Here is a 54,813-nt window from a genome sequence, read left to right as displayed (position 1 = left end):
ATCACGGCGGGCACGCTCGCCAAGCTCGGCGTCGGCGACCCCGGCGACGACCGGACGATCTGCGGCCCGGTCATCTCCGCGAAGCAGCGCGAGCGCATCGAGGGCTACCTGGAACTCGCCGTCGAGGAGGGCGGTTCGTTCGCCTGCGGCGGCGGGCGCCCGGCGGGCCGCGACACGGGCTTCTGGATCGAGCCCACACTGATCACCGGGCTCACCAACGACGCCCGCGCGGCGCGGGAGGAGATCTTCGGCCCGGTGCTGACCCTGCTGCCGCACGACGGCGACGACGACGCGGTGCGGATCGCGAACGACTCGCCGTACGGGCTGTCGGGCGCGGTGCACGGCGGCGGCGCGGAGCGGGCGCGGGCGGTCGCGCGGCGGCTGCGGGCCGGGACGGTCAGCGTGAACGGCGGCGTCTGGTACGGCGCGGACGTCCCGTTCGGCGGCTACAAGCAGTCGGGCATCGGCCGCGAGATGGGCGTGGCCGGGTTCGAGGAGTACCTGGAGACCAAGTCGATCGCGGAGGGCGCATGAGGTTCGAGGGAAGGGTCGCGGTCGTCACCGGGGCCGCGCAGGGCATCGGCGAGGCGTACGCGCGGGCACTGGCAGCCGAGGGCGCGCACGTCGTCGTCGCCGACGTGGACGAGCGCGGGCAGAACGTGGCCGACGACATCAAGGGCCTGTTCGTCCGGACGGACGTGTCCGACCCCGCGTCGGTGGAGGCCATGGCGACGGCCGCGAAGGAGCGGTTCGGCGGGATCGACCATCTCGTCAACAACGCCGCCATCTTCGGGACGATGAAACTGGACTTCCTCTTCACCGTCGACTGGGACTACTACAAGAAGTTCATGTCCGTGAACATGGACGGCGCGCTGCTGTGCGCCCGCGCCTGCTACCCACACATGCAGGAGCGCGGCGGCGGCTCCATCGTGAACCAGTCGTCCACGGCGGCATGGCAGTACTCCGGCTTCTACGGGCTGGCCAAGGTCGGCGTCAACGGGCTCACACAGCAGCTCGCGCACGAGCTGGGCAGCATGAACATCCGGGTGAACGCGATCGCGCCCGGCCCGATCGACACCGAGGCCAACCGCGCCGTCGTGCCGGGCAACATGTCGCAGAAGATCGTCCGGGACAAGATGGCGCTGAAGCGCATGGGGTCGCCCGAGGACCTCGTCGGCGCCTGCCTGTTCCTGCTGTCGGACGACGCCGCCTGGATCACCGGGCAGATCGTCAACGTGGACGGCGGCGAGGTGTTCCGCTCATGACGGTGGGGTTCATCGGGCTCGGCCAGATGGGCGCACCGATGGCCGGCCACCTGGCCGCCGCGGGCGTCGTCGTCCACGACGCGCGGCCGGAGGCGATGGCGCCGCTGGTGAAGGCGGGCGCGCGGGCGGCGAAGAGCGTCGCCGAGGTCGCCGCGCACGCCGACCTCGTCTCGATCATGGTGCGGGACGACGACCAGGTGAACGAGGTCGGCGACGAGGTGCTCGCGAGCGCCCGGCCGGGCACGGTGCTGGCGATCCACTCCACGATCCGCGCGACGACGGCCGAGAATCTCGCGACCCGGGCCGGGCGGTACGGGATCGAGGTCGTGGACGCGCCGGTCAGCGGCGGGTTCATGGGAGCGGGCGCGGGCAGCCTCGCGGTGATGGTCGGCGGGACGGACGCGGCGTTCGAGCGCTGCCGCGAGCCGTTCGGCGCCTGGGCGGACCTCGTCCTGCACATGGGCCCGGTCGGCGCGGGCACCCGCACGAAGCTGGCCCGCAACATGCTGCACTTCATCTCGTTCACGGCCGCCGCCGAGGCGCAGCGGCTGGCGGAGGCGTCGGGGGTGTCGCTGCGCAAGCTGGGCCGGATCGTCCGGCACACCGACGCGATCACCGGCGGCGCGGGGTCGATCATGCTGCGCCCGACGACCGCGCCGCTGGACCCGGGCGACGACCTGTACGGCATCCTGTGCCACACCCGCGACCTCGGCGAGAAGGACCTGTCCTTCGCCCTGGAACTGGCGGACGAGCTGGGCGTCGACGTGCCCCTCGCCCGCATCGCCCGCGACCGCTTCGGCCCCGGCCTCGGCCTGCGCGAGGGAGATACCGATGGATGAGCGCCGCGAACGCGGGCTGGAGATGATGCGGCAGGTCTACGGCTGGGAGATCGGGGACGCGCCCGGCGACTTCTTCGGCATCACCGTCGACCACCTCTTCGGCGACATCTGGACGCGTCCGGGCCTCACCCTGCGCGACCGGCGCCTGCTGCTCATCGGCATGCTCGCCGGCCAGGGGCTCAACGACGTCCTGGACATCCAGATCCCGGCGGCGCTGGCCAACGGCGAGGTGTCGCCGGACGAGCTGCGCGAGATCGGCATCTTCCTGACCCACTACGTCGGCTGGCCGCTCGGCTCCCGGCTGAGCGTCCAGATCGACACGCTGATCGCCAAGCACGAGAAACGGAAGAAGAAGGACGAATAGGCAACCGCGCGGCCGGTGCGAGCGTCCAACGTCCATGCGTGGTCGTCTCTTCGCACCGGCCGCGACGGTCCTGCTGCTGGCCGGGATGGCCGGGTGCTCCGGATCGTCCGGCCCCGATGACCGGCCGGGCCAGGCACCGCCGGCCCGGCTCGTCGCCTATGCCGGCTGCGACGCGCTGCTCGACGACCTGCGCAGCGCCACGGTCGACCACGTCGGCCCGGACGGGCTCACCGAAGGGCCGGGCGGTGTCCCCGCCTTCCCGGGGGACGGCGACTGGGCGCTGTCGAAGGGCCGGCTGCCGTCCGGAGCCGCCGCGCAGCAGCATTCCACGACCAACTCCCACGAACCGGACGCCGACGAGCCCGACCTCGTGAAGACCGACGGGCACCGCATCGTCGCGCTCGACGGGGGGCGGCTGCGGGTCATCGACCCCGCCACGCGCAGGATCACGCACACGCTGAAGCTGCCGGGCTCCGGCCGGTACGGCCGCGACGAACTGCTGCTCAGCGGCGACCGCGCGCTGGTGCTGAGCCACCGCGCACCGGTGGTCCCCTTGGACGGCCGGCCCGCTGCGGGGCACACGGGCAGCTCGACGCGGCTGACGCTGGTCGACCTCTCCGGCACCCCGCGGGTCGCCGGCACGATGACGTCCGACACCGAGTACGTGGACGCGCGGCAGACCGGCTCGACCGTCCGCGTCGTGGTGCGGTCCCGGCCGAAGATCGACTTCCCCGGAGGGACGGACGCGGAGGACGCGACCGAGGAGAACCGGGTGGAGGTCTGGAAGGCCCCGCTCGAAGCCTGGCTCCCGACGTTCGCCCTGGACGACGGCACGTCGTACCGCGCGCCCTGCGATCAGGTCAGCCGCCCTGCCTCGTACAAGGGGTCGTCGATGCTGACCGTGCTGACCCTCGACCTGGACAAGGGCCTCGGCGACCCGCAGCCCATCGCGGTCACGGCCGACGGATCCACCGTCTACGGCAACGGCAGGAGCCTCTACGTCACGGGCACGCCCTCGAAGGCCTGGCGATGGCCGGCCAGGAAGCTCCCCGAGCCGCACACCGACATCTACAAGTTCGACCTGGGCGGCAGCGGGCGTCCGCGTTACGCAGCGTCCGGGTCGGTCAAGGGCTTCCTGCTCAACCAGTACTCCATGTCGGAGCACGACGGGAACCTGCGCCTCGCCACGACGACCGACCGGAACTCCCGCGGCTCCCAGAGCTCCGTGCACGTCCTCGCCCAGCACGGCGAACGGCTCGACCGGATCGGACGGATCGACGGGCTCGGCAAGGGCGAGCGCATCCACTCCGTCCGGTTCACCGGCCCGACGGCCTACGTGGTGACGTTCCGGCGGACCGACCCGCTGTACGTGCTCGACCTGGCGGACCCGGGCCGTCCCGCCCTCACCGGCGAACTGAAGATCACCGGCTACTCGGCGTACCTGCACCCCGTGGCGGGCGGCAGGCTCCTCGGCGTCGGGCAGGACGCCGAGACGTCGGGCCGCACGACCGGCCTCCAGGTGTCCCTCTTCGACGTTTCCGGCGAGCTGCGCCGCATCGGCGCCTACACGCTCCCCGGCGCGACGTCCCAGGTGGAGTTCGACCCGCACGCGTTCCTGTACTGGCCGGAGTCCGGACTCACCGTCGTCCCGGCGGCACGGGCGGGCGGCACGGGCGGCGAGGCGATCGCGCTCAAGGTCACCGGGACGTCCATCACCAAGGTCGGCACCGTCCGGCAGCCGGGCGGCGGGAGCATCGTCCGGTCGCTCATCGTCGGCGACACCCTCTGGACGTTCTCCGGCGGCGGAGCCCAGGCCACCGACGCGTCCACTCTGCGGAGGACGGCCTGGCTCGCCTACGGCTAGCGCGGAGCTAGCGCAGGCCCGTCGAGCGTTTCAGGGCCGTCTGGATGAGGCGGTCTACCAGGGTCGGGTAGTCCAGCCCGGTGGCCGCCCACATCTGCGGGAACGCCGACGCCGGGGTGAAGCCCGGCATGGTGTTGATCTCGTTGAGGATCCAGCGGCCGTCGGGCGTGTGGAAGAAGTCGACGCGGGCGAGGCCCTCGCAGTCGAGCGCCTCGAACGCCTGCACGGCGACGCGGCGGACCTCCTCGATCGCGGCGGGCGGCAGGTCCGGCGGGATCGCCATCCGGGTGGCGCCGTCGAGGTACTTGGTCTCGAAGTCGTAGAAGTCGTGCGCGCCCGAGGTCAGCACCTCGGCGGGCAGGCTGGCCTCGGCGGGGCCGTCGTCCTCGCCCTGCAGGACGCCGCACTCGACCTCGCGGCCCTCGATCGCGGCCTCCACGACCACCTTCGGGTCGTGCTCGCGGGCCGCGTCGACCGCCGCCTCCAGGTCCGCCTCGGCGGTGACGCGGGTGATGCCCATGCTCGACCCGGCGCGGGCCGGCTTGACGAACACCGGGGTGCCGTCCGCGAGGCCCAGCTCCTTGATCTCGTCGATCTTGCGCTTGCGCTCGCGCCGCCACTCCCGGTCGCCGACCAGCACGTACGGGCCGACGGGCAGGCCGCGCGCCTGCCAGACGAGCTTCATGTAGCCCTTGTCCATGCCGACGGCGCTGGCCAGCACCCCGGCGCCGACGTAGCGGACGCCCGCGAGGTCGAGCAGGCCCTGGATGGTGCCGTCCTCGCCGTAGGGGCCGTGCAGCAGCGGCAGCACGACGTCGACCTCCGCGAGGGTCTCGGGGATCTCGCCCGGCTGGACGACCATCAATCCGCGGCTGTCGGGGTCGAACGGCAGCGCCAGGACGCTGCCGGCGCCGGTCACCTCGGGCAGCCGGCCGTCCTCGATCGCGAGCGTCAGGCCGGCGGGCGGGAGCACCCAGCGGCCGTCGCGGGCGATGCCGATCGGCACCACGTCGTAGCGGTCCCGGTCGATGGCGGCCATGACGGCGCCCGCGGTGACGCAGGAGATCGCGTGCTCGGAGCTGCGCCCGCCGAAGACCACGGCCACGCGGATCCTAGAAACCTGGGACATGACGTCCGAGCCTACCGGTGATCAGCCCGCGCGGGCCACGAGCGGACCGGGCGCGGCCCCGCATCACACCCCGTACCGCTCGGGCTTCGGGGAGCGCGAGATCAGCGACACCGCGGCCTCCTTGATCGGCATGCCGTGGTGCAGGACGGCGGTGACCGCCTCGGTGATCGGCATCTCCACGTTGTGCTTGCGGGCGAGCGCCAGCACCGCCTCCGACGACTTGACGCCCTCGGCGGTCTGCCTGGTGACGGCGATGACCTCGTCGAGGGTCATCCCGCGGCCGAGGTTCTCGCCGAACGTCCGGTTCCGCGACAGCGGCGAGATGCACGTCCCGACGAGGTCGCCCATCCCGGCGAGGCCCGCGAACGTGTGCTCGTCGGCGCCGAGCGCGGCGCCCAGCCGGGCGATCTCGGCGAGCCCGCGGGTGATCAGCAGCGCCTGGGTGCTGGCGCCGAACCCGAGCCCGACCGACATGCCGACGCACAGCGCGACGATGTTCTTCACCGCGCCGCCGAGCTCGCAGCCGACCATGTCCGTGGAGGTGTAGACGCGGAAGTACGGGGTCATGGTGGCGGCCTGCAGGCGCTGCGCGACGGCCTCGTCCACGCAGGCGGCGACGGCGGCGCCGGGCTCCCCGGACGCGATCTCGCGGGCCAGGTTGGGGCCGCAGAACACGCCGACGCGCTCGCGCGGGAGGCCGGCGACCTCGCGGACCACCTCTGACATCCGCAGCGACGTGCCGATCTCGACGCCCTTCATCAGGCTGACGAGGACCGCGTCCGGCGGCAGGTGCGGCAGCCACCCGCCGAGGTTGTGCCGGAGCGTCTGCGCGGGGACGGCGAGCGCGACGAAGTCGGCGCCCTTCAGCGCCTCCGCCGGGTCGAGGGTGGCGCGGACGCCCGCCGGCAGCGTGACGCCGGGCAGGTAGTCGGGGTTCTCGTGCCGCTCGTTGACCGCCTCGACGACCTCAGGGCGGCGGCCCCACAGGACGACGTCGCCGCCCGCGTCGTGCAGCAGCTTGGTGAACGTCGTCCCCCAGGATCCGGCGCCCATCACCGCGGTGCGGAAGGTCACGAGTCGGCCGCCTTCCGCCGCACGCCGGCCCCGGTCTCGGACGCGGTCTCGGGCGTGGTCTCGGGTACGGATGGTCGGGCCGGCTCCGGAACCGCGGCGCCGGCGGCGCGGCGGCGCTCCTCCAGTACCCGGTGGTGGTCGTAGCGCTCGGCGGGCGGCTCCTCGCCGCGCAGCTCGCCGAGCAGGCCGACGATCGCCGTCATGATGTCGTCGGTCGCGGCGCGCAGCGTCTCCCTGCTGAGCGGCAGCCCCGCATACCCCGACAGGTCCACGGGCGGCCCGGCGACGACCCGCATCGTCTTGCGGGGCAGCGGGTGGAACCCCTTCTTCAGGCTCCCCGCGAGGCCCCGCTGCTCGCCCTTCTTGTACGGCATCAGCTCGTGCGCGCCCCAGCTCGCCACCGGGACGACCTTCGCGCCGGTCTTCAGCGCCATCCGCGCGACGCCCGTCTGGCCGGTCATGGGCCACAGCTCCGGGTCGCGGGTGCAGCTGCCCTCCGGGTAGAACATCAGGCATTCGCCGTCCACCAGCGCCTTCTCCGCGGCCTCCAGGGCCTGCGCCGCGTCGGCGCGGTCGCGGTACACGGGGATCTGGCCGGTGCCGCGCAGCACCGCGCGGATGAAGCGCACGTCGAACAGCGTGGACTTGGCCAGGTAGACCGGGTAGCGGCCCGCCTCGTAGACGAAGTGGGCGAGCGCGAGGGGGTCGGACTCGGAGATGTGGTTGGCGGCGATGATGACGCCGCCCTTCCCGGGTACGTTGCCCCGGCCCCGCCAGTCGCGTTTCAGGAGCCCGAACAGCAGCGGGCGCAGGATGACGATCGTGAGCTTCCGCCAGCCCGGCGAGTACCCGTGGCTCATGCCCGTCCCCTCCTCATTCCGTCCCCTCCTCGGTTCATCCCCCGGATGAACATGGGGTGTCCTCAAGTGTCGCGGTTGCGTGCGCATAGTGTCGAGTTGCCATGTCTACATCAGCACGGCCCGCCGCGGCGCACGGCGGGCCTCATCTCCACTGGTCGCTCGTCGTCCCCGTCAAGGTCCTGGCCAGGGCCAAGACCCGGATGGCCGCCGCGGCGGGCCCGCACCGGGAGCCGCTCGCGCTCGCGGTGGCGGCCGACACGGTCGCCGCGGCGCTGCGCTGCGACCGGGTCCGCGACGTGATCGTTGTCACCGACGATCCCCTTCCGGCGGCCGACCTCGCCGCCCTCGGCGCCCGCATCGTGCCCGACGTGCCGGACGCGGGCCTGAACCCGGCGCTGGTGTACGGCGCCGCCCGGGGCCGCGAGCTGTCCCCGGACGCGGGCGTCGGCGCGCTGTCGGCAGACCTGCCCGCTCTGCGGCCGGATGAACTCGCCCGCGTCCTGGACGCCGCCGCGGCCGAGCCGGAGGCGTTCGTGCCGGACGCGGCGGGCATCGGCACGACCCTCTACACGGCCCGTCCCGGCGTCGCGTTCGCCCCGGCGTTCGGCGGCGGCTCCCGCGCGGCGCACCGCTCCCGCGGCGCCGCGGAGATCCTGCTGCCCGCCACCGACAGCGTACGCCGCGACGTCGACACCCCGGAGGACCTGCGCGCCGCGCTCGCGCTCGGCACCGGCCCCCGCACCGCCGAGGTCGCGGCCCTGCTGCCGTCGCTGGCCTAGAGTTCGGCCCATGCAGGCGACGGTGAAGGCGTTCGACGCGGAGACCAGGTCGGGGAGCGTGCTGCTCGACGACGGGACGGAGCTGGCGTTCGACGCGGACGCGTTCGCGGCGGGCGGGCTGCGGCTGCTGCGCTTCGGCCAGCGGGTGCGGCTGGCCGTGGCGGACGGCCGCGTCTCGGCGATCACGCTGTCGACGTTCCCGCTGCCGTCCTGAAACGCCCCCGTGCTGAAACGCGACGGCGCCCGGGACCTCGCGGTCCCGGGCGCCGTCGCGGTGAGGCTACTTCTTTCCGGCCACCAGGTTCTTGAAGTCGGCGCCGGCCTTGAACTTCGGCACGGACGTCGCGGGAACCTCGATGGTCTTGCCCGTTGCGGGGTTGCGGGCCGTACGGGCAGGCCGGTCGGCCTTCTCGAACGAACCGAACCCGGTGATCGCGACCTTGTCGCCCTTGGCGACTGCGGTCTGGATCGCCTCCAGGATCGCGTCGACGGCCTCGGCTGCGGCCTTCTTGCTGCCCAGCCGGTCAGAGATGGCGTCGACCAGCTCACGCTTGTTCATGCGTTACTCCTCTAGTTCCCCCCTTGCCCGACCGAAACTAAGGGACCTGCAGCATGGACACAATCACCTGCACGCAGAAGTTGGCGTGTCGCTGGCGTTTTTGTCGGCCTCGCCCCTGTCTCGCCGGGTGACCGGACCGGATCCGGCCACTGCGCACGCTAACCGACGTCGGGCCCCTCGTGGAAATCGGCGAGGAACGCCTCCAGCCTGCGCGCCGCCAGCCCGGCGTCCCGTTTCGCCAGATCGGTGATCGCCAGCAGATGCCGGATGAGCCGCTGCCGCGTCTCCGGCGGAAGCGGCGCGACGGCCTGGTGAGCGTCACGCAACTGCCGCGCGAGCTGGGTCAACGCGGGATCGTCCCACTTCGGCCCCGCCCACGGAAGGGCACTCAATTCCATTCCCCCAAACGCTCGGCGAGCATGGCACTACAGGAAATTGTCCCTCGTACCCATACCGCTCGACACGCCCGGGGGTGTATCAAGCGTGGCCCGCGCCACCCGGCGCCGGGAGGCGCGGGTGGCGCGGGCCACGGTGAAAATCACCGCTCCCACCTGGGGAGCGGTACGTTTCCGCTGGTCAGCGACGGTGTTCGGCGGCGCGGCGGGCGGTCCGCCGGTGGGGCCGCGCGGTCAGACCGTGGTCGGGAGCCAGGGGCGGCGGGATTCCTCGTAGGTGCCGATGGCTTCGGCGTGGCGGAGGGTGAGGCCGATGTCGTCCAGGCCCTCCATGAGGCGCCAGCGGGTGTAGTCGTCGATGTCGAAGGCCGCGACCACACCGTCGTAGCGGACCTCGCGCCGGTCGAGGTCGACGGTGATCTCCAGGGCCGGGTCCTTCTCGACGCGGGCCTGGAGGTCCTCGACCTGGTCGCCGGCCAGGATGACGGGCAGCAGGCCCATCTTGGTGGAGTTGTTGCGGAAGATGTCGCCGAAGCGCGGCGCGATGATGACGCGGAACCCGTACTGCTGCAGGGCCCAGACGGCGTGCTCGCGGGACGAGCCGGTGCCGAAGTCGGGCCCGGCGACCAGGATCCCCGCCCCGTCGTACCGGGGCTGGTTGAGGACGAAGTCCGGGTCCTCGCGCCAGCCGGAGAACAGGCCCTTCTCGAAGCCGGTGCGGCTGACCTGCTTCAGCCAGACGGCCGGGATGATCTGGTCGGTGTCGACGTTGCTGCGGCGCAGCGGGACCGCGCGCCCGGTGTAGGTGGTGAACGCTTCCATCGTGGGATTCCTCAGAGGTCGGCGGGGGCGGTCAGGCGGCCGGTGACGGCGGTCGCGGCGGCGACGGCGGGCGACACCAGGTGGGTGCGGCCGCCGGGGCCCTGCCGGCCCTCGAAGTTGCGGTTGGACGTGGAGGCGCTGCGCTCGCCGGGCGCGAGCTTGTCCGGGTTCATCGCCAGGCACATGGAGCAGCCGGCCTCGCGCCATTCGGCGCCGGACGCGGCGATGACCTCGTCGAGGCCCTCCTCCTCGGCCTGCTTCTTGACCTTCATGGAGCCGGGCACGACCAGCATGCGGACGCCCTCGGCGACCTTGCGGCCCTTCAGCACGCCGGCGACGGCGCGGAGGTCCTCGATGCGGCCGTTGGTGCAGGAGCCGACGAAGACGGTGTCGACCGCGATCTCGCGCAGCGGCGTCCCGGCGGTGAGCCCCATGTACTCCAGGGCGCGCTCGGCGGACTGCCGCCGGACGGGGTCGGTGAACGACGCTGGCTCGGGCACCGAACCGCCGAGCGGCAGGCCCTGGCCGGGGTTGGTGCCCCAGGTGACGAACGGGGTCAGTTCGGTCGCGTCGATCACGACCTCGGTGTCGAAGACCGCGTCGTCGTCGGTGCGCAGGGACGTCCAGTACTCGACGGCCCTGTCCCAGTCGTCGCCCTGGGGGGCGTGGGGGCGGCCCTTGAGGTACTCGAACGTGGTCTCGTCCGGGGCGATCATCCCGGCGCGGGCGCCGGCCTCGATGGACATGTTGCAGACCGTCATGCGGCCTTCCATCGACAGGGAGCGGATCGCCTCGCCGCGGTACTCGATGATGTGGCCCTGGCCGCCGCCGGTGCCGATGCGGGCGATGATCGCGAGGATCAGGTCCTTGGCGGTGACGCCCTCCGGCAGCGCGCCGTCCACGGTGACCGCCATCGTCTTCGGCTGGACCTGCGGCAGCGTCTGGGTGGCGAGGACGTGCTCGACCTCGCTCGTGCCGATGCCGAACGCGAGGGCGCCGAACGCGCCGTGCGTGGAGGTGTGGGAGTCGCCGCAGACGACGGTCGTGCCGGGCTGGGTCAGCCCGAGCTGCGGGCCGATGACGTGGACGATGCCCTGGCCCGCGTCGCCCATCGGGTGCAGCCTGACCCCGAAGTCGGAGCAGTTCTTGCGCAGCGTCTCGACCTGGGTGCGCGACACCGGGTCGGCGATGGGCTTGAGCAGGTCCGTGGTCGGGACGTTGTGGTCCTCGGTGGCGATCGTCAGGTCGGGACGGCGGACCTTGCGGCCGGTCATCCGCAGCCCGTCGAACGCCTGCGGGCTCGTCACCTCGTGGACGAGGTGCAGGTCGATGTAGAGGAGGTCCGGCTCACCCTCGGCGCGCCGTACGACGTGCGCGTCGTAGACCTTCTCGGCCAGTGTTCGGCCCATCACTCCCACCTCACCTGTCATGATCGGCGGCGCCCGGTGCTCGTCGCCCGGTGCGCCGTGGTGTCCGTCACCTCGACTTGCAATCTCATATTACGAGACGGCAATATCAATTCATGGACAACTCTAGCGGAGTCGGCGTACTTGACAAAGCCGTTCTCGTTCTGAATGCGCTGGAGGCCGGCCCGGCCTCGCTCGCCCAGCTCGTCCAGACCACCGGGCTGGCGCGCCCCACGGCGCACCGGCTGGCCGTCGCGCTGGAGCACCACCGCCTCGTGCACCGCGACACGCAGGGGCGCTTCATCCTCGGGCCGCGGCTCGCCGAGCTGGCCGTCGCGGCCGGCGAGGACCGCCTGCTCGCGATCGCCCAGCCCATCCTGGCCCAGTTGCGCGACCTCACCGGCGAGAGCGCCTCGCTGTTCCGCCGCCAGGGCGACGTCCGGGTCTGCGTCGCCGCCGCCGAGCGGACCAGCGGCCTGCGCGACACCGTCCCGGTCGGCGCCGCGCTGCCGATGACGGCGGGGTCGGCCGCGCAGATCCTGCTCGCCTGGGAGGAGCCCGACCGGCTGCACCGGGGGCTGCGCAACGCCAAGTTCGAGGCGACGACGCTCGCGTCCGTCCGGCGGCGGGGCTGGGCGCAGAGCGTCGGGGAGCGCGAGCAGGGCGTCGGGTCGGTGTCGGCCCCCATCCGCGGCGCGGGCGGGCGGGTGATCGCCGCCGTCTCGGTGTCCGGCCCGCTCGAGCGCCTGACCCGCTCCCCCGGGCGCCTGCACGCCGCCCCGGTGGCCGCCGCCGCCGAGAAGATCTCCGAGGGGATGCGTCGCACCGCCTCCTGAACCCCGGAACATAGAGTCGGCGAATGGACGAATCCCGGCTTCGCGGACGGCTCGCGGACCTCACCCTCGAGGAGAAGGTCCACCTGCTCACCGGTGACGGGTTCTGGACCCTGCGCCCCATCCCCCGGATCGGGCTGCGGGGTCTCGTCATGTCGGACGGGCCGTCCGGCGTGCGCGGCACCACCTGGGACGAGCGGCACACGAGCCTGCTGTTCCCGAACCCGACGGCGCTCGCCGCGACGTGGGATCCGGCGCTCGCGGAGCGGATCGGGCGGCTGAACGGCGCGCAGGCGCGCGACAGGGGCGTGCATGTCCAGCTCGCGCCGACGGTCAACCTGCACCGGACGCCGCTGGGCGGGCGGCACTTCGAGAACTACTCCGAGGACCCCCTGCTCACCGCCCGCATCGGCGCCGCGTTCGTGCGCGGCGTCCAGTCGGCGGGCGTCGCGGCGACGGTGAAGCACTTCGTCGGCAACGACTCCGAGACCGACCGCATGTCCTACGACGCGCGCATCGGCGAGGACGCCCTGGACGAGCTGTACCTGCGGCCGTTCGAGGAGGCCGTGAAGGCGGGCGCGTGGGCGGTGATGGCCGCGTACAACAAGGTCAACGGCACGTCCATGACCGAGCACCGCGAGCTGCTGACGGGCGTGCTCAAGGACCGCTGGGGGTTCGACGGCGTCCTGGTCTCCGACTGGACGGCGATCCGCTCGACCGAGGCGAGCGCCAACGCGGGCATGGACGTGGAGATGCCGGGCCTCCCCACCAGCCCGTGGCGGGGCAGGCTCGTCGACGCCGTCCGCGCGGGCAGGGTCGCCGGGGAGCTGATCGACGACAAGGCGCTGCGCGTGCTCCGCCTGGCCGCGCGGGTGGGCGCGCTCGACGGCTTCCCCGGCCCGGCGCCGGCGACGACGCCTCCCGACGCCCGCGCGCGGCTGCGGGACGCGGCGGCCCGGGCCGCCGTGCTGCTGCGGAACGAGGACGGCGCCCTCCCGCTGGGCGCCCCGCGCAGGCTCGCCGTGATCGGCCCGAACGCCGTCCGGTTCAGCGCGCAGGGCGGCGGAAGCGCGCACGTCGACCCCGAGCACGTCGTCACGCCGGTCGAGGGGCTGCGCCGGGCGCTCGGGGACGGAACCGAGCTGATCGTCCGTCCCGGCGTGTACCCGCATCGGCGGCTGGCGCCCCTGCCGCTCGCCCTCACGGCCGACCCGGAGTCCGGTGAGCGCGGTGTGCGGCTGGAGTTCTTCGGGGCCGGCGGCGCCCTGATCGAGTCGCAGCACCGCCGGGCGGCGCATTTCGTCTTCCTCGGCGGGATCCCGAAGGGCACCGCCCGGATCGTCGCCCGGACCGAGATGACCCCGGCCGAGGACGGCGTCCACGCGTTCGCGATCGCGGGCGCCGGCGAGTACGAGCTGCGCGTGGGCGGGACCCGGACCGCGGTGACGCTGGACCCCGGCCACGGCGACCCGGTGGAGGCGCTGCTGCGTCCGCCCGAGCACCGGATCGAGGTCGAGCTGGAGGCGGGCACGGCCGTCCCGGTCGAGTTGCACTGCACCCACGCGCCCGGACGCTTCGGGACGGCGTTCGGCATCGGCCACCACGCGCCGCACCTGGACGAGGACGGCGCGCTCGCCGCCGCGGTCGGCGCCGCCCGCGACGCCGATGCCGCCGTCGTGGTCGTCGGGACGAACGACGACGTGGAGAGCGAGGGCTTCGACCGCACGACCCTCGCCCTGCCCGGCCGCCAGGACGAGCTGGTCTCCGCCGTCGCCGCCGCCAACCCGCGCACGATCGTGGTGGTGAACGCGGGCGCGCCGGTGCTGATGCCCTGGCGGGACGAGGTCGCCGCCGTCCTGTGGGCGTGGCTGCCCGGCCAGGAGGGCGGCGACGCGATCGCGGACGTCCTCACCGGCGCGGCCGAGCCCGGCGGGCGGCTGCCCACCACGTTCCCCGCGTCGCACGACGGCGTCCTGTCGCCGGTACCCGCCGCGGACGGGACCCTGCACTACGCCGAGGGCGCCGAGACCGGCTACCGGCACTACACGCCCGCCCAGGTCGCGTACCCGTTCGGGCACGGGCTCGGCTACACCGCCTGGGAGTACGAGTCGGTCACCGTCTCGGGCGATGCCGCCGAGGTGACCGTCCGCAACACCGGGAGCCGGGCCGGGCGCGAGGTCGTCCAGTGCTACGCCGCCGCGGACGGGACGGTCCGGCTCGCGGGCTTCGCCGTCGCCGAGGCGGCCCCCGGCGACGCCGTCGCGGTCCAGGTCGGGCTGGACGAGCGGATCCCCGTCACGGGCGCGCTCTGGGCGGGCCGGTCGTTCGCCGACCTCCGAATCCGCACAACTCGGACAGACATTGGATAGTGCCGGTATCCAATCCCCCGACCTCGCTACCGTTGGCCACCGGTGGAGGGGGTTCGACGGTGCAGATCTCCGAGCTCAGCGATCGGAGCGGGCTGACGGTGCAGACGATCAAGTTCTACATCCGGGAGGGCCTGCTCCCCAAGGGCGCGGTGGTGAGCGCGACCCGCTCGGAGTACGACGGCCGGCATCTGGAGCGGCTGCGGCTGATCAACGCGCTGCGCGAGGTCGCCGACCTGCCGGTCGCGGCGATCCAGGAGATCATCGAGGCCGTCGAGGACGACCGGGTCGGCCTGCACGACCTCGTCGCCACCACCCAGCACGCGATCGGCCCGCACGTCGCCGCGCCGTACGACCCGCACTGGCGCGCCGCCCGCGAGGACGTGGACGCCCTCGTGCGCGAACTCGGCTGGACCGTCGGCGCCGACGCGCCCGCCCGCGACCTGCTCGCGCACACGTTCGTGTCGCTGCGCCGCCTCGGCTACCCGATCACGCTCAAGGACCTGCGGCCCTACGTGCGGGCCGCCGCCGGCGTCGCCGAGCACGAGATCGGCCGGGTCGCGGACGGCGCGCCGCGCGGCCGGGCCGTGCACGGGCTGCTCGTCTCGACCGTCCTCTACGAGCAGGTCCTCACGGCCCTGCACCGGCTGGCCCGGGAGGACGCCTCGGCCCGCCGGTTCGGGGCCGGCTGACCCCGCCCACCAGGTATTTCCGAGATAATCAATCGGAATTGGTATTCATGGGGCGAAATTAAGGCATTCACTTTCGTCGCCTAATATGAATGGCGATGACCACGACAGAGGGCCGCGGCTCCGGCGGCAGGTGGACCGACCGCCTGCTCGCCGAGGGCAGCGATCCCGATCCCCGCTTCACGCTCGCCAACGAGCGCACGTTCCTGGCCTGGATCCGGACGGCGCTGGCACTGGTCGCGGGCGGCATCGGCGTCGCGCTCGCCGGCGACTTCGTCGGCACGGTGCTGCGGCACGGCCTCGCGGTCGTGTTCGCCGCGAGCGGCGCGCTCGTCGCCGCGCTCGCCTTCCGCCGCTGGCTGCGCACCGAGCGGGCGCTGCGCCGCGAGGAGACGCTGCCGCCGCCCGCGCTGGCGCCGGTGATGGCCTACGGCATCGCGATCGCCTCGATCGTCCTGCTGGTCGCCATCCTGGTCACCCAGTGAAGCCCGGTCGTCCGGGCCGGCTCGGTGACCGCGGTGCGCAGCCGGAGCGGACGGCGCTCGCCTGGTCGCGCACCACCCTCTCGCTGATCGTCGCGGGGCTGCTGTGCGTGCGGTTCGCGCCCTCGGTGCCGGGCGCGGCCACCGCGGCGGCCGTCGTCTGCGGCGGCGCCGCGCTGCTGCTGCGCCGCAGCCGGGCCAGCCTGCGCACCCGGCGGCACCGGGTGCCCGCCGGCGGCGGCGCGGCCGACCCGGCCTCCGTCCTGATCATGACGGGCCTGGCGATGCTCCTCGCCGTGGTGACGCTCCTCTTCGCCTTCTGATCCGCCTTCCGGCACCCATGCGCGTTACGCATGGCTGCCGTGCGAAGTCTTCGCTGGTGTCATGGCTGCGCGGCGCTTAACGTCGATTCCGCCATGACAAGAATCGCTTTTCTCGGACTGGGGCGCATGGGCGCCCCCATGGCCGGACGGCTCCTGGCCGCCGGTCACGACGTGTCCCTATGGAACCGAACGGCCGACAAGGCCGCGCCGCTCGCCAGGGCGGGCGCCGCCGTGCGCGCCACGCCCGCCGAGGCCGTCGCGGGCCGCGACCTGGTGATCATGATGCTGACCGACGCGGACGCCGTCGAGGACGTCCTGTTCGCGGCGGACGGCGGCGGGGCGGCCCCGGCGCTGGCGCCCGGCGCCGTGATCGCCGACATGTCCACGATCGGCCCGGACGCCGTCCGCCGGGTCCGGGACCGGCTGCCCGCGGGGATCGGCTACCTCGACGCCCCCGTCTCGGGAAGCGTCCCGCAGGCGGAGGCGGGCGAGCTGATGATCCTCGCCGGCGCGGCGGACGCCGACCTGGCCCGCTGCGCGGCCGCGTTCGAGGCGCTCGGGACCGTCCGGCACGTCGGCCCGCCGGGCTCGGGCGCCGCGCTGAAGGTGGTGGTGAACAGCGTGCTCGTCGGCAACTTCGCCGTCCTCGGCGAGGCGCTCGCCGTCGCCGACCGGCTCGGCGTCGACTCCGGCCTGGCCCTGGACGCGCTGTCGCGCATCAGCCCGCAGGCCCGGCGGCTGCTGGACGGCACCGGCCCGCCCCGCTTCACCCTCGCCCTGGCCGCCAAGGACCTCGGCCTCGCGCTCGACGGCCCGAGCCGGACCGGCGTCCTGTCCGCCGTCCGGGCCCGGACGGAAGGCGCGCTCGCCGCCGGGCTCGCGTCCGAAGACCTCACCGCACTCGCAGACCACACCAGGAGATCCGCACAGATGCGCGTCACCCTCGGCAATCCGGCGACCGTCCCCGCGCCGCCGAACCCCGCCTACTCCCACACCGCGTACGTGACCCAGGGGCCGATGCTGTACGTGTCGGGGCAGATCGCGCTGGACGAGAACGGCCAGGTGGACGCCCCCGGCGACATGACCCGCCAGTCGGAGGTCGTCATGTCGCTGCTCGAACGCATCCTCGCCGCGCACGGCGCGGGCTTCGCCGACGTCGTCGGCATCCGCTCGTTCCTGACCGACATCGACCTGCGCGCCGAGTACGGGGCCGTCCGGGCGCGGTACTTCACCGGCGCGCCGCCGACCAGCACGACCGTGGAGGTGCCCCGGCTCTTCCACCCGGACGCCCTGCTCGAGGTCGAGATCGTCGCCGCGGTCCCCTGACCGCTAGGACCGCAGGTCCCCGGCCGCGTCCCGCAGGTCCGCGAGGAACGCGGTGACGGCCGGGGACCTGCGCGCGTGCCGGCCCACCGCCGCGTAGACGGAGCGGCGCGGCCCGCGCCCGGACGCCACCGCGCGCAGCACGACACCGTCGCGCGCGAGGGCGGAGGCCGCCAGCGCGGGCACGAGCGTGACGCCGAACCCCGCCGCGACCAGGCCGAGCTTGGAGATCCACTCGGCGGCCCGCAGCGGCGTCCGCGGGACGAACCCGGCGGCCTCGCACCGGGCGCCCAGCGCGGCGACCGCCTCGGGGTCGTCGGCCACGATCCACGGCTCGTCCGCCAGCTCGCCCAGCGGGACGCGGTCGCGCCCGGCGAGCCGGTGCCCGGCCGGCAGCGCGACGAGGAGCGCGTCGTCCAGCAGGGCCACCAGGTGCTCGGCGCCGATCGAGGGATGCTTGTGCGTGCTGACCAGCGCGATGTCGAGGTCGCCCGCCTCCAGCATCGGCAGCAGCCGCTCGGTCGTCCCCTCGCGCAGCACCGCCCGCACCCCGGGGTGCCGCTCCCGGAAGCGGGCGAGGGCGCGCGGGACGAGCGCGGCGTTGGCCGTCGGGAACGCGCCGAGCCGCAGCGTCCCGGTGTCGAGGCGGCGCAGCCCGTCCAGGGCGCGGGCGGTGTCGGCGAGCCGGTCGAGCAGGGCGCGGGCGTGCGGCAGCAGGTACACCCCCGCCGGGGTCGGCCGGACGCCGCGGGCGCCGCGCGCGAACAGCTCCACGCCGCAGACGTCCTCCAGCGCCGCGATCTGCCGGGAGACCGCCGACTGGGTGTAGCCGCCGGCGGCCGCGGCGGCGGTGAACGAACCGAGTTCGGCGACGGCGACGAACGTCCGCAGCAGCACCGGATCGAGGGCCTCAGCACGCATCCTGCGAAGGATACGGGGCCGCCGCGATGCCGGGGTGATCTATCGGCTTGGTACCCTTCTGTCCTCACCCTCCGTCATCCCCGCAGGTCCCCGCCGAGGTCGCCCATGTCCGAGAGCCGCCCGTTCGTCAGCCTGGCGACCGACTTCGGCGCCGCCTACACCGCCATCTGCGCCGGCGTCGTGTACGCGACCGCGCCGGCGGCCACCGTGCTCGTGCTGAGCGACGAGATCACCCCGTTCGACGTGCGCGAGGGCGCGATGCTGCTGCGGCAGGCGCTCCCCCACCTCCCGGTCGGCGTCCACACGGGCATCGTCGACCCCGGCGTCGGCACGCCGCGCCGGCCGGTCGCGGTCGAGACCGGACGCGGGGACCTCCTCGTCGGCCCCGACAACGGGCTGCTCGTCCCGGCCGCCGAGAAGCTGGGCGGTGTCGTCCGGGCGCACGCCCTGGAGAACCCGGCGTACCGGCTGCCGGAGGTGTCGACCTCGTTCCACGGCCGCGACATCTTCTCGCCCGCCGCCGCGCACCTCGCGAACGGCGTCGACGTCGCCGACCTCGGCGCGCCGGTCGAGTTGCTGCCGCTGGACGTCCCGCCGCCGGTGACCGCCGAGGGCGGGCTGACCGTGCCCGTCCTCTACACCGACCGCTTCGGCAGCCTGGTCCTCGGCGCCGAGCCCGCCGACCTCGCCGCCGCGTTCGGCGAGCTCGCGCCCGGCACCCCGCTGGACGCCGTCTGGACCGTTCCCGAACCCGGCTCGGCACGCATCACGTTCGAGGAGACCTTCGGCGCCGTCGCCATCGGCGAGCCGCTGCTGTGGGTCGACTCGTCCGGCTGGCTGGGCCTCGCCGTCAACCAGGGCTCGGCCACCGACGCCCTCGGCCTCGCCGGCGTGCGGACCCTCACGCTGCGCACCGCCGTCCCCCGAACCTGACCAACAGAAGATCGCTGGAGGCCCCGTGAACCGCCGCCCCCTGTCGGCCGTCCTGACCGGACTGGCCGCGCTCGCCCTCGCCGTCACCGCCTGCGCCCCGCAGGAGGACGACACCGCCGCCTCCAAGAGCCCCGCGTCCTGCACCAAGGGCCAGCTCTCCCTGAAGACCCCCGGCAAGCTCACCATCGGCACCGACAAGCCCGCGTTCGAGCCGTGGTTCAAGGACGACGACCCGGCGAACGGGCAGGGCTTCGAGAGCGCCGTCGCCTACGCGGTCGCGAACAAGCTGGGCTTCACCAAGGAGGAGGTGACCTGGACGGTCGAGTCGTTCGAGTCGTCCTACGCGCCGGGGACGAAGAAGTTCGACTTCGACATCAACCAGGTCTCGGTCACCCCGGCCCGCGAGAAGGCCGTGACGTTCAGCACCGGGTACTACGACGTCCAGCAGGGCGTGGTGGCGCTGAAGGGCACCAAGTACGCGGACGCGACGAGCATCGCCGGGCTGAAGGGCGCGAAGATCGCCGTGCAGGTCGGCACGACGTCCTACCAGGCGGTGCAGAACCAGCTCAAGCCGGACAGTGCGCCGAAGGTGTTCAACAACCAGATCGACGCCGTCAACGCGCTGAAGAACAAGCAGGCGGACGTCCTGCTCGTCGACCTGCCGACCGCGTTCTACGTGACCGCCGCCCAGGTGGAGGACTCCAAGATCGTCGGGCAGCTGCCGCAGACGCAGGGCGGCGAGACCGAGCACTTCGGGCTGCTGCTGGAGAAGGGCAACTCCCTCGTGAGCTGCCTCGACCAGGCCATCGGCGAACTGAAGTCGTCCGGTGAGCTGGCCAGGATCCAGGAACAGTGGCTGACGACGTCGGCCGGCGCGCCCGTACTGAAGTGACCTCCCCCGCCAAGGGCGCGCCCGGGACGGCCTGGGTCAAGAGCGAGCGGCAGCTCGAGCGGGAGCGGCGGCGCCGCCGCGCGGGCGTCCGCTCGGCCTCCCTCGCCACGGCGTCGACCGCGCTGTTCGCGGTCGTCGTCGTGGCGGTCGTGGTGTCGTCGCCCGGCTGGCCCCGGGTACACGAGACGTTCTTCAACTGGGGCGAGTTCACCGGGGCGCTCCCGGACGTGCTGCGCGGCTTCTGGCTCAACGTCCGGATCTTCCTGATCGCCGAGCCGGTGATCCTCGCCGTCGGGCTGCTGGTGGCGCTCGCCCGCGGGCTGCGCAACCCGCTGTTCTTCCCGCTGCGGGCGCTGGCCGTCGCCTACACCGACGTGTTCCGCGGCATCCCGACGATCCTCCTGGTGTACCTGGTCGGGTTCGGTCTGCCGGCGCTGCAGTTGCAAGGGATCCCGGACAACCCGGCCGTGCTCGGCGGGTTCGCGCTCGTCCTGTCCTACGGCGCCTACGTCGCGGAGGTGTTCCGCGCGGGCATCGACTCGATCCACCCGAGCCAGCGCGCCGCCGCGCGCTCGCTCGGCCTGTCGCGGACGCAGAGCCTGCGCTTCGTCGTGCTGCCGCAGGCGGTGCGCCGGGTGGTCCCGCCGCTGCTGAACGACTTCGCGTCCCTGCAGAAGGACACCGCGCTCGTCGCCGTCCTCGGCCCGCTGGAGGCGCTCCGCCAGGCGCAGATCCACTCCGCCGACACCTTCAACTACACGCCGTTCCTGGCCTCGGCGGTGCTGTTCATCGCGCTGACGGTGCCGATGGCCCGGTTCACCGACCATCTCGCGGCCCGCGCGGAGCGGCGCCGCGCCCCCGGAGGCGGCACATGAGCGAGGGGCGGCCCGTGAGCGAACCGCTGCTGCGCGTCGAGGGCGTGTGGAAGACCTACCACGCGCAACCGGTGCTGCGCGGCGTCGATCTGGACGTCGCGCCGCACGAGGTCGTGTGCCTGATCGGCGCGTCCGGATCGGGGAAGTCGACGCTGCTGCGCTGCGTCAACGTGCTGGAGACGGTCGACGACGGCGCGATCTTCCTGGACGGCGCGGACATCACCGACCCGGGCGCCGATCCCGACGACGTCCGCAAGCGCATCGGGATGGTGTTCCAGTCCTACAACCTGTTCCCGCACATGTCGGTGCTGGACAACATCACCCTGGCCCCCGTGCGCGTGCACAAGCGCAGGCGCGCGGAGGCGGAGAAGGACGCGCGGGAGCTGCTGGAGCGGTTCGGGCTCGCCGACAAGGCGGCCGAGTACCCCGACCGGCTGTCGGGCGGGCAGCAGCAGCGGGTCGCGATCGTCCGGGCGATGGCGGGGCGGCCGAGCCTGCTCCTGCTGGACGAGGTGACGTCCGCGCTGGACCCGGAGCTGGTCACCGAGGTCATGGACATCATCCGGGAGCTGAAGGACTCCGGCATGACGATGATCCTGGCGACGCACGAAATGGGGTTCGCGCGCGACATCGCCGACACGGTGTGCTTCCTGCACGACGGCGTCCTGCTGGAGCGGGGGCCCGCCGAGCAGATCTTCACCGAGCCCGCCGAGCCGCGGACGCGGGAGTTCCTGCGCCGGGTCCTGGAGTCCCGGCGCCTGTAGGAGACTGGTCGCCGTGGCGTTCCTCGACGTGGTGGCGTGGGTGCGGGTGTCGGACGGCCGGATGCTCGCCGTCCGCTCCCGCGGCCGTGACCTGCTCTATCTGCCGGGCGGCAAGCGGGAGCCGGGCGAGGACGACTGGTCGGCCCTGTCGCGCGAGGTCCGCGAGGAACTCGCCGTGGAGCTGGACCGGGCGTCGTTCCGGGAACTGGGCGTCATCTGGGCCCCCGCCCACGACCAGCCCGACTTCGCGCACGTGCGGATGGCCTGCTTCACCGCCTCCTACCGGGGCGCCATGGCAGCGGCCGGCGAGGTCGACGAGTACGTCCACGTGGGACGCGGCGACCGGCGGCTGCTCGCTCCCGCGTCCCGGGCCGCGCTCGACCTCGCGGACGAGCACGGGCTGCTCAGCCGGTGAGCGCGAGCCCGCTGCCGACCCCGGGGGCCAGCGAGAACAGCGCGGCGGCGACGGCCACGGCGCAGGCGCCCCGGGCCGGGCGGGACGGGCCGTCCGGCCGCCGGAACAGCGGGACGATCCAGCGCAGGTAGTAGAAGACGCTCGCCGACGAAGCCGAGCAGGCAGACGACCAGCGACAGCCCGAGCAGCGGGGAGCCGCGCATCAGCCCGGCGTATCCGGCGAGGTCGTCGCGCCCGTGGGCGAGGACGACCGCGAACGCGCCCAGGTTCGTCACCGCGTAGGCGGCCACGGTCGAGTACGCCAGCAGCCGCCGGACGTTGTCCTGCCCGAACGCGGCGAGGTTGCCGAGCGTCATCGTGGCCGCGGCGATCACGGCGACGAGCGCCGGCCATCCGGCCGCGCCCGGCGGGAGCGCCTCGGCGGCGAACCGGTAGAGGGCGGCGAACGCCCCGATCTTCGGGACCGTCGTGACGAACGCGGCGATGGCGGGCGGGGCGCCCTCGGTGACGTCCGGTATCCAGAAATGGCCGGGGACGGCGCCCGCCTTGAACAGCAGCCCGGCCAGCAGCGCGACCACGCCGACGGCGACCGCCGCCGAGGAACAGCGGGACGGCGACGGCCGCCGCGACCGCGAGCAGCCCGTACCGTCCCGCCAGGAAGACGAGCCGGTCGGGCCCGGACGGTTCGGCGACCGCTCCGCCGGCCAGGTCGGCGCCCACCGGATGGCCGAACGGGCCCCAGAACGTCATCGCGAGCGCCGAGACCAGGTAGACGGCGAACGCGACCGGCATCCAGACCGCGAACATTGCGGCAGTTCGTAGGCGAGGCCCTGCACGAGGAACCGGTACCCGCCGGCCAGCGCGTACGCCGAGTTGGCGCCCCACCCCGCCAGCCACACCGACGCCCAGGCGACGACCTCCATCGCGTTGAACCAGACGACGCCGACGCCCGATCCGACGTCGCCGCGGCGACCGCGAGCGCGCCGAGCACGACGGCCTCAACCATCGATCGCCCCGAGATCCGGATCGAGGCTCGCCACGATCAGCCGCGCCTCGGCCAGCCTCGCCCCTTCGACCAGCGAGGGGAGCACGCCGAGCGGCTCCCCCGGCCCGCCGTCGGCTCCCTCGATCTCCCGGAGCCACCCCTCGACCCGCTCCCACACGCCGTCGACGCCCCGCGTCATCCAGCGCAGCGCGGGCGACCGGCGAACCCTCCGGACGAGCGGCTCGAACCGCGCCGCCGGCGCACCGTCCTGGGCCTCGTCGCGCAGCAGGGCGGCCCGCTCCCCCGCCTTCTCCCACCCGGCGACGTGCGGGAACCGCGAGAGGCTGTCGAGCCGGGCCGCGGCCCGGCGGTCGTCCGTCCAGAAGGTCGCGTCCGCGCGGTCGACGGCGGAGACCTCCGCGGCTGCACGACGTCCCCCTGCACGGTCAGATCGATGCGCAGCCCGGCGGGCCAGTACGGCAGCACGGGCCCGAGCGGCACGTGCAGGACGTCCAGCCGCAGCCCGTCCCGGTCATCGGCCCGATCGGCCATGCCGGCGTCGAGTTCCAGCGCGGGACGCCCGCCGCCACCGCAGCTCGGCCTCGACCGCGAGCCTGTCCCGCGTCCCGTCCGCGGCCGCCACGACGAACGGGCGCGGGTCGCGTCTCAGGCCCACCGCAGCGCCCCCTCCCGCCACGCGTACAGGACGCCGACCAGCAGCAGCACCAGGAAGGCGAACATCTCCACGACGGCCTTCACGCCCACCGACGCCACGACGAGCGCCCACGGGTACATGAAGACCATCTCCATGTCGCGAAGGTGAGGAACACCATCGACACCGCGTACCAGCGCACGTGGAACCGGGACAGGGCGTGCTCGGCCGGGCGAGCCCCCGACAGGAACGGCCCGGCCTCGAACGCCCGCGGCGCGACCGCGAACGACACCGCGTAGACGCCCGCGATCACCGCCCCCACCAGCCCCAGCACCGACAGGACGACGGCGTACGGCGGCGGGGCGGCTGGACGGCTGGCCAGCCTCTACCTGATCAGGGCGGCGCCGAAACATCCCTCATCCCGAGATGTCCGCCCACTCCGGCCGTCTCCCGGCCGTCCGCGCCCGGGCATCCCGCTAGGGCCTGCGCTCCTTGTCGGCCGCGGCGGCGGCGAGGATCATCTCGTCCACGACCCAGCGGGCCCGCGGCGACAGGTCGACCAGGGCGCGCAGCACCTCCGGCCGGATGACGCCCTGCTCGACGTCCCGCCGCAGCGCCTTGATCGTCAGGTCGTCCCCGATGGGCGCGGACTCGCCGGCGAACCCGAAGAACCCGATCGGCACGCCGAAGAACGTGGCGAGCGCCGTCAGCGTCTTGAGCTGCGGGTTCTCCTGCCGCCCGGTGCGCAGCTTCCACACGGTGGTGGACGAGATGTCCTCCCCGGTGGCGCGCGCGATCGCCGCCGCCGTCTCGACGTTGTTGCGCGGCGGCTCCGCGTCCGCCGGCCACAGGTTCCGGATCAGCCACTCGACCTTCTCGGCCAGCGACGCCCCCGGCGAGATCCCCTCCGCGTGCTCGCGCATCATGCCCCTCCCCATGTCAGTGATTTTAGTTGACCACATGTGCGCTCGTCAGCCAAGGACACGCGCACCCTCCGAGAGTCGCGGCGGCGCGGCGCACGCCGGGACCGGGGAGGGAGGCACCGGTTAGCCCTCAGGTCCCGGCCGCTCACCCTGTGCGGGGAACTTTGCCAAGGCACGTTGCAAAGGGCCTTGGCAACTTCTAGCGTCGGCGGCATGAAGGAGCGACCGGCACCCGAGGTGATCACCGATCCGCGGCAGGTGCGGCTGCTGGCGCACCCGCTGCGGCAGCGGATCGCCGAGATCATGCGGCGCGGCCCCGTCTCGTCCACCACGCTCGCCCGCGAGCTGGGCGAGAGCACCGGCTCGACGAGCTACCACCTGCGGCAGTTCGCCAAGTACGGGTTCGTCGAGGAGGTCCCGGAGCTGGCGCGCGGGCGGGAGCGCTGGTGGCGGGCCGTCCCCGGCGACCGGCGGCTGCCGCCCTACGGCGAGCAGTCGCCGGAGATGCGGCAGGCCGTCGCGGAGCTGACCCGCCTGGAGTTCGCGAACGAACTCGAAGCACTCACCCGCTACCTGCGGGAACGCGACGGCCTCGGCCCCTGGGCGGACGCGCTGCTCTTCTCGTTCTCCACCGTCACGCTCACCCCGGACCAGGTGCGCCCCTTCTTCGAGGAGTACATCGCGCTCCTCTACCGCTACAAACGCGCCGACGGCGAACCGCCGCCGGACGCGCGGACCTTCCACGCCAGGTTCCTGGCGTTCCCGGAGGTCTAGAGCCCGGGCCGCCGAGTTGCCCCTCGCCGGCCCGGGCGGGCGGAAGCCCGCATCACCACGCCGCGAACGGCGTGTTCTCACGCAACGCGAACCCCCGAGGAAAGGAGAGCACTCCGTGCTGCTCTCACGCAAACGCACGCTGACATGGGCGGTCCTGCTGCTCTGGGTCGGGATCACGATCCTGGCGGTCCCGCTCGCGGGCCGGCTGCCGGACATCGTCCAGGCGAAGTCGTCCGCCGAACTGCCGCGAGGCGCCCAGTCCACCCGGGTGGACGAGTTGACGTCCCGCTTCCCCGACGGGGAACTGGCGCCCGGCGTCATCGCCTACGTCCGGGCCGAGGGGATCACCCCGGCCGACCGCGCGAAGGCCGAGGCCGACCGCCGCGCCCTCGCCCCCCTCGCGGCCGGGACGATCGCGCCGCCCGTCCCGTCCCGCGACGGCGAGGCGCTGATGCTGACCGTGCCGCTGAAGGACGACGACGCGCTCACCGGCAAGGCGGAGCAGCTGCGCGACCAGTCCCGCACCGCCGTGCCGCCGGGCCTCGACGTGCGGCTGACCGGCCGGGCCGGTGCCGCCCTGGACGTCGGGGACGCGTTCCAGAAGGTCGACAAGCCGGTCCTGCTCGCCACGGTCGTCCTGGTGGCGCTCGTCCTGCTCCTCACCTACCGCAGCCCGATCCTGTGGCTGCTGCCGATCGTGAACGCGGCGATCGCCCTCCAGGTGACGGGCGCCGTCGTGTACCTCCTCGGCGAGCACGCCGGCCTGTACGTCGCGGACGGCACGTCCACCATCCTGAACGCGCTCGTGTTCGGCGTCTCGACCGACTACGCGCTGCTCCTCCTCGCCCGCTACCGGGAGGAACTCCGCCGCTCCCCGGACCACCACCGCGCGATGGGCATCGCCCTGCGCCGCGCCGCCGCACCGATCACCGCGTCCGCCGCGACGGTCTCCCTCGGCCTGCTCTGCCTGCTCGCCGCCGACATGGGCTTCAACTTCGCGCTCGGCCCGATCGGCGCGATCGGAGTCCTCGGCGGCCTTATCGTCGTGCTATCGCTGCTGCCCGCGCTCCTCGTCGTCCTCGGCCGCCGGGTCTTCTGGCCCCGCATCCCCCGCTACGGCGACACCCCGCACGGGCCCGGCGCCTGGGAGCGCATCGGCCGGCGCATCGCCGCACGCCCTCGCCTGGTCTGGGTGGGCGGGCTCGCCGTCCTGGCCGCGCTGGCCTCCGCCTGCCTCAGTGTCAACACGGGCCTGGACCGCGCCCACTTCCTCACGACAACCCCCAGTTCGACGGTCGGCGAACAGCTGCTGGCGAAGCACTACCCGGGCGGCCAGGGCCGCCCGCTCCAGGTCGTCACCTCCGAGCCGGACTCGGTGACGAGCGAACTCGAACAGTCCCCCGGAGTCGCCCGCGTCGGGAACCCGCAGCCCTCGGCGGACGGGCGCCTCACCAGACTCGACGTCGTCCTGACCGCTCCGCCCGACAGTGAGGAGGCGAAGAAGACCGTCCGCGAACTCCGGGAGACCGTCCCCGACGCCCTGTTCGGAGCGAGCACCGCGAGCGAGATCGACCTGGCCGACGCCCAGGCCCACGACCGGCACGTGGTGATCCCGCTCGTCCTCGGGGTCGTCCTGCTCATCCTGATCGCGCTGCTCCGCGCGCTGGTCGCCCCGCTGCTGGTGATCGCCACGGTCATCGCGTCCTACTTCGCCGCCCTGGGCGCCGCCTGGCTGCTGTTCCGTTACGCCTTCGGCTTCCCCGCCCTCGACATCCAGGTCGCCCTCATGGGCTTCCTCTTCATGGTCGCGCTGGGCGTGGACTACAACCTGTTCCTCGTCTCCCGCATCCGCGAAGAAGTCGCGGCGAGCGACCACCGCACCGGCGTCCTGCGCGGCCTCGGCGTGACCGGCGGCGTCATCTCCAGCGCGGGCCTCGTCCTCGCCGCCACCTTCGGCGTCCTGGGCGTCATGCCGGTGACGATGATGGTGCAGATAGGCGTCCTGGTCTCCCTCGGAGTGCTCTTGGACACCTTCTTCGTCCGCTCCGTCATCGTCCCCGCCATGGCCCTGGACGCGGGCCGATACTTCTGGTGGCCCGCCCGCCCCAAAAAGGAATGGCCAAAGGAGTCCTCTTCCCCGTAGAGTGCATCGTCTTTTGTCGGGGGACAAAGCCGAAAGAGGAGAGGGACCAGTGGATTCTGCACACGCCGACGACCCCGGCAACGAGGCCCTGCGCATCCGTTACCGGGACCACGGCGTATGGTTCAACACCCTTCTCATGGTCGCCATCCTCGGCAGCCGATTCGTGACGGAAGCGACGTTCACCATCTCCCTCTCCTCGGTCATCTGGCTGATCGGAACGGCATTGCTGCTGGTCAGCGGCCTGATGATGGCACTGCGCTCCGAACGCGGCCTGACACTGGACACCGACGGCATCACCTGGCACCGGGTGGAACTGTTCATCCCCTGGCGCCAGGTGACCGAACTGGACATCGACACCAACCTCAAAGGCTCGGGGAAACCGCGCCTGATCGTGCGGACCGAAGCGCCCGCCGATGCGCTGGAGGGCCAGCGGGGAATGGCCAGGTTCCTCATCCAGGCGAACACCCAGCAGTACGGCGGACCCATCGCCGTGAAGGCGCACCTCCTCTCGGTCCCCGCCGAATCCGTCATCGCCGCCGCCGACCGGCTGCAGCAGGCCGCCGCCGCCTCCGGCAAGGCCCGGTCGGTGGACTACGCCCGGCGGGACCGCGCCCGCACCATCGCCACCGCGTGGACGTCCGCCGGGTTCGCCGGACTCCTGGCCGGCCTGGCCACGATCGTCGTCCCCACCCTGTTCTAGAAGAGGATTCCGTGCGTGGGGCGAGTGGGTGTTCGGGACGGTTACGGGGGTCCGTCCTCGCGGTTGAAGGGTGCCAGGGCGATCAGGCCGGACAGCAGCACGGGGCCCAGGGCGAGGCTGAACAGCACGTCGGTGAACCAGTGGAAGTCCGCCGCCGTGAGCGCCGCCGCCGCGACGCACCCGGTCACCAGGGAGATGTCGCGGCGGCGCCGCCAGGGCAGCCGCCCGCGGGCGGCGGGGAACGCGGCGACCAGCAGTTCGAGGACGACCCAGATCAGCACGAACGCATTGAGGGTGTGGCCCGACGGGTAGGCGGTCCCGTGGGTGAACAGCACATCGGCGTCACCGTAGGGGAAGGTCCGGGGGATCGCCGCCTTCAAGCCGGTCTGCAGCAGTGACAGCCCGACCACGATCACCGCGCTCATCAGCACCGGGCGGGGCGAGAGCCGCCGGATCCCGGCGATGACGGCCAGCACGCCCATGACCACGACCAGGTCGCCGCGCTGGCCCAGCTTGGTCACCACGGTGACGGCGGCCAGCCACCCGCCCCGCACGCGGGCGTCGAAGAACTCGTGGACGATCCAGTCGAGATGCCGGAGCGGGCCGTCGAGCAGCACGTCCACCGTGACCAGCACCATGATCGCGAACAGCAGCGCGTACCAGCCCCCGGATCCCCACCGCACGCATGCGTTCTTCCCCGCCCGCGCGGTTTCGCCCATGTCAGGGGACGAGGATGGCGCGCCCCCGGACCCGTCCGGCGTCCAGATCGTCGATCGCGGACTGGAAGTCGTCCAGCGGGTACTTCCGCGTGTGCAGCGTGACCGCGCCGCGCGCGGCGAGAGCCATCAGGTCGCACAGGTCGTTGTAGGACCCGACGAGGTTGCCGATGATGTTGATCTCAGCGGAGATGATGTCGATCGTGGGGACGTCGATGTTCTCGCCGTAGCCGACCACGTGGTAGTCGCCCGCCTCCCGCAGCATCCGCAGCCCCTCCGCGGTCGACCCGCCCTCGCCGACGAAGTCGATGACGACCTCCGCGCCGCCGCCGGTCAGGTCGAGCACCCGCTCGACGTGCTCCCCGTCCGCCACCACGCCGTGGTCGGCGCCGATCTCGGACGCCAGCCCCACCGCCTCCGCCCTGCGGTCGACCACGATCAGCTCCGCCGGGCTGATCGCCTTCAGCACCTGGACGCCGATGTGCCCGAGGCCCCCGGCCCCGATGACCACGCACCGGTCCCGCGGGGTCAGCCGCCGCGCCGCCTTCGCCGCCGCGTGGTAGGCGGTGAGGCCCGCGTCGGCGAACGCCGCCACGTCCGCCGGCTCCAGCGACTCGTCCAGCTTCACCACGCTCCGCGCGGACGTCTTCAGGTAGTCCGCGTACCCGCCGTCGGAGTCGATCCCGGGGAACGCGCTGTTCGCGCAGTGGACGTCGTCCCCCGACCGGCACGCCCGGCACAGCCCGCACGTGACCAGCGGATGCAGGATGACCTTGTCGCCCTCGGCGACGTTGGTGACCGCCGCGCCGATGGCGTGCACCCATCCGGCGTTCTCGTGCCCGATCGTGTACGGCAGCACGACCCCGGACTTCTCGGCCCACTGCCCCTCCAGGATGTGCAGGTCCGTCCGGCACACCCCCGCACCCCCGATCCGCACCACGACGTCGAAGGGCCCGTCCGCCTCCGGGACGGGCACCTCCGCCATCCGCAGATCCTCGCCGTACCCGACCACCCGCACAGCCCGCATCGCCTACTCCTCGTGGACGTGTATCCGTCCACGGGCCCCTACCCAGGAACGGCTGACCTGTTCGGGCCGAAGGGGTTCCGGTGGACCTGACGGGCGGTCAGAATCGGTGTCCATGAGCGACGAAGAGAAGCGTGAGGCGGCACTGGACCGGATCGACACGACCGTTCCGCATTCGGCGAGGATCTGGAACTACTGGCTGGGAGGCAAGGACAACTATCCCGTCGACCGCGCCGCCGGCGAGCAGTTCCGGGAGACGTTCCCCGGCGTGATCGAGGTGGCGCGCGCGTCCCGCCTGTTCCTCACCCGGTCCGTGCGGTACCTGGCGGGCGAGGCCGGCGTCCGCCAGTTCCTCGACGTCGGGACGGGCCTGCCCACCGTCGACAACACCCACGAGGTCGCGCAGCGCGTGGCGCCCGGCGCCCGCGTCGTCTACGTCGACAACGACCCGCTGGTGCTCGTCCACGCGCGGGCCCTGCTCACCGGCACACCGCAGGGGGTGACCGACTACATCGACGCCGACCTCCACGAGCCGGGCCACATCCTGGACATCGCCGCCAAGACCCTCGACTTCAGCCGTCCCGTGGCGCTGATCCTGAGCGGCATCATGGGCCACGTCCCGGACGGCGACGAGGCGCGCTCGATCGTCCGGTCGCTGCTGGAGCCCCTCCCGCCGGGCAGTTACCTGTCCCTCAACGACGGCACGAGCGTGGTCGCCGGGGAGGCCGCCGAGCACGCCCAGAAGGACTACAACGAGGGCGGCTCGGTCGCGTACACCCTGCGCTCCCCGGAGGACATCGGCCGCTTCTTCGAGGGCCTGGACCTGGTCGAGCCGGGCCTGGTCTCCTGCCCGCTCTGGCGCCCCGAGTCGGACGCCTTCGGCACCCCCGAGCCGGTGGACGCCTTCGGCGCCGTGGGCCGCAAGCGCTGAAACACGAGAACCGCGGATGAGGATCCGCGGTTCACAGGTACCCCCGAGCGGATTCGAACCGCCGTTACCGCCTTGAGAGGGCGGCGTCCTAGGCCACTAGACGACGGGGGCCGGACACCCGGGGCGATCTCCCGCCCGGGCCTCGCCCAGCCTACCGGACGCCGCCCCCCACCTCGACCACATTTCCCCCACCCCGACCACGGGGGACGCCGCCGAAGAAGTCCACGCACAGCAAAAGCACGTGAGCGTTACTGGGATGTCGCGTAGGAAAGGCTTCACGGAGCGGACCTCAGCCACCGTGAGGGCGAAGCCCGAACAGCCGGGAGTTCCAGGGGGTCGCCCCCTGGAAAGACACTGCGGGCCTCGGTGAAATCGAGCGAAGCTCGATGAGCACGATGACCCGCCAGGTACCCCCGAGCGGATTCGAACCGCCGTTACCGCCTTGAGAGGGCGGCGTCCTAGGCCACTAGACGACGGGGGCGTGGTCCGTACGTGACGGACGCAGCTGGGGTACCAGGACTCGAACCTAGACTAAGTGAACCAGAATCACTCGTGCTGCCGATTACACCATACCCCAGTGAGGTACGGGCTTCCGTGTCGTTTCCGACCCGGTCGCTCGCGCCTCGATGAGAATACAGGACCTTGGCACAACGACCAAAACGATTGACCGGGACGGCGGTCAGCGGGTGAAGTCGGCCGGGCCGATGTGGGCGTGGCCCCACTCGACGAGGGGGCGCAGGCGCCGCCACGACGTCCGCACGCGGCCGATGACCTCGTCCGGGTCCGCCATCCACGGGTCGGCGGGCCAGCCGGTGTGGCCGTAGAGCGAGCGGTGCCGCAGGAGTTCCAGCCGCGGATGGTCGGGGGCCGTGCCGCGCGGGCGGGTCTTGAGCCGGTCGCCGGCGATCTCCATGCCGGCGGAACGGAGGTCGTCCACGATGGCCTGGAGCTCGCCGCCGTGCGCGTCGGATCCGGCGGCCTCGCGGTAGCGGCGGAGCTGGTCGGGGGTCGGCGCGTACATGCCGCCCGCGACCATGAGGCCGTCCGCGTCGACCTGGATGTAGAAGCCCTCACCGGTGTGGCCGCCCTGATGCGTCTTGTAGGGCGACTTGTCCTTGCTGAAGCGGACGTCCCGGTACGGGCGGAAGAGCTTGACCGCGCTGAACTCCTCTTCCAGCTCGGCGCACAACTCGGCCATGGGGTCGCGTACATGGCGTTCGTAGGCTTCCTTGTGGGACGTCCAGTAGGGCTTGCTGTTGTCGCCCAGCAGGCCCTCGTAGAACGCGAACGCCTCGCCACTGAAGCCGCCGAACGCCATGGCTCAGTCCCGGGCGATGACGCGGTTGGTGAGGCTGCCGATGCCCTCGATGGCGACGGTCACCTCGTCCCCGATCTGCAGCGGGCCGACGCCGGCGGGGGTGCCGGTGAGGATGACGTCGCCGGGCAGCAGCGTCATGACCTGGCTGACGTACTCGACGAGTTCCGGGATGCCGCGCAGCAGCAGGGACGTGCGGGCGTCCTGGCGGACGTCCCCGTTGACGGTCGTGGAGATCGCGAGGTCGGCGGGGTCGACCTCGGTCTCGATCCAGGGGCCGAGGGGGCAGAACGTGTCGAAGCCCTTGGCCCGCGTCCACTGCCCGTCCTTCGCCTGCAGGTCGCGGGCGGTGACGTCGTTGGCGCAGGTGTAGCCGAGGATGACGTCGGCGGCGCGGGACGCGGGCACCTCGCGGCACAGCCGGCCGATGACGACGGCCAGCTCGCCCTCGTAGTCGACGCGCTCGGACAGCTTCTCCGGGTAGGCGACGGCCTCGCCGGAACCGATCACGGCGGTGGACGGCTTGGAGAAGATCACCGGTTCGGCGGGCGGCTCGTCCCCGCCCATCTCGCGGACGTGGTCGGCATAGTTCTTCCCGATCGCGATGATCTTGCTGGGCAGGATCGGCGCGAGCAGCCGGACGTCGGCGAGCGGGAACCGCTGTCCGGTGAACGTCAGCTCGCCGAACGGGTGGGCCGCGATGGCGGCGACGGTGTTCTCCTCCACCACTCCGAAGGACATGCCCTCGTCGGTGGAGAACCTGGCGATACGCATGTTCGAAAGCCTAGTACCCCGGTCAGAAGCCGCACGCCGTGCCGTTCAGCTGGCAGCCCTTCGGGGTGGAGGCGGGGCCCGCCGCGCCGAACTGGACGTCCCAGGTGCCGCCGGGCGGGATCGCCGGAGCGCCGTCGAGGTTCCTGATCTCGACCTTCTCTCCGCCGTGGACGAGCCGCGCGCCCCAGATGTTCTTCACGTCGGCGCGCGGGGCCCGGAAGGTCAGCTTCCAGGTCTTCATGGGCCGGTCGGTGCGGTTGGTGATGACCATCTTGCCCTCGAAGTACCCCTCGTCCCGCTGGACGAGCTGGTACGTGATCCCCTTGCCCTCGACGAGCGGGCCGATCGGGGCGGTGGTCGCCGGCGGCGGCCCGCCGGGCTGCCCGGCGGGCGGCTGACCGGCCCCCGGCGGCGTCGCGGGCGGCGGCGCGGGCGCCTCGACCGGCGGGGACGCTCCCGGCCCCGCGGGCGCCGGCCCGTCCGTCGGTCCGCCGGCCGGCGCGGACGCGGCCGGTGACGGCGGCGCGGCGGTCTTCCCGTCGCCGCCGGAGCCGCCCCCGGTGAGCAGCAGCGCCACGACCGCCGCGGCGGCGAGCACGACGACCGCGGCGATCACCGCGACCAATGCCATCGGGGGCCGGGACCGCGACGGCGGCACTCCCCCGGACGGCATCGCCGGGGCGGTCTCATCGGGCCGCGGCCCCGCCGGGAGGCCCGGTGAATGCATCGCGTAGGGCGGCGGCGGGACGCTCGCCCCGGCGTCCGCCGGCTCCCGCTCGGCGCCGAACTGCTCCGTCCAGGGCGCCTGACCGGCGACCGGCGCGGGCGCGGGACGCTCGGCCGTCACCGAGGCGGGCACCTGCTCGAACGCCGCCTCCTCCGCGGCCGGAGCGGGCGGCACGGGCGCAACGGGCGGCACGGGCTTCTCGATCCGGATGTCGGTGACGGTCGCGGACGCCTTGTCCGGCGCATCGCGGAAGGGCACGTCCGGGTCGTCGACCGGAAGGGCCGGGGAGACCGCCTCCGCGTCGTCTTCCGGGTCATCGACCGGATCGTCCTCCGGAAGATCGTGAAGGGTGACCTCCGGATCGTCGACCGGGTCGTCCTTCGGAAGGTCGTAGAGGGTGACCTCCGGGTCATCGACCGGGTCGTCCTCTGGGAGGTCGTGGAGGGTGACCTCCGGGGTGTCGACCGGGTCGTCCTCGGGGTCGTCGGCCGGAAGGTCCTGGAACGTCGTGTCCGCGAGGCCGTCCACGGGGGTGTCGACGATGGTCGAGTCGGGTTGCGCTTCCGCGCTCGGGGCCGGGGCTGCGGCCCTGCCGGGGACGCGGAACTCGGCGGTCGTCTTGTGGTCCGGGGGCACGTACCCGGAATCCTCGCCGCTCAACTCGTCCACCCTCCGCCGTCGCCGATCTCATGGACTCCGACGACGGGCGAAGCGGTTCGGTTCATATCGAACCGGGAGGAGTCCGGAAGGCGTCAGCCCGCCGGTGCGGGCTCGAGTCCCCGCCGGGCGGCCTGCCGCAGCTGCCGGTTGAGCATGTCGGTGATGAGCTCGATGGCGTCGGGCGTGGTGGTGTCGTGCGCCCCGCTGAGCCAGCGGGTGGCCTCGGCCAGCAGGTCCTCGGCCGATTCGCCGGCGGGGCCGGCGTCGGCCAGCAGGCCGAGGACGGCGCCGAGGCGCAGTGCGGCGTCGGCGCGCCCGGACTCGGCGGCCCGCCGGTACCAGTCGGCGGCCTGCGGCAGATCGCCCTCGCGCTCGTAGACCTCGCCGAGCCCGAACGCCACGTCCGCCCAGGTGCCGTCCGTCGGACGGCCAAGGTCCTCGGGAGTCCAGGGTCGGACGGGCATGGGATCACTCCGGCAGGTCGGTTCGATGGGGACGGCACACGGGAACGCCGCGCGTGCGGTGCAGGACCCCATAGTGGATGCTCCACCTGAAATCCGCCACCGGTTTCGCCAGATTTGGTGAAACTTCTGCGTAACCGTACCGATACCGACGGAAACACCACCGTTCTTTCGAACGACCGGTTTCCGCGGCGGCGTTCGCCCTCCTCAGGCCGTCCGGTAGCCGGCCAGCCGGTCCTCGAACCCGTCGTGCCCCGCGTCCCAGGGCCGCACGGCGCCCGGGGCGCCCGTCCCGCCGTCCGCCAGCAGTTCCGGGACGGAGCGGGGCTCGGGCAGCACGCCGCCGCCGAGCCGGACGGGGTCGCGCAGCACCGTCCGCACGCCGGGCTCCCCGGAGGCGAACTCGCCGAGGAGGAATCCCTCGGACTCGTTCCACACCAGGGCGCGGAGCCCGAGGACGAAGGTCGCGTCCCGGGGTTCGGACGGGTCGAGCCAGACGTTCGAGAGCGGCACCCCGCGCCGGTGCAGTGCGTCGGCGACGTCCGTCACGTACCCGCGCACGGCGTCGACGAAGGGGTCCGAGTGAGGCAGGGGCCGAATACGGTCGATCACTGGGTCATCCCTCTCTTCGGTCTCTTTACGAAGTATGAGGGAAGTTGATCCCATATGTCCCATTTCCGAGGGAGAAATCTGGCTGAAGGCAGGCCAAACAGCCCCTTTCGCCACATTCCTCCCTTCAGTACCTCCGCGTCGGCTCTTCCGTCAGTACCGCCCCCCGTCGGGAATCCAGGGCGAGGGGAGGCGGGGAACGAGATGCGAGGCAAGATGCGGGACGAGCCAGGGCCCGACGGCCGCGGCGCAGGCCCCCGCCGTCCAGCACGCCGTCAGCCGCCCAGGCGCCCCGGCCCGCCGCCCGAACTCGGCGGCGACCACCAGGACCGCCACTCCGGCGGCCACCGTCCGCAGGCCCTCCGCCCACGGCGGCTGCGCGCTCCCGAGCCCGGGGACCGGGGTGAGCCGCAGGACGGGCAGGGCCGCCGCGCTCGGCTGGACCGGCGCGAAGGGGTCGGTGAAGGCGGCGGGCCACTCGGGCGCCGGCCGCTCGAACGTGATCGGCTGCTCCGGCGCGCCCGGCGCCCGGTCCATCCTGCTGTCTTCCACCTCGGACTCTCCTTAGGTCAGCGGCGCTCCGCGGCGACCGGAGGCGACGGGCGGGGCTCGTCCAGGCCCCGTACGGTGACCAGCCGCAGCACGGCGCCGTCCGCCGCCGGGGCCGGCTCGCCGCGGAGATCGGCGTTGCGCGTGCGGTAGCCGATGCTGATGACGTAGACCGCCAGGGCCACGAAGACCACTGCGGGAACGAGGACCCACAGGGTGACCATCGCCGTCATGGTTGAACCCTCCTCAGGGTGCTGTGCGATATCCCTTACATCCAGGACATCCCGCTGCTACTGTTATCGAGTTCGCGATCCGATCGACTTGTACCAACAAGTCTTTCAATCAAGGTGTACCCTTTTTTGGGATTGCAAACACGTCGGGCGGGAAGTACTTGTTCAGAAGTCCGGTTCTGTGCACGTCCCGCTCGCTGCGCGGTACGGCAACGGCCCGGAGCACCGCGGCCGGAAGGGAGCGGATCCGATGGCTCGCACGACGCCTCTCCGCTGGCGCGACATCGCCAACGACCTGCTCCGGCGCATCGAGGCGGGCGACCTCGCCCCGGAGGACGGCGCGCCCGGCCGGCGCCCGCTGCCCCCCGAGAAGGACCTGGAAGCCCATTACCACGCGTCGCGCAACACCGTCCGGGACGCGCTCGCCTGGCTCCGGCAGCACGGGTACGTGGTCTCCGAGCAGGGGAAGGGCACGTTCGTCGTGCCCCGGCCCGACATCGTGCACGTCACCCTCCGCGCGACCGAGCTGGGGCTCGCGCCCGGCGCCGCGTCCGCCGACTGGTACAACCGCGACGCCGCGATCCCGGCGGACCGCGACGTCTCCGTGTCCCCGGTCAAGGTCGAGGTCCAGGAGGGCACCAAGGTCATCGCCCGGTACCTGCAGAGCAACCCCGGCTCGGAGTTCATCTCCCGGCACCAGGAGATCTTCCTCGACGGACGGCCGTGGGTCCTGCAGACGTCCTTCTACCCGCTGGAGTTCGCCACCGGCGGCGCGTCCCGCCTGCTCTACCCGCGCGACATCCCCGAGGGCGCCGTCGCGTACCTGGGCGAGGCCCTCGGGTACCGCGAGGTCGGCTTCCACGACGAGATCAAGGCCCGCGTCCCGGACGAGAACGAGAAGCGCTTCTTCAGCCTGGGCGACTCCGCGGCGAGCATCGTGTTCGAGACCGTCCGGACCGCCTACTCCCCCGACGGCAAGGCGTTCCGGCTCACCGTGACCGTGTGGCCCGCCGACCGCACGCGGCTGCACTACAACGACGGGAAAGTCCCCGACGACGTACTCAGGACGCCCGGTGTGGCGCCGGGTGTGGCGCCCGCCGAGGCACTGCAGGACGCATCGCCGCCGGACGGCGACGCCGACAGCGGATAGACCGCCGCCGCCCGATCGGGCGGCGATCGCGAACCCATTCCAGAACAGCCCCCCTTCCCGACCGCGTGGGAGCAGCAGCACGCCCATGCCCGGCCGGGAGAGGGGGCTCGGTCTTTCTCGGAGTCAGGAGCACGTGGACAGAGAAACCGTGGCCCGCCGACGCAGCCGGGCCGCCCATCCCAGGTACCAGATCCGCATCGCCCGGCCGGACGAGATCAACGTCGTCCTCGGACTCATCGACCACGCGGCCGCGTGGCTGCGGGCCGAGAAGGACACGACGCAGTGGGCCAGGCCGTGGCCCGACCCCGAGGGCCGCCTGAAACGCGTCCACGAGGCCCTCGCCAACGCGGAGACCTGGCTCCTGCTCGACGCGGACCGGCCGATCGGCACCGTCTCCATCAGGACGCTGGGCCACGAGGAGCTCTGGACCGCCGAGGAGCGCCGGACCGAGGCCGTCTACCTGCACCGGCTCGTCGTCCACCGGGACTACGCGGGCGGCGGCCTGGGCGCCGAGCTGATCGGCTGGGCCGGACGCGAGGGCGCCTCCCGGCAGCGCAACGCGGAGATGATCCGCATCGACGTCTGGACCGACAACGGCGCGCTCCACGACTACTACCGCAGCCTGGGCTTCAAGGACGTCGCGATCCGCCGGACCAGCGACGGCACCCCGTCGGGCGCGCTCTTCGAGAAGCCCCTGGACCCGGCCGGCCCGGCCGGGCCGGGGCGCATCGCCGAGGCGGAACCGCACCCCTGACGGCTCGGCGCCCCTAACGGTTTCGGCGGCCGGGGCGCGGCGTCAGACGAAGCGGACGAGCATGAGGTCGCTGTCGGGGGTCTCGCGCCAGTAGAAGGCGCCGGGCTCGCGGGACATGCCCTCGATCTCCCCGGCGATGATCAATGCGCGGTTGATGCAGTCGGTCTTGTTGTAGCCGGTCTGCTCCTGGAGGCGCTGCAGCGCCTGGACGGCCTTGCCGGTCAGGTTGATGGTCACGCGTTCGCTCTGCGGGACGGCGTCGGCGCGCGGGGCCGGCCGGCCCCGCTCCGGCGGGGCCGGGCGGCCGGGATCGTCGGCGTCCATGGACCCGCCCGGGGTCTCGGAGGCCGCACGGGAGTTCGTCATCAGCCCTCACTCCAATCCGGGGCGCGGAGCCCGGCCCACCCCCGGAGCCGGGATGTGTCCCGCCGTCAGGCGACCATACAGCCCTCCGTCAGCAAATCCATGCCCCACATACAGCAGGTAGATCAGGGGTTCCCCCAGCTTCGGCATCGGAAACCTCCGGCAGGGCTGCCTTGCCATCAGGCGACATAATAGTCACCGAGTTCTATACAGCGTTCATATGGTCATCGTATGTATCTTTTGAGAGTGGGGACAGAACCGATGCCGAGAGGCCCGTGACACTACGCCGGGCCCTCCCGGGGGAAGGAAGACTCCGTGAGACTGAACCGCTGGGGGCCGCGGCCGCGGGGGCGGACCGCCCCGCACGCCGGCCCGGTGACCGCGAAGATCATGACGCCCGTAACGCTCGGCGCCGTCGTGCTGGGGTACGCGCTGGACGGGTCGGGCACCGCCGCGGTCAGCGGCGTCCTGGCGTTCCTCACGTTTCCCGCGGTGGCCGTGACGAACACGGCCGTCCAGCACTTCAGGGCCGGCACGCTGCGGGAGACGACCGGCCCGCCGCCGTCCATGGCCGTGCGCCCGGCCCCGCCGCCGGCGCCGCCGGCACCGCCCGCGGTCGCGGCGGTGTCCGGCGTGGCGGTGCCGCGCGGCGCCGCGACGTTCTGGGACGCGCTCACGCCCGCGGAGCGGCAGGACCTCGCCGCGCGGGCTTGCCGGCACCTGTACCGCGGCGAGGACGTCCTGTGCCGGGAGGGCGGGCTCGCGGGCGAGGTCGTCGTGATCCTGTCCGGCTGGACGCGGGTGTGGGTCCGGGAGGGCGCCGAGCAGCGGATCGTCGCGTTCCGGGGCGCCGGGGAGCTGGTCGGCGAGCGGGCGGCGCTGATGATCCGGGACCGGTCCGCCACCGTGACGGCGGACGGCGACGTCCAGGCGCTGCGGATCGGCGCCCCCGACTTCGCGGCCTTCCTGGACGCCAACCCGCGCGTGCGGGGCGTCCTGGAGCAGCAGGTCTACCGGCGGCAGACCGAGAAGCACGATTTCGCCCGCGTGCGGGGCAACTGCTCGATCCTCATCACCGACATCACCCGGTTCAGCGCGCCGGCGCGCACCGACGCCGACCGCGAGTACGTCCTCGGCGCGATGTACGACCTGATGGGCGAGGCGTTCGCCGCCTCCGGCCTCGACCTCGGCCGCCTCTACCAGGAGGACCGCGGCGACGGCGCGCTCGTCATCGTCCCGCCGCCGACGCCGACCGACCAGGTCGTCGACCCGATGCTCGCGCACCTGGCGGCGGCGCTGCGCCGGCACAACCGGCGCGCCGCCGAGGCGACCCGGCTCCAGCTGCGGGCCGCGCTGCACGTCGGCCCCGTGCAGCGCGGCCCGAAGGGCGTGTCGGGCATCTCCATCATCACGACCCGGCGGATGGTCGACGCGCCGGCGGTGAAGCGGCGCGTCGCCGAGACCGGCGCCGACCTGGCGTTCGTCACGTCCGAGTTCGTGTTCGACACGGTGATCGCGCCCGCCCCCGGCCTGGTCGACCCGGGCCGCTACTCGCGGGTCCGGGTGAGGCTGAAGGAGGCGTCGCTGCCGGCGTGGCTCATGCTGGAGGGCGGCGGGTCCCAGCTCCGCGCCGTGTGACGGTCAGGACGCCACGAGGTCCTGGTAGTCGGGGTGCTTCTCGATCCACTTCTTGATGAACGGGCACACCGGGACGACCGTGCGGCCCTTGCCCCGGATGTCGTCCAGCGCCCCGCGGGCGAGCGCGCCGCCGACGCCCTTGCCCCCGAAGGCCGAGTCGACCTCGGTGTGGACGAGGGCGACGGCGTCCCCCTCCCGTTCGTAGTCGACGAACCCGGCGAGGTCGCCGTCCACCCTGACCTCGTAGCGGTTCTTCCCGGCGTTGTCGGTGATCTCGGTGCTCATGCCCCGATAATGCCCAACGAGCGCGAGAGATTCCCCGGCGGCCTCCGCTCGGCGCGCCGTCCCCGCTCAGCCCGCCTCGTGGCCGGCGCGGAGCAGGCAGTAGGTGACGGCCTCTTCGAGGGCCTGCCAGGACGCGGCGATGACGTTGTCCTCGACGCCGACGGTGCCCCACTCGCGCTCGCCGTCGCCGGACTCGATCAGGACCCGGGTCCGCGCGTCGGTGCCGTGCGCCCCCTCCAGGATGCGGACCTTGTAGTCGACCAGCTCCAGCCGCGCGAGCTCCGGGTAGAGGCGGCCGAGCGCGAGGCGCAGCGCGTTGTCGAGGGCGTTGACGGGTCCGTTGCCCTCGCCGGTCGCGATGATCCGCTCGCCCTTGGCGTGCAGCTTGACGGTCGCCTCGCTGACCATGGAGCCGTCCGGGCGGCGCTCGACGATCGACCGCCACGACTCGACCTCGAAGTGCCGCTGCCGGACCCCGGTCAGCTCCTCGCGCAGCAGCAGCTCGAACGAGGCGTCCGCGGCCTCGAAGGTGTAGCCGGTGGACTCCAGGTCCTTGACCTTGGCGACGACGGCCTTGGCCTTCTCACCGGACAGGTCGTAGCCGAGCTCGCGGCCCTTCAGCTCGACGGACGCGCGGCCCGCCATGCTCGACACCAGCATCCGCATGTCGTTGCCGACGGCGGCGGGGTCGATGTGCTGGTACAGGTTCGGGTCGATCTTGACGGCGGACGCGTGCAGCCCGGCCTTGTGCGCGAACGCCGACACGCCCACGTAGGGCTGCTGCGAGCTGGGCGCGACGTTGGTGACCTCGGACACGGCGTGCGCGATCCGGGTCATCTCGGCGAGCTGCGCGTCCGACACGAGGTCCATGCCCCGCTTGAGCTGCAGGTTGCCGACGACCGTGAACAGGTTGGCGTTGCCGCTGCGCTCGCCGTAGCCGTTCGCGCAGCCCTGCACGTGGGTGGCGCCGGCCTTCACCGCGGCGAGGGTGTTGGCGACCGCGCAGCCGGAGTCGTCGTGGCAGTGGATGCCGACGCGGACGCCGTGGCCGACGACCTCGGCGACGACCTCGGCCAGCTCGTCCGGCAGCATGCCGCCGTTGGTGTCGCAGAGCGCGACGACGTCCGCGCCCGCCTCGGCGGCGGTCCGGACGGCCTCCAGCGCGTAGGCGGGGGCGGCCTTGTAGCCGTCGAAGAAGTGCTCGGCGTCCAGGAAGACTCGTTGGCCCTCCGCACGCAGATGGGAGACCGTGTCGCGGATCATCGCGAGGTTCTCCTCAAGGGTGGTGCGGAGGGCCAGCTCGACGTGCCGGTCGTAACTCTTGGCGACAAGGGTCACGACGGCAGCGCCGGACTCGCGCAGGGCGGCGACCTGGGGGTCGTCGGCCGCCTTCACCCCGGCCCGGCGGGTCGCGCCGAACGCGGTGAGCTGCGCGTGCCTCAGGTCGAGCTCTGTTCGAGCCCGCCTGAAGAACTCGGTGTCCTTGGGGTTGGCGCCGGGCCAGCCGCCCTCGATGAAGCCGACGCCCAGGTCGTCGAGGTGCCGCGCGACGGTGAGCTTGTCGGGCACGGAGAGGTTGAGCCCCTCCTGCTGCGACCCGTCGCGCAGGGTGGTGTCGTAGACGTGGAACGCGTCGCCTTGCATAGGTGAGAACCCCCAGAGGGTGGCGCCAGGCACAAAAAAGACCCCTCACGGACGTGAGAGGTCTGCGCGCCGGCGGTGTCCCGTTAGCTGCCGGCGCGCCAGCCGATAATGACGAGGCTGCTGCGCATGATGCTTCCAGTCTGCCACACGATTCCCGTGCCCGGGACGCCCGTCTCAGATCATGAGACGGGACGGTCCCGGCGCGCGGCCCGCCGGGACCGCGGAACCCGCAGGTCAGACGAGCTTGTGGACCCAGCCGTAGGGGTCGGGGCGGGTGCCGTACTGGATGCCGACCAGTTCCTGGCGGAGCCGCATCGAGACCTCGCCGGGCTCGCCGCCCCCGATCGTCCACTCCCGGTCCCGGCCCTTGACCCGGCCGACCGGGCTGATGATCGCGGCGGTGCCGCAGCCGAACACCTCGGTGATCTCGCCGGACTCGCAGCCCGCCTGCCACTCCTCGATGCTGATCTTGCCCTCCGCGGCGGGCACGCCGAGGTCGGGCGCCAGCTTGAGCATCGAGTCGCGGGTGATGCCGGCGAGCAGCGTGCCGGTGAGCGCGGGGGTGAGCAGCCGGGCCTGCGTGCCGGTGCCGTAGACGAACATGAGGTTCATCGAGCCGACCTCCTCGACCCAGCGGTGCTCCACCGCGTCGAGCCAGACGACCTGGTCGCAGCCCTGGGCGACGGCCTCGGCCTGCCCGGCGAAGGACGCCGCGTAGTTGCCGCCGAACTTGGCCTCGCCCGTCCCGCCGGGGGCCGCGCGCGTGTAGTCCTGCGACAGCCACACCGAGACGGGCTTGATCCCGCGCGGGTAGTACAGCCCGGACGGCGAGGCGATGACCATGAACAGGAACTCGTTCGCCGGGCTGTTCACGCCGAGGGCGCGCGTCGTGGCGAACATGAAGGGCCGCAGGTAGAGGCTGTGGCCCTCGGCGTCGGGCACCCAGTCCCTGTCGGTGCGGACGAGCAGTTCGATCGCGTCCACGAACAGCTGCTCGGGGATCTCCGGCATCGCCATCCGCCTGGCCGACCGGTTCATCCGGGCCGCGTTCATGTACGGCCGGAAGGTGACGATCGACCCGTCCGGCTGCTGGTAGGCCTTGAGGCCCTCGAAGAGCTCCTGGGCGTAGTGGAACACCTGCGACGCGGGGTCCATCGGGATCGGCCCGTACGGTTCGAGCTTCGCGTCGTGCCAGCCGCGCTCCGCCGAGTACCTGATCGTGATCATGTGGTCGGTGAAGTGCCGGCCGAAGCCGGGGTCGGCCAGGACCGCCGCGCGCTCGGCGGCGCTCGCGGGCCGCTCGGTGCGCGTGATCTCGAAGTCCAGGGTGTCGCTCATCGCGGTTCGTCCTCTCGCGGATCGCCGGGCGGCCCCATCGCCGCTGTGGCTTCCTTAGTCCCTATTGTCGTACTTCGTATAGACCTGCTCCTCCACCCGGCGCATGCCGAAGACCGGGCGCGCCGCGAGGGCACACCCGGTCCGGCCGGACAGGCGGCGTGCCCTATCCGGATACTCGCTTGGCGATCGCGTCGCCGATCTGGGACGTGGAGCGGGCGCCGAGCCCCGCGCGCTCGGCCAGGTCGTCGGAGACGGCCTGCTCGACGCGGCGGGCGGCGGCGGCCTCGCCGATGTGGTCGAGCAGCATCGCGACGGACAGGACCGTGGCGGTCGGGTCGGCCTTGCCCTGCCCGGCGATGTCGGGCGCGCTGCCGTGCACCGGCTCGAACATCGACGGAGCCGTGCGGTCGGGGTTGACGTTGCCGGACGCGGCGAGCCCGATCCCGCCCGCGATCGCGGCGCCGATGTCGGTGATGATGTCGCCGAAGAGGTTGTCGGTGACGACGACGTCGAACCGCTGCGGCTGGTTGACGAAGAACATGGTGGCCGCGTCCACGTGGACGTAGTCCGTGGTGATCTGCGGGTACTCCTCGCCGACCCGCTTCAGGACGCGCTGGTAGAGGTCACCGGCGAACGTCAGGACGTTGTCCTTGTGGACCAGCGTCAGCTTCTTGCGCGGCCGGGACGCCGCGACCTCGAACGCGTACCGGATGACCCGCTCGACCCCGAACGCGGTGTTCACGCTCTCCTGCGTGGCGACCTCGTGCGGCGTGCCCTTGCGCAGGACGCCCCCGACACCGGTGTACGGGCCCTCGGTGCCCTCCCGGACGACGACCATGTCGATGTCGTCGGTCGCCACACCGGCCAGCGGCGTCCTGACGCCCGGGAACAGCTTGACGGGCCGCAGGTTGACGTAGTGGTCGAGCTCGAACCGGGTCCGCAGCAGCAGCCCGCGCTCCAGCGTCCCGCTGGGCACGCTCGGGTCGCCGACCGCGCCGAGCAGGATGACGTCCTGCTCGCGCAGCTCGGCCAGCACCGAGTCGGGGAGTGTCTCCCCCGTCCGGTGCCAGCGGGCGGCGCCCAGGTCGTAGGGGGTCTGCTCGAACGTGAGGTCACCGGACACGGCGTCGAGGACCTTCAGTCCCTCGGCGACCACCTCGGGGCCGATCCCGTCACCCGGGATGACGGCCAGACGAATGCTGCGCGAAGCCATGGGCGCACTCTACTGCAAACGTCTCAGTGCGTGGGCTTCCGTCTCACGATCCGGTCAAGAGTCCGCAATCTCCGCACATCCCGCCACCGGGCACGCGGTAGTACAGGCAGCAGCTGGTCCGGACGAACCCGTCCGGCCCGAAGCGGCCCGTTCCCGCCAGCGGCTCCCGAGCCAGCAGCGCCCGCACCAGCTCACCCCTGCCGGGGTCGGCCGGGCCCACGTTGAGGCTCCCGGTCAGCGCGGAGGCCGCGTTGCCCCACACGAGCCCATCCGCGAGCTTCACAAAACTCGCCATGGCCTCCCGCAGGGGCCGCAACTGCCCGTCCACGACCACGTGGTGAACGGCCGCGGCGGCCTCCGCAGGGCTACCGGCGCGCCATCCGCCCGGCTCCGCGAGCCCCAGCCGGATCGGCTCGCCAGGTGCCCACCGCCACCGCAATCCGCCCAGATCCGGGACGATCCCGGCCGCCGCCGCGGCAACGACGGGCGACCACAACCGCGCCGCGAGCCCCTGGAACACCAACGAGGCCGCGACCCGCCGCTCCCCCGTCCCGAGCCGCTCCGCGTAATCCCCGGTGAGCGCTCGCAACCGCCCGGCATCACCGGCGAACGGCCGCCAGGCGGCCTCCGGACCGTCCAGCTCCGTGCGGAGCTCGAAGTACGGCCCGAGCCGGGCAGCGTCCCGCAAGGCCCCGACGACCTCATCGGAGGCGACTTCGAGCGGCATGGCCCCCAGTCTCACATGAGCGGCCTCACGCCGCGCGCGCCCGGGGCGGGCGATACGAAATGCTAGTCGGCGCGCCTGTCGAGGGCCGTCTGCAGGGCTCGGGCGGCCTCTTCCTCGGCGTCGTCGGCCGGGGTGCTGGTCCAGGTGTCGTTCATGAGCTTGCTCCTGATTCGCTGAGCTGTGGCGAAAGGGCCGCCGGTGGGCGTGGGTCGCACGGTCCGGCTGGAACATCGGACTCACGGCCGGGCAGAGCCTCCGCAGCGGGTGCCGGCCTGCCGATGATCAGGCCCCGCTGCGGCAGCGAAGGATGACTACGAAGCGCCGCATGACTACCTGCGAGATTACCTCCGGTCCGGCGAAGTTGTCCCGACTCGTGGCGAGAAATCTCAGCATGCGGGACGAATGCCGGGTGCAAACGCCACGGGCGGGCACGCCGGTACGACCCAGCGCGCCCGCCCGTAAGCGGAAGCCAGACCCCCGAATCAGCCGTCGGGTCACTCTGGGGGGCAACCCCCAGACCCCCGAATCAACCGTCGAGTCACTCTGGGGGACAACCCCCAGACCCCCGAATCAACCGTCGAGGTCGACGCGGCGGCCCATGTCGGCGCCGACCTCCTTGGTGATGGCGTCGACGAGCTGCGGCTGGACGGCCGAGTCGACGGTCAGCGCGATCAGCGCCCGGCCGCCCTTGACGTCCCGGCCGACCTGCATGCCGGCGATGTTGACCTGCTCGTCGCCGAGCAGCTTGCCGACGGCGCCGACGATGCCGGGGCGGTCGACGTAGGAGAAGAACGCCATGTGCGCGGTCGGGACGAGCTCCATGTTGTAGCCGTTGATCTCGATGATCCGCTCGGCGTGCTTGGGGCCGGTGAGCGTGCCGGAGACCGAGACCACGTCGCCGTCGGCCATGGTGCCGCGCACCTGGACGACGTTGCGCCAGTCGGGGCTGTCCTCGGACGTGGTGAGGGTGACCTCGACGCCGCGGTCGCGGGCGAGGAGCGGCGCGTTGACGAACGTCACGGCCTCCTCGATGACGTCCACGAAGACGCCCTTGAGCGCGGCGAGTTCGAGGACCTTCACGTCGTGCTCGGCGATCTCGCCGCGGACGACGACGTCGAGGCGGACGGGGACGCCGCCGGCGAGGGCGGTGAAGATGCGGCCGAGCTTCTCGGCGAGCGGCAGGCCGGGCTTGACGTCCTCGGCGACGGCGCCGCCCTGGACGTTGACGGCGTCCGGCACGAACTCGCCGGAGAGGGCCAGCTTGACCGAGCGGGCGACCTGGGTGCCGGCCTTCTCCTGCGCCTCGTGGGTGCTGGCGCCGAGGTGCGGGGTGACGACGACGTTGTCGTGGTGGAACAGCGGGCTCTCGGTGCACGGCTCGGTGCTGAACACGTCGATGCCGGCGCCGGCGACCCGGCCGTCCTTGATCGCGAGGTCGAGGGCCGCCTCGTCGACGATCCCGCCGCGGGCGGCGTTGACGATCCGGACCGACGGCTTGACCTGCTGCAGCTCGCGGTCGCCGATGAGGCCGAGGGTCTCGGCCGTCTTCGGCAGGTGGACGGTGATGAAGTCGCTGTCGCGGAGCAGCTCCTCCAGCGTGACGAGCTTCACGCCGAGTTGCGCGGCGCGGGCGGCCTGCACGTAGGGGTCGAACGCGATCACGTTCATGTCGAAGGCGGCGAGGCGCTGGGCGACCAGGACGCCGATGCGGCCGAGGCCGAGCACGCCGACGGTCTTGCCCTGCAGCTCGACGCCGGTGTACTTGGAGCGCTTCCACTCGCCCTGCTTGAGCGCGGAGTGGCCCTGCGGCACGTTGCGGGCGGTGGCGAGCAGCAGCGCGATCGCGTGCTCGGCGGCGGTGACGATGTTGGACGTGGGCGCGTTGACGACCATGACGCCGGCCTTGGTGGCGGCCTCCACGTCGACGTTGTCGAGGCCCACGCCGGCGCGGGCCACGACCCGCAGCTTCTTGGCGTGCTGGAACACCTCGGCGGTGACCTTGGTGGCGCTCCGCACGATCAGCGCGTCGACGTCGGCGACGGCGGGCAGCAGCTGCTCCTTGTCGCTGCCGTCTGCGTGGCGGACGTCGAAGTCGGCCTCCAGCACGGCGATGCCGGCCGGGGAGAGTTCTTCTGCGACGAGGACGACGGGCTTGCTCAAGTGAAAACAGTCCTTCGGAAAGTGAGTGGTGTGTGTGCTGTGCGGCGTGCAGGTGAAGTCGCGAGTCACCTCGTCGTGGCCCTCGCCCCCGGCAGCCGAGTCTATAACCCGTGGACGGCGCTGGTTCGCGGCAGGGAAGGACTCACCGGTAACTACCACTACGCACGGGTTCGCCCTGGTCTGTCAGGCCGCGTTCGGTTCCGGCACCGCGGCGAGCACGGACGCCACCCGCTCGGCGTCTCCGACGTGGATGTGCGGGACGTCCACGAACACCCGCAGCGGCCCCGCCGGCAGCCCCAGCTCCCCGGCGACCCCCGCCTGCACCTCGTGCAGCGGGATGTACATCAGGTAGCCGCGGTGGACGTTCTGCGACCGGAACATCGCCGTCATCATCAGCCGGTAGCCGCGGATGCGGAACGACAGCGCGGTCAGGGCCGGCAGCCCGTCGGCCGGCTCGCCCGGGATCGTCAGGGAGATCCACGCACTGGTCGTCCACGGCCTGGCGCGCAGCAGTTCCACCACCCACTGGATCTGGTCGTGCCCGTCCAGGTCGTGCAGCCGCGGCCAGTACCGCCCGCGCACGACGCGGCGGGTGCGCTCCTGGGCCCGCCGGACCAGCCGGGCCTGGTCGCCGTAGTCGTGGAGGATCGGGTCCTCCCAGCTCAGCGAGGTGATCTCGAACACCAGCGGGGGCCCCTCGATGATGGGCCCGCCGTCCTCCAGCCCGGCCTCGCCGGCCGCCCACACGTGCCGGAGCACACCGATCCACGCCTGCCCGCACGTCCCCCAGCGCCGGACGTCCTTGTCCCCTTGCGCCGGCATGTCATGACTCCACACCGTTATTCAGAGATTTTTCCGTCCGCCGCATTGCCGCACCGGCGGGGAATTCCGCACCGCCTCCGGCCGGTGGCCGCCCACCGGCCCCGATCAGCATCGCACCACGCATGCACTCCGCCTCAAGACCCGCTCCGGCGGCGGTCACAGGAGTGTTCGCGCAGGTACTCCCCGCACCGGCCGCGGCCGTAACGGCTTTCTTCAAGTATCAGGCAACCTACCCAAAAACGGTAGGAATATTTATCCGAACGGTATCTTCACCGGCATTCTGACCCCGTTGTCGTCCACTAGTCACTGGACAATCCGTCCCGACGATCGCGGTGCGGCTCACCAGGGGTCGGGGACGTCCCGGTGCAGCACGATGTATCCGTCCTGCCGGAAGACCTGCCGGTATCCGGCGGCCTCCATCTCGGCGACCCGCCGCCGCTGCTCGGCGACCGAGCCGAAGGGGAACTCCAGCCGCCCGACGTAGGCGACCGCCCAGGGCGCCCCGCGCGGCCGCCGGTCCCACAGCAGCACGCGGGCGCGGGACGTCAGCGCGGGGCCGACGCCGTTGGCCGCCTCGACGAGCGCGCCGTCGGGGATCCTCGCCGCCGCCGCCGACGCGGCGCGGGCCCGCTCGTTCTGCCGCCACAGCGCCGGGTCGGCCAGGTGCTTGTAGGCGAAGAACGGCACGCAGGCGACCGTGGCGGCGAGCACCCCGGCCATCGGCAGGACGGACGGGACCCGCCGCGCCGTCCGCATCCGCCCGCGCGGCAGCCCCCGCAGCCGCGCCGCCCCGTCCACCGCCGCGAGGACGAGCACGGCGATGACGAACGCGTTGTAGTGGTAGTGCGGTTCCCACCAGTTGCCGAACCGGCTCGCGAGCATCCGCTCGGCCAGCAGCGGCACGGCGGCGAGGGTCAGCGGGGACGCCAGCGGAAGCAGGAGCAGCGGCAGCACGACCAGCGCCATCGTCACGACCTTCTGCGGCGGGTCGACGAGCACCGCGGCGACGTCCCACGGCTGGGTGAGGGCGTGGACGGCGGCGTGCGGCACGTCCGGGCCGAGCGCGCCGTACGCCCAGTAGTAGCCGTTGTCGCCGCCGAAGGCCGCGATGAGCACGCGCGAGCAGAGCCAGGTGGCGACCATGCCGACGACGACGTAGGCGAGGCCGGCCCGCCGGTCGCCGCGGGGCAGCAGGTCGCGCGGCCCGCGCCGCTCGCCGTCCTGCTCGTCGGGGCGGGTGAGCAGGTAGAGGCCGAAGCCGGCGAGCAGGAGGCCCATGTCCTCCTTGACCAGCAGCAGCGCGAACGCCGCCACCGCCGCCCGGCCGCGCCGTCCCGCGTCGTGCCGCTCGACCAGCAACGCCGACAGCAGCGGCACGAACGCGACCTCGTGGAAGTCGAACGCGAGCGCCTCGGCGATCGGCCAGGACAGCGCGTACGCGCCGGCCGCGCAGTAGGCCGCGCCCGGGCCGAGCCGGCGCTCGGCGTACCGCCAGATCGGCCAGATCGCGAGCGCGAACAGCACGGCCTGCGCGACCAGCAGCGTCTCCGGGCCGTCGTGGATCCAGTAGAGCGGCGCGAGCAGCGCCAGCATCGGCGAGAAGTGGTCGCCGAGGACGGAGAACTGCGGCCCGAAGCCGTTGTGGACGCCCTTCACGATGGCGACCGGCAGGTCGAGGCGGCTGTAGGAGCGGACCGCCTGGTCGAAGATCACCAGGTCGTAGCTGCCGGTCCGGAAGGCGCGCAGCCGCATCAGCGAGTACGCCGCGTACAGCAGCGCGCTCGCCGCGATGAGCGCGGCGAGCGGCAGGCGATGGCGCCGGGTGCCTCCCCCGATGCCGGCGGGGACCTCGCGGGCCGGCCCCCGCGCCACGACGACCTCGGCCACGCGCCGGACGCTACCACCGGTCCGGCGCGCGGCCTGGTTCCGGCCCGCGCGTTTCCCCTGCGACGCGCTTCACATGACCGTGCCTTTCCGCTGCCGCGCCTCCTGGTACCACCTGCCTAGGCCGCGGCGCGCCGGGCCAGTGGCAGGCGGGAGCGGGTGAACGCCCCGGCGACGAGCGCGACGAGCAGCGGGATGCCGATGCCGACCGCCAGCAGCAGCGTCCACGGGACGTCCACGACCACGCCGTGCGGTGCGGCGCCGTCCGCGACGTCGGTGGTCAGCGGGCGCGTCACCGCGATGCCGGGGACGAGCCCGCCCGCGATGCCGAGCCAGCAGCCGAGCGCGGCGATGAACGCCGCCCGGCCCATGGTCAGCAGCCGGCGGGTGCCCGGCCGCGCGCCGATCGCGCCGAGCGTCGCGAGGTCGGGGCGGGCGTCGGCGGACGCCAGCCCGGTGGCGATCAGTGAGCCGCCGAGCGCCAGGACCGCCGCGACCCCCGCGAGCAGCAGCGTGACCGTGCCGAACGACCCGGTGAAGCCGCGTTCGACGTAGACGGAGCCGTCGTTGCGGGTGAAGCCGTCCAGGGTCTTGTCCAGGCGCGCCTGCTCGGCCGCGGTGACGCGGTGGTCGGCGCGGTCGACGCCGAACGCCTCGGTCCGGACGGGCAGCCCGATCTTCTGCGCGGCCTCGGGCGGGACGATCGCCCGCACGCGCGGGTCGCCGGCGGCGGCGACGGCCGGCAGGTCCTTGATCGTCCGGACGACGTGCTCCTTGTCGTCGTCCCAGTAGAAGACCTTGGCCGTGGTCGTCCCGCCGGCCGGGGGCGCGGCCCGGAACAGCACGATCTTCCCCGCGTCCAGCGCGGCGGTGACGGCGGGGTCGTCGCGGCCGAGGACCATGCGGGCCTCGCGGGCACCGCCGACCACGTTGTCCATGAGGTCGACGACGGCGTTCTCGTCGCGGTCGGCGGCGAAGGCGACGGCGGGGCACTGCGCCCAGTCGTCCCCCACGCAGGCGCCGTCCGGCCCGGGCAGGGCCTTCAGCGTGACGACGGGCACGCCGGGCAGGTCGCGCCGGACGGCCTCCCCGACCGCGTCGGCCCGGTCCAGTGGCGGCCTGACCAGCGCCGATCCCATGGGGAGCTTCGCCTGGTACTCGATCTGCTCCTGCCGGAAGTCGCTGGCGCCCCCGATGGCCAGCGCGGTGATCCCGGCGACGGCCGCCATGATCGCGGCGACCGCGGGCGCGGTGCGGGCCCGGTTGCGCTCGGCGTCGCGGACGGCCAGGCGCAGCGGCAGCGGCAGCCGGCCCGCGAGCCGGCCGGTCGCCCCGACCAGCCACGGGCAGGCGAGCACGAGCCCGATGATGATCGCGACCGCGCCGATCGCGGCGCCGAACTCGCGCCATGTCCGGACGCCCTCCAGGCACAGCGCCACGCCCGCGACGACGAGGACGCCGCCGGCGACCGGCCAGCCGCGGCGGGCCGCGGCCGGCGCCTCGCGGCGCCCGGCGAGGGCGGCGACGACGTCCATCCGGGCGGCCTGCGCGGCCGGGACGAGCGCGGCGAGCAGCCCGCTGCCCGCGCCGACCAGCATCGTCACGGCGACGAGGAGCCACGGCACGGTGAACGGGCCGAGCGGTTCGGCGCCGCGCGCCTCGGCGGTCCATGCGACGGCGGCGGCGCCGGCGATGCCGAGCCCGGCCCCGCCGATCGCGGCGGTGCCGCCGAGCAGCAGCCCGCTCGCCAGCACCACGGCGCGCAGGTGCCGGCCCGTCCCGCCGGACGCGGCGACGAGCGCGAGGTCGCGGCGCCGCCGCCGGACGTCCACCACGAAGGCCGGCCCGGCCAGCAGCACGACCTCCAGCACGACCATCGCGACGATCAGCGCCAGCACGGCGCTCTCGGCGGGGGACGCGTGGCCCGCGCCGGCGGACCGGTCCCGGGCGTCGCCGGTCGCCTGCAGCACGGCGAGGGCGACCACGGCGCCGATCGGCAGCCCGATCATGCCCAGCACGAGCGCCGTGCGGCCCTTGCCGCGCAGCGCGTCCTGGCGGGCGAGGCGCAGCGCGAATCCGTACCGGTTCACGTCATCTCCTGGAGCAGGGTCTCGGGGCCGGAGGGGGCGGGGGTGGCGTCGACGATCCGGCCGTCGCGCAGGAACACGACCCGGTCCGCCCAGGCGGCGTGCCGGGACTCGTGCGTCACCATCAGGCAGGACGCGCCCGCGTCGCAGCGGCCCCGCAGGACTCGCATGACGTCCTCGCCGGTGTGGCTGTCGAGCGCGCCGGTGGGCTCGTCGGCGAGGACGAGCCGGCGGTCGCCGACGAGCGCGCGGGCGATCGCGACGCGCTGCTGCTGGCCGCCGGACATCTCGTCCGGGAACCGGTCGGCCAGCTCGCCGACGCCGACCTCCGCCAGCGCCCGCCGCGCCTCCTTGCGGGCCTGCCGGGCGCGGACGCCGTCCAGTTCGCGCGGCAGCATGACGTTCTCGGCCGCGGTGAGGCTGGGGATGAGGTTGAGGTCCTGGAAGACGTAGCCGACGGCGCGGCGGCGCAGGGCCGAGCGGTCCGCCCGGCCGAGCGCGCCGAGGTCGGCGCCGGCGACGACGACCTGCCCGGAGGTGGGCGTGTCGAGGCCGCCGGCGAGGGTCAGCAGCGTCGACTTGCCGGAGCCGGACGGGCCCATCACCGCGACGAACTCCCCCGCCGCGACGTCCATGGTCACCCCGGCGAGGGCGTGCACGAGGGCCGCGCCCCGCCCGTGGTCGCGGGACACCTCCCGCAGGGCGAGGACGCTCATCGCCGCGCCTCCTCGCCGGCGTCCGCGGGCGCCTCGGCGGGCGACCCGGCGGGCGCGGACGGGGCGGGCGGCTCGGCGCGGACGACGTAGGTCTCGCAGTGGTCCAGCCAGCGCACCTCGGCCTCCGCCTGGAAGATCATGGACTCCAGGACCAGCCGCCAGGCCCGGTCCCCCTGGTCGGCGGGGACGGCGGGCGCGTCGGCCTTCAGCCGGGTGAGGTCCTGCAGGGTGCGCAGCGTGGCGGTGCGCTGCGCCTGGACGACCTGGGCGACGTCCACGTCCGGCGCGGTGACGGCCATCGCCAGCTTGATCGCCAGTTCGTCGCGCGGCCGGTCGGCCCGGACGATCGGGGTGGCGAACCACCGCCGGACGTCCTGCTTGCCCGCCGGGGTGATCCGGTAGACGAAGCGGCCCTCGTCGTCGGCGCCGACGCGGGTGACCAGGTCGTCGCGTTCGAGCCTGGAGAGGGTGGAGTAGACCTGCCCGATGTTGAGCGGCCAGGTGGCGCCGGTGAAGGACTCGAACTCGGCGCGCAGCTGGTAGCCGTAGCGGGGCCCCTGGGACAGCAGTGCCAGCAGGCCGTGACGGATCGACATACCTACCGAGTATGCATACCACGTATGCTTTAGGCAATACCGAGTATGCATCCGCGAGGACACACCACCGAGTTTTCACTGTGCGCAACGGCCCGGAGCCTTAACGTGACCGATGTCCCCGGCCGATCAGGAGAGAGACCCGTGACCTCGGACTGCACCTCGGACTCCGCAGCGACCTCGAACCGCACCCCGAACCGCACCCCGAACCGCACCACGGAGCAGGACCCGGGCTGCGCGCCGGACTGCCATGCCAGCGTCCTGCGCGACGTGCTGGGCGTGTACGACCACCGCTACCTGGGCCTCGACCGCCTCCAGCGGGAGCGGCTCGTGGACGGCACCCGCCGCGTCCTCGGCGAGGAGGGGCTGAGCGAGGCGGCCCGCGCCGCCCTGCCCGCGTCCGCCCGGCTCCGGGCGTTCTGCATCCAGCACGGCCTGCGCGAGGAGCTGGAGCGGCTCATCCGCGACGAGGTGGAGGGCGGCCCGGCCGGCGCCGTCGTGGTCGGCGGCCGCATCTACGCCATGTACCCCTACCTGCGCGGAGTCCCCCGCCTGGACGCCGACATCACCACCGAGGTCGGCGTCGACCACCGGCTGGACGCGGTCGGCTGGCAGGGCCGCCAGGTGCGCGTCCGCGGCGTCGCGGCGCTCCAGCGCGTCGAGACCGACCGCACCGCCGTCGACCTCATCCTGCGGGAGCGGACGTCCGGCCGGGAGCACGGCTTCCCCGCCGTCCCGCGGCAGGACGGCGCCCGCGGGTTCGAGGCCGTCGCCGACCCCGCCGCCGTCGAACCCGGACGCTGGGACGTGCACGTTGCGGCCACCGCGCTCGGCGTCACCCGCGAGGCCCGCTTCGGCGCCGTCCGCGCGGGCGGACTGCGGACCGGCCCGCAGCGGCGGGCGGCCGGCGCGAAGGACGTCGCCGTCTACTTCACCAGGGGCGGCCACCTGGCGCTGTTCGTGACCGGCGCGCCCGGCGGCGCATCCCCACTGGCCAGACTCCTCCGCCGCTTCCGTTGAGCTGCGGCGTGTTGTTGGAAGGTTCCGCCGACGGCGGCGTAGCGTCCGTCGGCGAGGTACTCGATGCCGTTCCG

Annotated in this window: 60 protein-coding genes, 3 tRNA genes and 1 pseudogene (1 of these 64 only partly in view); 27 read left to right on the top strand and 37 right to left on the bottom strand. The window is 73.0% G+C overall.

The window, feature by feature from the left end:
* The 5 genes in view from ABZ806_RS11675 to ABZ806_RS11655 are tightly spaced (at most 34 nt apart) and all read left to right on the top strand, a layout consistent with a single transcriptional unit that may run on beyond the window.
* On the top strand, positions 1-534 hold the 3' end of the coding sequence (locus ABZ806_RS11675) for an aldehyde dehydrogenase (RefSeq protein ID WP_500216843.1). It extends 906 nt beyond the left edge of the window; 534 of the gene's 1,440 nt are visible here — the last part of the coding sequence; the start codon falls outside the window, past its left edge; the stop codon is at positions 532-534.
* Positions 531-1,265 (top strand): SDR family oxidoreductase, encoded by a 735-nt coding sequence (locus tag ABZ806_RS11670; RefSeq protein ID WP_500216842.1) that lies wholly within the window; start codon positions 531-533, stop codon positions 1,263-1,265. Before ABZ806_RS11675 ends, ABZ806_RS11670 begins: the two co-directional genes overlap by 4 nt.
* Entirely contained in the window at positions 1,262-2,104 is an 843-nt protein-coding gene (locus ABZ806_RS11665; RefSeq protein ID WP_500216841.1) for an NAD(P)-dependent oxidoreductase, read from the top strand. Before ABZ806_RS11670 ends, ABZ806_RS11665 begins: the two co-directional genes overlap by 4 nt.
* Positions 2,097-2,468: a carboxymuconolactone decarboxylase family protein gene (locus ABZ806_RS11660; protein ID WP_500216840.1), complete on the top strand. Its 372-nt coding sequence runs from the start codon at positions 2,097-2,099 to the stop codon at positions 2,466-2,468. The genes ABZ806_RS11665 and ABZ806_RS11660 overlap by 8 nt, the downstream gene beginning before the upstream one ends.
* Before the next feature lie 34 nt (positions 2,469-2,502).
* On the top strand, positions 2,503-4,332 hold the full coding sequence (locus ABZ806_RS11655; RefSeq protein WP_500216839.1) for a beta-propeller domain-containing protein: 1,830 nt from the start codon (positions 2,503-2,505) through the stop codon (positions 4,330-4,332).
* Positions 4,333-4,339: 7 nt separating this feature from the next.
* Here the strand turns inward: ABZ806_RS11655 and ABZ806_RS11650 are convergent, their stop codons facing one another.
* The 3 genes from ABZ806_RS11650 to ABZ806_RS11640 form a co-directional block, all read right to left on the bottom strand.
* On the bottom strand, positions 4,340-5,461 hold the full coding sequence (locus tag ABZ806_RS11650) for a D-alanine--D-alanine ligase family protein (RefSeq protein ID WP_500216838.1): 1,122 nt from the start codon (positions 5,459-5,461) through the stop codon (positions 4,340-4,342).
* A gap of 63 nt (positions 5,462-5,524) precedes the next feature.
* Complete coding sequence (locus tag ABZ806_RS11645) at positions 5,525-6,514, bottom strand: NAD(P)H-dependent glycerol-3-phosphate dehydrogenase (RefSeq protein ID WP_500216918.1); 990 nt, start codon at positions 6,512-6,514, stop codon at positions 5,525-5,527.
* Between the two features lie 17 nt (positions 6,515-6,531).
* The gene (locus tag ABZ806_RS11640) at positions 6,532-7,395 is read right to left on the bottom strand and encodes a lysophospholipid acyltransferase family protein (protein WP_500216837.1); all 864 of its coding nucleotides are present in this window, start codon (positions 7,393-7,395) and stop codon (positions 6,532-6,534) included.
* 101 nt (positions 7,396-7,496) lie between these two features.
* Between ABZ806_RS11640 and cofC the strand changes: the two genes are divergently transcribed.
* Both cofC and ABZ806_RS11630 read left to right on the top strand, forming a co-directional pair.
* Positions 7,497-8,174: a 2-phospho-L-lactate guanylyltransferase gene (gene cofC, locus ABZ806_RS11635; protein ID WP_500216836.1), complete on the top strand. Its 678-nt coding sequence runs from the start codon at positions 7,497-7,499 to the stop codon at positions 8,172-8,174.
* Positions 8,175-8,184: 10 nt separating this feature from the next.
* The gene (locus ABZ806_RS11630) at positions 8,185-8,388 is read left to right on the top strand and encodes a hypothetical protein (protein ID WP_500216835.1); all 204 of its coding nucleotides are present in this window, start codon (positions 8,185-8,187) and stop codon (positions 8,386-8,388) included.
* A 66-nt stretch (positions 8,389-8,454) separates the two neighbouring features.
* On the opposite strand, the gene ABZ806_RS11625 is transcribed toward ABZ806_RS11630, so the two are convergent.
* From ABZ806_RS11625 to leuC, 4 genes are all read right to left on the bottom strand, one after another.
* Positions 8,455-8,733, bottom strand: coding sequence for an HU family DNA-binding protein (locus tag ABZ806_RS11625; RefSeq protein WP_026403810.1), 279 nt, complete (start codon positions 8,731-8,733; stop codon positions 8,455-8,457).
* 158 nt (positions 8,734-8,891) lie between these two features.
* Positions 8,892-9,125: an SCO5555 family protein gene (locus ABZ806_RS11620; protein WP_500216917.1), complete on the bottom strand. Its 234-nt coding sequence runs from the start codon at positions 9,123-9,125 to the stop codon at positions 8,892-8,894.
* A gap of 237 nt (positions 9,126-9,362) precedes the next feature.
* Positions 9,363-9,950, bottom strand: coding sequence for a 3-isopropylmalate dehydratase small subunit (gene leuD, locus ABZ806_RS11615; protein ID WP_500216834.1), 588 nt, complete (start codon positions 9,948-9,950; stop codon positions 9,363-9,365).
* Between the two features lie 11 nt (positions 9,951-9,961).
* Positions 9,962-11,359 carry a 3-isopropylmalate dehydratase large subunit gene (leuC, locus tag ABZ806_RS11610; protein ID WP_500216833.1) on the bottom strand — a complete coding sequence of 466 codons (1,398 nt, stop codon included), beginning with the start codon at positions 11,357-11,359 and terminating at the stop codon, positions 9,962-9,964.
* Positions 11,360-11,472: 113 nt separating this feature from the next.
* Here leuC and ABZ806_RS11605 point away from each other — a divergent pair, with 113 nt between their 5' ends.
* The 6 genes from ABZ806_RS11605 (at position 11,473) to ABZ806_RS11580 (ending at position 17,375) form a co-directional block, all read left to right on the top strand.
* Entirely contained in the window at positions 11,473-12,192 is a 720-nt protein-coding gene (locus ABZ806_RS11605; RefSeq protein ID WP_500216832.1) for an IclR family transcriptional regulator, read from the top strand.
* A 23-nt stretch (positions 12,193-12,215) separates the two neighbouring features.
* Positions 12,216-14,558 carry a beta-glucosidase gene (locus tag ABZ806_RS11600; protein WP_500216831.1) on the top strand — a complete coding sequence of 781 codons (2,343 nt, stop codon included), beginning with the start codon at positions 12,216-12,218 and terminating at the stop codon, positions 14,556-14,558.
* Positions 14,559-14,617: 59 nt separating this feature from the next.
* Positions 14,618-15,247: a MerR family transcriptional regulator gene (locus tag ABZ806_RS11595; RefSeq protein ID WP_500216830.1), complete on the top strand. Its 630-nt coding sequence runs from the start codon at positions 14,618-14,620 to the stop codon at positions 15,245-15,247.
* 95 nt (positions 15,248-15,342) lie between these two features.
* Positions 15,343-15,729, top strand: coding sequence for a YidH family protein (locus ABZ806_RS11590; protein WP_500216829.1), 387 nt, complete (start codon positions 15,343-15,345; stop codon positions 15,727-15,729).
* A complete protein-coding gene (locus tag ABZ806_RS11585) occupies positions 15,726-16,049 on the top strand; it encodes a DUF202 domain-containing protein (protein ID WP_500216828.1) in 324 nt (107 codons plus the stop codon). Before ABZ806_RS11590 ends, ABZ806_RS11585 begins: the two co-directional genes overlap by 4 nt.
* Positions 16,050-16,142: 93 nt before the next feature.
* On the top strand, positions 16,143-17,375 hold the full coding sequence (locus ABZ806_RS11580) for an NAD(P)-binding domain-containing protein (RefSeq protein WP_500216827.1): 1,233 nt from the start codon (positions 16,143-16,145) through the stop codon (positions 17,373-17,375).
* A 3-nt stretch (positions 17,376-17,378) separates the two neighbouring features.
* Here the strand turns inward: ABZ806_RS11580 and ABZ806_RS11575 are convergent, their stop codons facing one another.
* Complete coding sequence (locus ABZ806_RS11575) at positions 17,379-18,293, bottom strand: LysR family transcriptional regulator (RefSeq protein WP_500216826.1); 915 nt, start codon at positions 18,291-18,293, stop codon at positions 17,379-17,381.
* Positions 18,294-18,398: 105 nt separating this feature from the next.
* Between ABZ806_RS11575 and ABZ806_RS11570 the strand changes: the two genes are divergently transcribed.
* The 5 genes from ABZ806_RS11570 to ABZ806_RS11550 are packed head-to-tail and all read left to right on the top strand — an operon-like array spanning position 18,399 to position 22,172.
* Entirely contained in the window at positions 18,399-19,226 is an 828-nt protein-coding gene (locus tag ABZ806_RS11570; RefSeq protein ID WP_500216825.1) for an SAM hydrolase/SAM-dependent halogenase family protein, read from the top strand.
* 25 nt (positions 19,227-19,251) lie between these two features.
* Complete coding sequence (locus ABZ806_RS11565; protein WP_500216824.1) at positions 19,252-20,118, top strand: ABC transporter substrate-binding protein; 867 nt, start codon at positions 19,252-19,254, stop codon at positions 20,116-20,118.
* Positions 20,079-20,993, top strand: a complete 915-nt coding sequence (locus ABZ806_RS11560; protein ID WP_500216823.1) for an amino acid ABC transporter permease — start codon at positions 20,079-20,081, stop codon at positions 20,991-20,993. The genes ABZ806_RS11565 and ABZ806_RS11560 overlap by 40 nt, the downstream gene beginning before the upstream one ends.
* Positions 20,990-21,757, top strand: a complete 768-nt coding sequence (locus tag ABZ806_RS11555) for an amino acid ABC transporter ATP-binding protein (RefSeq protein ID WP_500216822.1) — start codon at positions 20,990-20,992, stop codon at positions 21,755-21,757. Before ABZ806_RS11560 ends, ABZ806_RS11555 begins: the two co-directional genes overlap by 4 nt.
* A 13-nt stretch (positions 21,758-21,770) precedes the next feature.
* Positions 21,771-22,172, top strand: a complete 402-nt coding sequence (locus ABZ806_RS11550; RefSeq protein ID WP_500216821.1) for an NUDIX hydrolase — start codon at positions 21,771-21,773, stop codon at positions 22,170-22,172.
* Positions 22,173-22,495: 323 nt separating this feature from the next.
* Here the strand turns inward: ABZ806_RS11550 and ABZ806_RS11545 are convergent.
* Positions 22,496-22,750: pseudogene (locus ABZ806_RS11545) on the bottom strand (proton-conducting transporter transmembrane domain-containing protein); the annotation flags it as partial.
* Between ABZ806_RS11545 and ABZ806_RS11540 the strand changes: the two are divergent.
* A complete protein-coding gene (locus ABZ806_RS11540) occupies positions 22,719-22,994 on the top strand; it encodes a hypothetical protein (RefSeq protein WP_500216923.1) in 276 nt (91 codons plus the stop codon). The pseudogene ABZ806_RS11545 and the gene ABZ806_RS11540 sit on opposite strands and share 32 nt — an antisense overlap.
* Here the strand turns inward: ABZ806_RS11540 and ABZ806_RS11535 are convergent.
* The 4 genes from ABZ806_RS11535 to ABZ806_RS11520 all read right to left on the bottom strand — a co-directional run bounded on the left by ABZ806_RS11535 (position 22,919) and on the right by ABZ806_RS11520 (position 24,747).
* A complete protein-coding gene (locus tag ABZ806_RS11535) occupies positions 22,919-23,095 on the bottom strand; it encodes a hypothetical protein (RefSeq protein WP_500216820.1) in 177 nt (58 codons plus the stop codon). The genes ABZ806_RS11540 and ABZ806_RS11535 overlap by 76 nt on opposite strands.
* Before the next feature lie 75 nt (positions 23,096-23,170).
* A complete protein-coding gene (locus ABZ806_RS11530) occupies positions 23,171-23,356 on the bottom strand; it encodes a hypothetical protein (protein ID WP_500216819.1) in 186 nt (61 codons plus the stop codon).
* Between the two features lie 467 nt (positions 23,357-23,823).
* Entirely contained in the window at positions 23,824-23,967 is a 144-nt protein-coding gene (ndhC, locus tag ABZ806_RS11525; protein WP_500216818.1) for an NADH-quinone oxidoreductase subunit A, read from the bottom strand.
* 318 nt (positions 23,968-24,285) lie between these two features.
* Entirely contained in the window at positions 24,286-24,747 is a 462-nt protein-coding gene (locus ABZ806_RS11520) for a helix-turn-helix domain-containing protein (protein WP_500216817.1), read from the bottom strand.
* A 198-nt stretch (positions 24,748-24,945) separates the two neighbouring features.
* Here ABZ806_RS11520 and ABZ806_RS11515 point away from each other — a divergent pair, with 198 nt between their 5' ends.
* The 3 genes from ABZ806_RS11515 to ABZ806_RS11505 all read left to right on the top strand — a co-directional run bounded on the left by ABZ806_RS11515 (position 24,946) and on the right by ABZ806_RS11505 (position 28,349).
* Entirely contained in the window at positions 24,946-25,506 is a 561-nt protein-coding gene (locus ABZ806_RS11515; RefSeq protein WP_500216816.1) for a helix-turn-helix domain-containing protein, read from the top strand.
* A gap of 115 nt (positions 25,507-25,621) precedes the next feature.
* Positions 25,622-27,649 (top strand): MMPL family transporter, encoded by a 2,028-nt coding sequence (locus tag ABZ806_RS11510; RefSeq protein WP_500216815.1) that lies wholly within the window; start codon positions 25,622-25,624, stop codon positions 27,647-27,649.
* 49 nt (positions 27,650-27,698) lie between these two features.
* Complete coding sequence (locus ABZ806_RS11505; RefSeq protein ID WP_500216814.1) at positions 27,699-28,349, top strand: hypothetical protein; 651 nt, start codon at positions 27,699-27,701, stop codon at positions 28,347-28,349.
* 41 nt (positions 28,350-28,390) lie between these two features.
* Here ABZ806_RS11505 and ABZ806_RS11500 read toward each other — a convergent pair whose 3' ends face one another.
* Together ABZ806_RS11500 and ABZ806_RS11495 are read right to left on the bottom strand one after the other, a co-directional pair.
* Positions 28,391-29,032, bottom strand: a complete 642-nt coding sequence (locus ABZ806_RS11500) for a phosphatase PAP2 family protein (protein ID WP_500216813.1) — start codon at positions 29,030-29,032, stop codon at positions 28,391-28,393.
* A gap of 37 nt (positions 29,033-29,069) precedes the next feature.
* A complete protein-coding gene (locus ABZ806_RS11495) occupies positions 29,070-30,092 on the bottom strand; it encodes an NAD(P)-dependent alcohol dehydrogenase (RefSeq protein ID WP_500216812.1) in 1,023 nt (340 codons plus the stop codon).
* A 112-nt stretch (positions 30,093-30,204) separates the two neighbouring features.
* Here ABZ806_RS11495 and ABZ806_RS11490 point away from each other — a divergent pair, with 112 nt between their 5' ends.
* A complete protein-coding gene (locus ABZ806_RS11490) occupies positions 30,205-31,020 on the top strand; it encodes an SAM-dependent methyltransferase (protein ID WP_500216811.1) in 816 nt (271 codons plus the stop codon).
* A gap of 38 nt (positions 31,021-31,058) precedes the next feature.
* Here ABZ806_RS11490 and ABZ806_RS11485 read toward each other — a convergent pair.
* From ABZ806_RS11485 to ABZ806_RS11440, 10 genes are all read right to left on the bottom strand, one after another.
* A tRNA-Glu gene (locus ABZ806_RS11485) sits at positions 31,059-31,131 on the bottom strand.
* A 297-nt stretch (positions 31,132-31,428) separates the two neighbouring features.
* Positions 31,429-31,501: transfer RNA gene (locus ABZ806_RS11480), tRNA-Glu, on the bottom strand.
* Positions 31,502-31,525: 24 nt separating this feature from the next.
* Positions 31,526-31,597, bottom strand: a tRNA-Gln gene (locus ABZ806_RS11475).
* Positions 31,598-31,699: 102 nt separating this feature from the next.
* On the bottom strand, positions 31,700-32,338 hold the full coding sequence (locus ABZ806_RS11470) for a DUF2461 domain-containing protein (RefSeq protein WP_500216810.1): 639 nt from the start codon (positions 32,336-32,338) through the stop codon (positions 31,700-31,702).
* A 3-nt stretch (positions 32,339-32,341) separates the two neighbouring features.
* The gene (locus tag ABZ806_RS11465; protein WP_500216809.1) at positions 32,342-33,109 is read right to left on the bottom strand and encodes a fumarylacetoacetate hydrolase family protein; all 768 of its coding nucleotides are present in this window, start codon (positions 33,107-33,109) and stop codon (positions 32,342-32,344) included.
* A 22-nt stretch (positions 33,110-33,131) separates the two neighbouring features.
* Positions 33,132-34,496: a cellulose binding domain-containing protein gene (locus ABZ806_RS11460; protein ID WP_500216808.1), complete on the bottom strand. Its 1,365-nt coding sequence runs from the start codon at positions 34,494-34,496 to the stop codon at positions 33,132-33,134.
* Between the two features lie 92 nt (positions 34,497-34,588).
* A complete protein-coding gene (locus ABZ806_RS11455) occupies positions 34,589-34,960 on the bottom strand; it encodes a tetratricopeptide repeat protein (RefSeq protein ID WP_500216807.1) in 372 nt (123 codons plus the stop codon).
* A 204-nt stretch (positions 34,961-35,164) separates the two neighbouring features.
* Positions 35,165-35,569: a DUF6292 family protein gene (locus ABZ806_RS11450; protein WP_500216806.1), complete on the bottom strand. Its 405-nt coding sequence runs from the start codon at positions 35,567-35,569 to the stop codon at positions 35,165-35,167.
* A 150-nt stretch (positions 35,570-35,719) separates the two neighbouring features.
* On the bottom strand, positions 35,720-36,118 hold the full coding sequence (locus tag ABZ806_RS11445) for a hypothetical protein (RefSeq protein ID WP_500216805.1): 399 nt from the start codon (positions 36,116-36,118) through the stop codon (positions 35,720-35,722).
* Between the two features lie 17 nt (positions 36,119-36,135).
* Positions 36,136-36,348 (bottom strand): hypothetical protein, encoded by a 213-nt coding sequence (locus ABZ806_RS11440; RefSeq protein ID WP_500216804.1) that lies wholly within the window; start codon positions 36,346-36,348, stop codon positions 36,136-36,138.
* Between the two features lie 247 nt (positions 36,349-36,595).
* On the opposite strand from ABZ806_RS11440, the gene ABZ806_RS11435 reads away from it, so the two are divergent.
* Positions 36,596-37,495: a GntR family transcriptional regulator gene (locus ABZ806_RS11435; RefSeq protein WP_500216803.1), complete on the top strand. Its 900-nt coding sequence runs from the start codon at positions 36,596-36,598 to the stop codon at positions 37,493-37,495.
* Positions 37,496-37,628: 133 nt separating this feature from the next.
* Positions 37,629-38,249: a GNAT family N-acetyltransferase gene (locus ABZ806_RS11430; protein ID WP_500216802.1), complete on the top strand. Its 621-nt coding sequence runs from the start codon at positions 37,629-37,631 to the stop codon at positions 38,247-38,249.
* A 42-nt stretch (positions 38,250-38,291) separates the two neighbouring features.
* Here ABZ806_RS11430 and ABZ806_RS11425 read toward each other — a convergent pair whose 3' ends face one another.
* Positions 38,292-38,615, bottom strand: coding sequence for a hypothetical protein (locus ABZ806_RS11425; RefSeq protein ID WP_500216801.1), 324 nt, complete (start codon positions 38,613-38,615; stop codon positions 38,292-38,294).
* Between the two features lie 312 nt (positions 38,616-38,927).
* On the opposite strand from ABZ806_RS11425, the gene ABZ806_RS11420 reads away from it, so the two are divergent.
* Positions 38,928-40,250 carry a Crp/Fnr family transcriptional regulator gene (locus tag ABZ806_RS11420; RefSeq protein ID WP_500216800.1) on the top strand — a complete coding sequence of 441 codons (1,323 nt, stop codon included), beginning with the start codon at positions 38,928-38,930 and terminating at the stop codon, positions 40,248-40,250.
* A gap of 3 nt (positions 40,251-40,253) precedes the next feature.
* Here the strand turns inward: ABZ806_RS11420 and ABZ806_RS11415 are convergent, their stop codons facing one another.
* The 11 genes from ABZ806_RS11415 to ABZ806_RS11365 all read right to left on the bottom strand — a co-directional run bounded on the left by ABZ806_RS11415 (position 40,254) and on the right by ABZ806_RS11365 (position 53,722).
* Positions 40,254-40,535 (bottom strand): GNAT family N-acetyltransferase, encoded by a 282-nt coding sequence (locus ABZ806_RS11415; RefSeq protein ID WP_500216799.1) that lies wholly within the window; start codon positions 40,533-40,535, stop codon positions 40,254-40,256.
* Positions 40,536-40,601: 66 nt separating this feature from the next.
* Positions 40,602-42,179, bottom strand: a complete 1,578-nt coding sequence (gene cimA / locus ABZ806_RS11410) for a citramalate synthase (RefSeq protein WP_500216798.1) — start codon at positions 42,177-42,179, stop codon at positions 40,602-40,604.
* Positions 42,180-42,413: 234 nt separating this feature from the next.
* Positions 42,414-43,517, bottom strand: coding sequence for a branched-chain amino acid aminotransferase (locus ABZ806_RS11405; protein WP_500216797.1), 1,104 nt, complete (start codon positions 43,515-43,517; stop codon positions 42,414-42,416).
* Between the two features lie 163 nt (positions 43,518-43,680).
* Positions 43,681-44,730, bottom strand: coding sequence for a 3-isopropylmalate dehydrogenase (locus tag ABZ806_RS11400; RefSeq protein WP_500216796.1), 1,050 nt, complete (start codon positions 44,728-44,730; stop codon positions 43,681-43,683).
* A gap of 43 nt (positions 44,731-44,773) precedes the next feature.
* Positions 44,774-45,457, bottom strand: a complete 684-nt coding sequence (locus ABZ806_RS11395) for a (2Fe-2S)-binding protein (RefSeq protein WP_500216795.1) — start codon at positions 45,455-45,457, stop codon at positions 44,774-44,776.
* Between the two features lie 570 nt (positions 45,458-46,027).
* Positions 46,028-47,617, bottom strand: a complete 1,590-nt coding sequence (gene serA, locus ABZ806_RS11390; protein ID WP_500216794.1) for a phosphoglycerate dehydrogenase — start codon at positions 47,615-47,617, stop codon at positions 46,028-46,030.
* A gap of 183 nt (positions 47,618-47,800) precedes the next feature.
* Positions 47,801-48,439 carry a thymidylate synthase family protein gene (locus ABZ806_RS11385; protein WP_500216793.1) on the bottom strand — a complete coding sequence of 213 codons (639 nt, stop codon included), beginning with the start codon at positions 48,437-48,439 and terminating at the stop codon, positions 47,801-47,803.
* Between the two features lie 339 nt (positions 48,440-48,778).
* Positions 48,779-50,326 carry a DUF2079 domain-containing protein gene (locus tag ABZ806_RS11380; protein ID WP_500216792.1) on the bottom strand — a complete coding sequence of 516 codons (1,548 nt, stop codon included), beginning with the start codon at positions 50,324-50,326 and terminating at the stop codon, positions 48,779-48,781.
* Between the two features lie 116 nt (positions 50,327-50,442).
* Positions 50,443-52,413: an FtsX-like permease family protein gene (locus ABZ806_RS11375; protein WP_500216791.1), complete on the bottom strand. Its 1,971-nt coding sequence runs from the start codon at positions 52,411-52,413 to the stop codon at positions 50,443-50,445.
* A complete protein-coding gene (locus ABZ806_RS11370; RefSeq protein WP_500216790.1) occupies positions 52,410-53,126 on the bottom strand; it encodes an ABC transporter ATP-binding protein in 717 nt (238 codons plus the stop codon). Before ABZ806_RS11370 ends, ABZ806_RS11375 begins: the two co-directional genes overlap by 4 nt.
* Entirely contained in the window at positions 53,123-53,722 is a 600-nt protein-coding gene (locus ABZ806_RS11365; RefSeq protein ID WP_500216789.1) for a PadR family transcriptional regulator, read from the bottom strand. The genes ABZ806_RS11370 and ABZ806_RS11365 overlap by 4 nt, the downstream gene beginning before the upstream one ends.
* Positions 53,723-53,863: 141 nt before the next feature.
* Here ABZ806_RS11365 and ABZ806_RS11360 point away from each other — a divergent pair, with 141 nt between their 5' ends.
* The gene (locus ABZ806_RS11360) at positions 53,864-54,739 is read left to right on the top strand and encodes a hypothetical protein (RefSeq protein ID WP_500216788.1); all 876 of its coding nucleotides are present in this window, start codon (positions 53,864-53,866) and stop codon (positions 54,737-54,739) included.
* The last annotated feature ends 74 nt before the right edge of the window (positions 54,740-54,813 follow it).

Origin of the sequence: Spirillospora sp. NPDC047418 (assembly GCF_040643275.1) — a bacterium.
GTDB lineage: Bacteria > Actinomycetota > Actinomycetes > Streptosporangiales > Streptosporangiaceae > Spirillospora.
This window is presented reverse-complemented; position numbering and strand designations above follow the sequence as displayed.

Coding starts and splice junctions, on each gene's coding strand:
- ABZ806_RS11670 (WP_500216842.1), top strand. CDS start 531: ATGAGGTTCGAGGGAAGGGTCGCGGTCGTCACCGGGGCCGCGCAGGGC.
- ABZ806_RS11665 (WP_500216841.1), top strand. CDS start 1,262: ATGACGGTGGGGTTCATCGGGCTCGGCCAGATGGGCGCACCGATGGCC.
- ABZ806_RS11660 (WP_500216840.1), top strand. CDS start 2,097: ATGGATGAGCGCCGCGAACGCGGGCTGGAGATGATGCGGCAGGTCTAC.
- ABZ806_RS11655 (WP_500216839.1), top strand. CDS start 2,503: ATGCGTGGTCGTCTCTTCGCACCGGCCGCGACGGTCCTGCTGCTGGCC.
- ABZ806_RS11650 (WP_500216838.1), bottom strand. CDS start 5,461: ATGTCCCAGGTTTCTAGGATCCGCGTGGCCGTGGTCTTCGGCGGGCGC.
- ABZ806_RS11645 (WP_500216918.1), bottom strand. CDS start 6,514: ATGGGCGCCGGATCCTGGGGGACGACGTTCACCAAGCTGCTGCACGAC.
- ABZ806_RS11640 (WP_500216837.1), bottom strand. CDS start 7,395: ATGAGCCACGGGTACTCGCCGGGCTGGCGGAAGCTCACGATCGTCATC.
- cofC (WP_500216836.1), top strand. CDS start 7,497: ATGTCTACATCAGCACGGCCCGCCGCGGCGCACGGCGGGCCTCATCTC.
- ABZ806_RS11630 (WP_500216835.1), top strand. CDS start 8,185: ATGCAGGCGACGGTGAAGGCGTTCGACGCGGAGACCAGGTCGGGGAGC.
- ABZ806_RS11625 (WP_026403810.1), bottom strand. CDS start 8,733: ATGAACAAGCGTGAGCTGGTCGACGCCATCTCTGACCGGCTGGGCAGC.
- leuD (WP_500216834.1), bottom strand. CDS start 9,950: ATGGAAGCGTTCACCACCTACACCGGGCGCGCGGTCCCGCTGCGCCGC.
- leuC (WP_500216833.1), bottom strand. CDS start 11,359: ATGGGCCGAACACTGGCCGAGAAGGTCTACGACGCGCACGTCGTACGG.
- ABZ806_RS11605 (WP_500216832.1), top strand. CDS start 11,473: ATGGACAACTCTAGCGGAGTCGGCGTACTTGACAAAGCCGTTCTCGTT.
- ABZ806_RS11600 (WP_500216831.1), top strand. CDS start 12,216: ATGGACGAATCCCGGCTTCGCGGACGGCTCGCGGACCTCACCCTCGAG.
- ABZ806_RS11590 (WP_500216829.1), top strand. CDS start 15,343: ATGACCACGACAGAGGGCCGCGGCTCCGGCGGCAGGTGGACCGACCGC.
- ABZ806_RS11580 (WP_500216827.1), top strand. CDS start 16,143: ATGACAAGAATCGCTTTTCTCGGACTGGGGCGCATGGGCGCCCCCATG.
- ABZ806_RS11575 (WP_500216826.1), bottom strand. CDS start 18,293: ATGCGTGCTGAGGCCCTCGATCCGGTGCTGCTGCGGACGTTCGTCGCC.
- ABZ806_RS11570 (WP_500216825.1), top strand. CDS start 18,399: ATGTCCGAGAGCCGCCCGTTCGTCAGCCTGGCGACCGACTTCGGCGCC.
- ABZ806_RS11555 (WP_500216822.1), top strand. CDS start 20,990: ATGAGCGAGGGGCGGCCCGTGAGCGAACCGCTGCTGCGCGTCGAGGGC.
- ABZ806_RS11535 (WP_500216820.1), bottom strand. CDS start 23,095: ATGGAGGTCGTCGCCTGGGCGTCGGTGTGGCTGGCGGGGTGGGGCGCC.
- ABZ806_RS11530 (WP_500216819.1), bottom strand. CDS start 23,356: ATGACGCGGGGCGTCGACGGCGTGTGGGAGCGGGTCGAGGGGTGGCTC.
- ndhC (WP_500216818.1), bottom strand. CDS start 23,967: ATGGAGATGGTCTTCATGTACCCGTGGGCGCTCGTCGTGGCGTCGGTG.
- ABZ806_RS11520 (WP_500216817.1), bottom strand. CDS start 24,747: ATGGGGAGGGGCATGATGCGCGAGCACGCGGAGGGGATCTCGCCGGGG.
- ABZ806_RS11515 (WP_500216816.1), top strand. CDS start 24,946: ATGAAGGAGCGACCGGCACCCGAGGTGATCACCGATCCGCGGCAGGTG.
- ABZ806_RS11495 (WP_500216812.1), bottom strand. CDS start 30,092: ATGCGGGCTGTGCGGGTGGTCGGGTACGGCGAGGATCTGCGGATGGCG.
- ABZ806_RS11490 (WP_500216811.1), top strand. CDS start 30,205: ATGAGCGACGAAGAGAAGCGTGAGGCGGCACTGGACCGGATCGACACG.
- ABZ806_RS11470 (WP_500216810.1), bottom strand. CDS start 32,338: ATGGCGTTCGGCGGCTTCAGTGGCGAGGCGTTCGCGTTCTACGAGGGC.
- ABZ806_RS11465 (WP_500216809.1), bottom strand. CDS start 33,109: ATGCGTATCGCCAGGTTCTCCACCGACGAGGGCATGTCCTTCGGAGTG.
- ABZ806_RS11455 (WP_500216807.1), bottom strand. CDS start 34,960: ATGCCCGTCCGACCCTGGACTCCCGAGGACCTTGGCCGTCCGACGGAC.
- ABZ806_RS11440 (WP_500216804.1), bottom strand. CDS start 36,348: ATGACGGCGATGGTCACCCTGTGGGTCCTCGTTCCCGCAGTGGTCTTC.
- ABZ806_RS11435 (WP_500216803.1), top strand. CDS start 36,596: ATGGCTCGCACGACGCCTCTCCGCTGGCGCGACATCGCCAACGACCTG.
- ABZ806_RS11425 (WP_500216801.1), bottom strand. CDS start 38,615: ATGACGAACTCCCGTGCGGCCTCCGAGACCCCGGGCGGGTCCATGGAC.
- ABZ806_RS11415 (WP_500216799.1), bottom strand. CDS start 40,535: ATGAGCACCGAGATCACCGACAACGCCGGGAAGAACCGCTACGAGGTC.
- cimA (WP_500216798.1), bottom strand. CDS start 42,179: ATGCAAGGCGACGCGTTCCACGTCTACGACACCACCCTGCGCGACGGG.
- ABZ806_RS11405 (WP_500216797.1), bottom strand. CDS start 43,517: ATGAGCGACACCCTGGACTTCGAGATCACGCGCACCGAGCGGCCCGCG.
- ABZ806_RS11400 (WP_500216796.1), bottom strand. CDS start 44,730: ATGGCTTCGCGCAGCATTCGTCTGGCCGTCATCCCGGGTGACGGGATC.
- ABZ806_RS11395 (WP_500216795.1), bottom strand. CDS start 45,457: ATGCCGCTCGAAGTCGCCTCCGATGAGGTCGTCGGGGCCTTGCGGGAC.
- ABZ806_RS11385 (WP_500216793.1), bottom strand. CDS start 48,439: ATGCCGGCGCAAGGGGACAAGGACGTCCGGCGCTGGGGGACGTGCGGG.
- ABZ806_RS11370 (WP_500216790.1), bottom strand. CDS start 53,126: ATGAGCGTCCTCGCCCTGCGGGAGGTGTCCCGCGACCACGGGCGGGGC.
- ABZ806_RS11365 (WP_500216789.1), bottom strand. CDS start 53,722: ATGTCGATCCGTCACGGCCTGCTGGCACTGCTGTCCCAGGGGCCCCGC.